This is a genomic window from Pseudomonas sp. PF05 (assembly GCF_056521845.1).
Genome location: NZ_JBWLPW010000007.1, coordinates 56,081 through 110,731, shown reverse-complemented (window position 1 = coordinate 110,731; position 54,651 = coordinate 56,081). Strand labels below are relative to the sequence as shown.

Sequence of the window (54,651 nt, the reverse complement as noted above, 5' to 3'; positions counted from 1 at the left end):
TTGAGCAACCAACGAAACAGCGGCTAAGCACACGCGGTGTTTGATGCCAAAAAGTGAATCGGCCTACCTTGTCTCGCCTCGGGTTTGCCCAAGAATTCTGGCAGCATCGCGCGCTGGCGGCAGGCCAAACACCCGTGTGTAATCTCGGCTGAATTGCGTTGCGCTCTCGTAGCCAACCTCGAAGGCAGCCGCCATAACGCTTTTGGCATTGGCCACAATCAGGGTCCTGGCCTGGAGCAGGCGAACCCGTTTCTGGTACTGCAAAGGGCTCAGGTTGGTCACCGCCTTGAAGTGGCGGTGGAATGCCGAGACGCTCATTGAAGCTCGTTGCGCCAATCGCTCAACGCCAATTGGCTCCGCGAAGTCGCGGCGGATCCATTGGATCGCCATGTTGACTCGGGCCATCGCGGTATCCGGCGCTGCGATTTCTCGCAACATCCAGCCATGGGGGCCTTGGAGTACGCGGAAGATAATCTCTCTTTCATAGGCTGGGGCCAGAGCGGCGATGGCATCTGGGTCGCCCATCAATCTCAGCATTCGGACCCAGGCGTCCATCAGTTCGGTCGTGACGGGCGCGATTGAGAAGCCACGATTGGTCTCGATACGGCGGGCAGGTTCGGGCAAGTCGGCAAACAGCGTGGATAACACTGCAGGGTCGAGAGTCAGGCTGACCGCCAGGTAGGGTTCGCCGGACTCGGCGGGGTGCACCGACCCCACTGCAGGCAGATCAATGGACATGACGAAATAGGTCGCAGGGTCATACCGAAGCGTCCGATCCCCCACGGTCATGCTCTTGCTGCCTTGTAGGATCAGGTTGATCATCGGGTCGTAGACCGCCGCCAGCATGTGCTCGGGGATCTTGCCCTTAACCATGGCTACGCGAGGGATTCCCGTCTCCGTGCGGCGGTTTTCAGCCTTGGCCGCGAGCGACCTGAGTTCATTCAATTGATTGTCCATGCGTTGCATGCTGAGGGCAGCGCACGGCGCCGTGCAAGCGAAAAGCAGAAACAGGCAGCTTTGCAGTAGAAACGGGTACGACCCTGAAGAGAGTGATGAGTACTGTGGACATCTATTGGAACCACAGAGGAATATCACATGGGCGTCATCGTAATCACCGGCGGTAGCCGTGGCATCGGCGCAAGTACAGCCGAACACGTGGCTCAACGAGGCATGGGAGTCATCCTGACCTACAACACGAACCCGCAGGATGCCGCCATGGTGGTGGACCGTATCGAGCAGGCGGGTGGCAAGGCTGTTGCGCTCAAGCTCGATGTATCTGACGTTGCCACCTTCGAGGCCTTTGGAGAGTCAGTGCGTTTGACGCTGCTCAAAAACTGGGGCGCTACCACGCTGAGTGGCCTGGTCAACAACGCTGGTTATGGGCTGTTCAATCCCCTGGCAACCGTTAGCGAAGCGCAGTTCGATGGCCTTTTCAACGTGCATCTCAAAGGCCCTTTTTTCCTCACTCAGACCCTGCTGCCGCTGTTGGCGCCAGGCGCCAGTATCGTCAACGTCACCAGCGCCACTACCCGCGTATCCACCGCTGGCGTCGCCCCCTACGCGGCGTTCAAGGGCGGGCTTGAAGTGCTGACCCGTTACATGGCCAAAGAGTTTGGAGAGCGACGCATACGCGCCAACGCCGTGTCGCCCGGCGCCATCCGCACCGAATTGGGCGGTGGGCTCAACGATGAGTTCGAGGCGATGCTGGCGGCTCAGACAGCCCTGGGCAGAGTTGGCGAACCGTCAGATGTCGCGCGGGTCATCGCCATGCTGTTGAGCGAGGAGGGCGCCTGGATCAATGCCCAGACCCTCGAAGTTTCCGGCGGCTACAACATCTGAGGATTTTGCCATGCTCGATCATATCTTCTTGTCCGTGAGCGATATCACACGGTCCACCCGTTTCTACGACGCTGTTCTGACCCTGTTGGGTATTACCGCGCGCCTGGACTACGACGGCAAGGACGGCCCTCCGGGTCATCCTGACCTCAAGGGTTTTGGCGCCAACGGCAGGATGTTTTTCTGGTTGCGTGAGGGCGTCGTGGAGGGGCGCGCTGTACATGTTGGTTTTGTCGCAAACAGCAAGGCTCAAGTCGACGCAGCCTACGCCGCCGCCATGGAGCAGGGGGCAGTCGACAACGGCGCGCCTGGGGCCCGCTTGCACTACGACCCTGATTACTACGCGGCAGATGTTCTGGACCCGGATGGGTACAGCCTCCAATTCGTCTACAAAAAATGGCAGCACGCCCAATGAGCACACTTCTGATTTACGGCGCCACGGGCTATACCGGTCGGATGGCCGCTGAGCGGGCTAAGGCCCTTGGTCTGAATGTCGAAATCGCGGGGCGCAATCAGCAGCGACTCGCGTCACTCGCTGCGCACTTGGATGTGCCTTATCGGGTATTCGATAGCGATGCGCACGCCGAGGTTTGGTTGTCTGGCGTCTCGGTATTGCTCAACTTCGCCGGACCCTTTGCGCACACGGCCGAGCCCTTGATGCGCGCGTGCATCAAGGCCGGCGTCGACTATCTGGACATCACTGCCGAGATCAATATTTACCGGTTGGCTGAGAGGCTGGGCGCTGACGCGGCTGCAAATCACATCATGCTGTTGCCTGGCGTCGGTTGGGATGTCGTGCCTACCGATTCGCTGGCGGTGCATGTCGCCAAGCGGGTAAAGGAGCCCGTTGCGCTGAACATCGCGCTTCAGGTCCCTGGGGCGATGTCCCGAGGCTCGGCCATGAGCGTTAGTGAAATCATCGGCGCAGGCGTGCTCGCCAGGGTCGACGGTGAACTCGTTGCAACGCCGGATGCCGCGCCACGTCACTTTGATTTTGGTCAGGGGCCGGTCCTTTGCGTGCCGCTGTCTTTCGGTGACCTGGTAACAGGCTGGCATTCGACGGCGATCCCGAATATTGCGATGTACGTGCATATCGCGGGTGACGCGTTTCCTGAAGGTGATCTGTCGCAACTGCCTGATGGTCCGACGCCAGAGCAGCGGGATGCTCATCGGGCACGTGCAATGGTTGAGGTCACTGGGGTTGATGGCGCCATTGCACGGTCTGTGATTGAAACCGTGAACGGCTATTCCTATACGCCTTTGGCGGCAGTAGAGGCGGCGCGCCGCGTATTGAGCGGTGAACGGCGGCAGGGTTTTGCGACACCCGCCCAGATCTTCGGGGGCGGGTTTGCCCAGAGCATCGACGGGACGGTGATCACCGACTTCTAAGGTCTTCGTTGGCTGTTCAAGAAGCTGCTGTAAGCTCTGCGGCGGGGGCGGGAGTCCTGAAACTCGCCGCATCCCGCGCCGGAGGCAGGCCAAACAGTCGTGCGTACTCTCGGTTGAATTGAGAGGCGCTTTCATACCCTACGGTATAAGCGATGGACGTCGCGTCCAGCGTATCGAACAGCAGTAACCAGCGAGCCCTCAGCAAGCGCAGGCGTTTCTGATACTGAATCGGCGTCATGGCCGTTACGGCTTTGAAGTGCCGGTAGAAGGCCGCAACGCTCATGTCTGACATGAGCGCCAGCGGCTCGACGCGAAAAGGCTCGGTGTAGTGCTCACGAATCCACTGGGTGACACGGCGGATTTGCGTCATACGGCCATCCGGTCGCGCAACGTCACGAAGAATACCGCCCAATGGCCCCTGTAGCGCGCGAAATAAAATCTCACGCTCGATCATCGGCGCCAGTATCGCTACCTCATGTGGACGATCCATGAGCCGCATCATGCGTAGCCATGCATCAATCAGCTCAGCAGGCGCAGGTACACCCTCAAAACACGAGTTTTGCGTCGCCCTTGGCGTCTCGCCTTCATCCATCAGCAGGGTCGCGATCACATCGGGATCCAGGGTCAGGCTGACCGCAAGATAGGGCTTGTCCAGTGCATCGGCGTGAATCTGGCCCGTCGCCGGCACGTCGACGGGCACCAGGAAATAGCTGCCCGCGGTGTACCTGGAAACATCCTCGCCAATCGACAGGGTCTTGGTGCCTTGAAGCACCAGGTGCAGCATCGGCTGATAGACCTGATCTGCACAGGCCTCTGCCCGGACCATGGCCACGCGAGGCAATCCGGTTTCGGTCCACTTGTCTTGTGCGCGCATCACGATGCTGCGCAGTTCTGCCATTGGATTTTCCATACTCGCCACCGTGGGCCATATCCAAGGGGATGGCAAGCCAGCTGAGAAGAATAGGCAAGAACTTGCGAATAACCGGCAAACGTCCGCTTGCTGGATGGCTGAATACTGATGGCTCGCGGTTCGTTGCAGTGCGCTCATTCAGGACGCGACTGCAACCCAGCCTCATATCACGCAACTTAAAAAAGGTCAGGTCATGAAACTCGAAGGGAAAATAGCGGTTGTCACCGGCGCGTCCAAAGGCATAGGCGCCGGGATCGCCAGGGCTTTGGGCGCAGAGGGCGCAAACGTCATCGTTAACTACGCCTCCAGCAAGGCCGACGCGGATGCAGTGGTCGCCCAGATCATAGAGCATGGCGGCTGCGCTTTTGCCGTTCAGGCAGACATGAGCCAGGCAGCTGACGTAGTGCGCTTGTTTGAAACGGTGCGCATGAAGTACGGCACGCTGGATATCTTGGTCAACAATGCCGGTGTCGCGGTGTTCCAGATGATCGATGACCTTACCGAGGAAGCCTTCCACACGCAGTTCAATCTGAATGTGTTGGGTTACCTTCTAGCGGTGCGTGAGGCCGTCAAACTGCTGGGGCCGACGGGTAGCATCATCAATATCAGCTCGATCCTCAGCACCGATCCCTATCTGGCTTCGAGCGTCTACTCGGCGACCAAGGGCGCGGTCGATACCTTGACCTTCGCACTGGCCAGGGAGCTGGGTGCGCGTGGCATTCGGGTCAATTCGATCCTGCCGGGGCACACCAACACCCCGGGTACTGAAGGGAATTTTGTCGGTGAGTTGGGCGAAAAACTACTGGCCGGAACGCCGCTTGGTCGCTTCGCAGAGCCTGAAGATATCGCACCGTTGGCAGTGTTCCTGGCATCGCAAGACTCGCATTGGGTAACCGGCGAATCCATCCGGGCCTCGGGCGGTGTACGGGGTGTGGGTTACTGACGCGATTAGCTACGCACGCTGGGCAGCGGTGGAGGCGGCTCGTCGGCTGCTGGGCGGTGATCGAGGAGCCGGTTTTGAAGCCCCGGCGCGGGTGTTCGGCATCGGATTCGCCGAGACGATTGCCGGCACCACGATAACCGATTACTAGACCTCGGTTTCGCGCTGATCGAAGGCCGCCTGCGCTTGCATGACGCTCTCCACATGGCAGATCGTCCAGGTATACAAAGCCCGGAACGGTTCTTCCAGCGTCCGGCCCAATGGCGTGATGCTGTACTCCACCGCTATCTGCGACGAGGGGATCACCCGACGGTCAAGGATACCGTTGCGCTCCAGGCGACGCAGCGCCTGGGTCAACGCTTTTTGGGTAATGCCATCCAGACAGCGTTTGAGTTCATTGAACCGCAGCGGCTTGTGACATAGCGCGGCAAGTATCAGCACCGACCACTTGTCCGCGATTTGATCCAGCAGGAAACGACTCGAACAATCGACTTTGTTGCCTGCGTCCGAGCCGATTTGAGCCAGTTTCCGATCATCCAGTTGCTGCATGTGGTTTCCTCAGGGATACCTGATGACTTCAAAGTGCGTAATTGATATCTGGTATACAACTTATACCATGGTGGTTCACTTCCTATAAGGCGTTAACCATGTCGTCCACATACCTTCAGGACACCGCAGACAAACGCTCGGTGGAAGAAACACTGTACCGATTTGCCGCCGGTATCGATCTGCAAGACACCGATCTTCTTGCATCGGCGTTGGCGGAAAATGCCGTTTCCGACTTCCGTCCCGCTGCTGCAAAAGCCGGCTTTGAATACCCGGTGCTGGAAGGTCGGGACACCATCGTCGCGGCGTTATCAGGCGCGCTCAGTCACGTCGACACCACGCATTCGGTGAGCAACCCTCGCGCCAGCATCAATGGCGACAAGGCGCATCTGGATGCACTGGTAGAGGCGCAGCATGTACTGAAGAACGACCCGTCGCGCCATTACCTCATGAAAAATCGCTACGACGTGGAAATGGTAAGGCAAGGCGACGTTTGGCTGATTGAACGCGTGACGGTCGACAACGTCTGGCGTACCGGCGACCTGGCTGCTCTTTTCGGCAATTAAAAAAAGCATGCGGGAAGAATCAGTTTCTCAGCTGCCGGTTCAGGACTGAATCGGTCCTTATTGCACAGGCTCAGCGGAATGAAAATCGGGGGGCAGATCATGGTTATCAATTGTGGTCTGGTCCCGATTAGAACAGAGGCATGATTGCGGCAGTGGAGATCTCGGTCGATATTGTCAGGCAAGCGTAAGTTGACTTCACTTGAACTGAGCAACCAGCCAATGCGTCGATGTACAGCGGGGCACCTGAAGCGTCAGCGAAAACTGTCTGCCAGGTTCCTGGCCTGCTGAGTCGCGGCCTCACGCGCGTGCCGATCGACGTCTTCCCCCAGGATGGTTTTCTCCACAATCACCGAATGCACATCCGTGATGCCGATAAATTTCAGCCAGGCCTCCACGTAGGGTTTCTGGAAGTCGAAGCGCTCCGCCGGCGTGATCGATTGCGCCGAAAAATCCAGGCCGCGGGCGTACATCACCACGGCAAGTTTATTGTGCAGCATGCCTTCCAGACCGCGTTGCGGATCAACGCTGAACAGGATGTCTTTCTGCGATACCAGGTCGATGAAGTGCTTGAGTTTGTACGGGATGCTGAAGTTCCACAGCGGTACGGACATCACCAGTACATCCGCACGGTGCAGGTGACTTGCCAACGCTTTTAACGTGTTCCAGGCCTCTTGTTGTGCAGTGGTCAACGGCGTGCCATTGAGCCCGGCGTATTTGGCTTCCATGGCCAGATCATCGAATTCCGGCAGGGCCATGTTCCAGAGGTCGAGGGTGATGATCTCGGTGTCCGGGACGTTCGCTTGATAACGCGCAATGAAGCTGCGCGCGACTTCAAGGGAAGCCGAACGCTGCTTGCGTGGAGAACATTGAATATGGAGAAGAGTCGTCATGGCACACCTTGAATCAGGGTAGGTGGCAGCATTGCAACATAGTTGTAATTGAAATATAAATCGTAAATTACGGCTGGATTAATCACGATTGAAACTATGTTCGACACTCTGCTGCTCAAGACATTGGTCACGGTCGTCGATGAAGACGGCTTCAGCCGCGCCGCCCAGAAGCTGCACCTGACTCAATCTGCGGTCAGTGGCCACGTGCGGCGATTGGAAGAACAGATTGGTAAACCCCTGTTGACGCGCACCACCCGTTCCCAGCAACTGACGGCCGATGGCGAGCGCCTGGTCTCTTACGCGCGCACGATCCTGGCGCTCAACCGTGATGCCTGGACAGACCTGACACGCACGCCGTTTCACGGACGGCTGCGGATCGGGGTATCCGAAGATTTTGTCGAGGCTCGATTGCTGCGCACTGTCCAGGATTTCGCCGCGCAGTATCCCGGGATGGAGATCGAGGTGCAGGTGAACATTCCGGGTACGTTACTGGCGCTGATGAAGCAGGGGCATCTGGAGGTGGTTATCGGTTCGCTGTGCGAAACCAGCGAAGCGGGGCTGTTGCTATGGCAAGAACCGCTGGTGTGGGCCTGGTCGGCGCAACCCGTCGCCCGATTACCCACGCCGTTGCCGCTGGCCCTGTTCCCCGAGCCGTGCCCTTATCGCGAGGCCGCGCTGACAAGGCTGGCGCAGGCGGGGATCGCCCAACGCACAGTGATGTTGTGCAGCAGCACGGCCGGGTTACGGGCGTCGGCCTTGGCAGGCTTCGCGGTAGCGCCCATGCCACTGAGTCAGTTGGGGCAAGGATTGGCGGTCATTGGGGTAGAACATGGGTTGCCGGATTTGCCGGATGCCCAATGTCGGCTGTTCACCTCGCCTGATGCGGATCAGACGATTGTGGCAGCGGTCACTCAGCTCATGGTGGAGTATTGCGCTAAGCGCACGGCTTGATTGTCATTTCGAGGGGCGCCTTGGGTAGCGATCTCAATACGCGTCAGTTACTGCGAGCCCGAACAACATGGCATGGAGCAGGCTGAAGAGCGAAGGGGACGATTCATTTGCGTTCACATAAAAAAGGTGCTCACCCGAGCACCTTTCATGCGGATCGACAGCGAGACTGCAGGACCTAATTCAGATCCTCAGGCTGCATTGTCAGAATGATTTTGCCGACATTCTCGCAAGACTCCATCCGCCGATGCGCATCGGCAGCACGTGAGAGTGGGAACGTGCTATCCACCACGGGTTCCAGGCTTTGCGCGCCATCGAAGCGATCGAGCCAATGCTCTCGGAAGCGCTTGATCATGTCGTGTTTCTCCGGCTGTGTGCGGGACTTCATGACCGTGCCGATGATTTGCAGATGACGATAGAGGATGTGCTCCAGCTCCACCGTCACCTTGCCGCCACCGCCGAGAATACCGACCTGCACCAGGCGGCCACCGTGAGCAAGAGAGGCGATATTGCGTGTGAAGTAAGGCTCGCCGACGAAGTCGATAACGACGTCAACTCCGCGACCCTTGGTTTTATCGGCAATGACTTTTGCGAAGTCCTGTGTCTTGTAGTCAATGGCAACATCGGCACCCAAGTGCTCCACACGCGATAACTTGCGGCCCTCGGTCGTCGCATACACCGTCGCGCCTGTGGCATATGCCAGTTGCACAGCGGCAGAGCCCACACCACCAGCCGCGGCATGAATCAGCACACAGTCGCCGCGCTTCAGTCGAGCCAGGTGCATCATCGCTTCATGGGCGGTAACGAACACTTCAGGAATTGCCGCTGCATGCACGTAGTCGAGTTGCGCAGGAATGGGCATGGCCATGCGGTAATCGATGCGTGCCAGTTCTGCATAGGCACCGCCTCCAACGACGCCCATCACGCGGTCTCCCACCTTGAACCCGATCACCTCGCTGCCGGTTTCGATCACTTCCCCGGCGATCTCCAGCCCCATGATCGGCGAGTCACCGAAATTCGGATGGCCATAGCCACCGGTTCGGTGGGTCAGGTCCGCCCGGTTCACGCCGGCTGCATACACACGCACCAGCAAATCGGTCGGGCGCACCTCAGGGTTGGCGGCGTCTGTGAGTTGCAGCACCTCTGCCGGGCCGAACGCTCTGATGTTGATGGCTTTCATCTTAGTTTTGCTCCAGTTTGGCAAGCGTGGCATTGGCAATGGCAGAGGCGGTGATGGCGCTAGGAAACCCCACATAAAACGCCAGGTGAGTTATCGCCGCCGCCAGTTCGTCATGGGTCACCCCATTGCTGATCGCCCGCCGCAGGTGCGCGGGCAACTCCTCGCAATGGCCACCGGCAATCAATGCGGCCACTGTGATCAGGCTGCGGTCGCGGGGGGCCAACGCCGGGTCGCTCCAGATCTGCGGATAAAGCGTTGAGTCGATGAATTGCGCCAGTTTTGGTGTGAATGCTCGGGCCGCTTCGCGGGGGCTGCTGAAATCGATATTCGACATGGAAAGTCTCCTTACACCTGGCTGATGAATTTGTGAGTGAGGTAGTGCTCGATACCTTCAATGCCGCCTTCCGAGCCGTGGCCGCTTTCCTTCATGCCACCAAACGGAAGCTCGGTGGCAACGATGCGGTACTGGTTGATCCCGATCATTCCAGCCTCCAGTCCATCGGCGACGTCGATTGCAGTACGGGCGCTGGCGGTGAATGCATAAGCCGAGAGTCCGTAGGGCAAGCGGTTGGCTTCTTTCAGGCCATCGCCCAGGTCATCGAAGGGCATCAGCACCGCGATGGGCCCGAAGGGTTCTTCGTGCATGACGCGTGCGTTCATGGGCACATCCGCCAGCACCGTGGGCTGGAAGAAAAAACCTTCCCCCGGGAGGGCTTCGCCGCCGACCAGTACCCGTGCGCCTTTCTCGACTGCATCGGCGACCAGTTGCTCCATCTTGGCCAACTGCCTGGCGTTGGCCAGCGGTCCGACCTGGGTCTGTGGATCCATGCCGTCGCCGATTACCAGGGCTTTGGTCGCCGCGACAAAACGATCGACAAACGCTTGATAAGCATCACGCTGGATGAGGAATCGGGTCGACGAGATGCAGACCTGGCCCGTCCCGCGAAAGCGGTTCGCGACACCTTCGACCGCTGCCTTTTCGATGTCTGCGTCTGCAAATACCAGCACCGGGCCATGGCCGCCCAGTTCAAGGGTGATGGGTTTGACGCCCTCGGCGGCGCGAGCCGACAGCAGCCGCCCGATGGGCACCGAACCGGTGAATGTCACCTTGCGAATGATCGGTGAGGCAATCAGTTGGCTGGAGACTTGATCCGGTACGCCGAAAATCACTTGCAGCACGCCTTTGGGCAAGCCTGCATCGTCCAGGGCGCGAGCCAGGGCCAGTGCTGTGGAGGGGCTTTCTTCTCCCGGTTTGAGTACCACGCTGCAACCTGCGGCCAAGGCTGCCGAGAGCTTGCGGGCGGGGGTAATCGCCGGGAAATTCCACGGAGTGAAGGCAGCGACCGGGCCAATCGCCTGGCGTTTTACCAGTTGCAGTACACCGGGGCGGTTGGCCGGCACGACACGGCCATCGATACGGCGTGCGCTTTCGGCGAACCACTCGAAGTATTCCGCTGCGCGGACCACTTCATCCATGCTTTCGCTCAGCGGCTTGCCTTCTTCGAGCGTCATCTGCGCAGCAATGTGGGTGGCTCGTTCCAGGATCAGATCGGCGGCGCGCTTGAGGATTTTCGCGCGCTTGTCAGGAACTGTCCGGCGCCATTCTTCGAAGCTCAGTCGAGCCACTTCCAGGGCGCGATCGATATCGCCCGCGGTGGCGAGGGGAACTCGGCCGATTTCGCATCCGGTGGCGGGGTTGACGACTGCGGTGGTCGCGCGCCCTTGTGCATCGATCCATTCACCACCGATGAAAAGATGAAGCTGATCGTAGGAATTGCTCATGATGTGGCCCTTGGGTTGGTTGTCAGGGGGGAGTACGGCGCCTTGTCGGCTGTGCCTTCGTGTGTACTCAGGCAGCCCGTGAAACCAAGTCTATGGAAGGTGAACCGTTTGATTTAGCCGGCCACAAGGGAATCATTGTTGTCCCCAGAGGTAATATCGAGCGCGGCAGGGGACGTGTAGCATCCGCCTTTATTCCGAGTGGGTTGCAGCTCTACAGGACGATCAGAATGGACAAGCTTTCAAATATGTCGGTGTACGTAAAAGTGGTTGAGATGGGCAGTTTCACGGCCGTGGCGAACCATCTGGACTCCACCGTCGGCAACGTCTCGCGCGCTGTTTCCGCACTTGAAAATGTGCTGGACGCCCGACTGTTGCAACGCTCCACCCGGCGTCTCTCGGTAACCGACGCAGGTCGCAGGTTTTACGAGCGATGCATCAAGATCCTGGCTGACCTTGAAAGCGCGGAAGCCGAAGCGAGCAACGCGGCGTTGAAGCCCAGGGGGACATTACGGGTGCACTGCGTTCCTGGACTTGCCCGGCAACTGGTGACCGGCGCGGTGCTGGCGTACCGTGAGGAGTTTCCCGACGTGACCGTGGATTTAATGCTCTCCCAGCGCATGCCCAACCTGCTGGAGGACCAGTTGGATGTCTCCATCCTGATTGCACGCACGCTGCCGGATTCAGCCTATGTCAGTCAGAAGATCGGCGTCAGCCATTGTGTCCTGGTGGCCTCTGCAGAGTACCTGGCGCGGCACGGCAACCCGGCGACGCCAGAGCAACTCTGCGAGCATCGATGCTTGCTGCTGGGGACGGTGGATTATGTGCGGGATGAGTGGCAGCTCAAGAGCCAGTCGGGTGACGCTACCTTTGTCCCTACGGGGCCAAGTTTCAGCGTAAATGACATGGACGCAATGGCGGTTGCTGTGCGGGAGGGGGCCGGGATCGGGTTGCTGGCCGGCTTTACCGCGATTGATGATCTGCGCTCCGGGAAGCTGGTGCGGGTGCTGCCTGACTACCATACGTACGAGCGGAACGTGTATGCCGTCTACACGTCTCGACAGTTTGTCGACGCAAAGATCACGCGCTTTATCGATACGTTAAAGGCTCGGGTAGGCGTTCAGCTGGCGAGCACCGCTCAAGCACTTATCCATTGAATGTGTTGATGGAACGGCGTCCTTGCGCCTCAGCGGATGGGGCGCTGCCAAGCCAGGACGCCGGGCGCTCGGCGATTGTGAGGGACACTGCTCAAGGGTGATCGACAGCCGCTCTCACATCATCCTCACACCACCGCCGCTGCAATCGCTTTGGAACGCCAGGCAAAAGCCAACACCATCAGCAAGCCCAGACCCGCCATTGCCGCCCCGGCCAGGGAGATCGCCGGATAACCCAGCCCGGCATTGATCACCGCACCCCCGAGCGCCGCACCAATGGCGTTGCCGAGGTTGAAGGCGCCGATATTCACCGCCGAGGCCAGGTTGGGCGCGTCCTTGGCCGCTTCCATGACGCGCATCTGTAGCGGCGGCACCAGGGCGAAGCTGGCGATACCCCATATCAGGATGGCCACGGCGGCCGGCAGCGGCCAGCGCATCAGTACGGTGAACGCCAGCAAGACCAGAATCAGCACGCTCAGCGAAATAATCAGGGTGCGGTCGATCGAGCGGTCAGCGGCCTTGCCGCCCCACATGTTGCCCAGCGTCAATCCCACACCGAACAGCACCAGCATGGCCGTGATGTAGGCAGTTGACGCGTGGGTCTCGCTGCTGAGGATCGGCGCGATGTAGGTGAAGACGGTAAACATGGCACCCGAGCCGACGATGGTCAGGGCCAACGCCCCCAGCACCGGACCACGGCCCAGTACCCGAATTTCGGCCAGTACACCGGCGCTTTGCGGTGCCGGCAGGTTGGGCAGGGCGAACCACAACGCGGCCATGGTCGCCACGCCGAGGCCGGTAATACCCCAGAAAGCGGTGCGCCAGCCGAACAGTTCGCCAAACCAGGCGGCCAGCGGCACACCGCCGATGGTCGCCAGGGTCAGGCCCATGAACATGGCCGCCACCGCCCCGGCACGCTTCTCTGGGGCGACCACGCTGGCGGCGACGATCGAGCCTACGCCAAAGAACGCACCGTGGTTCAGTGAGGTCACCACCCTGGCGACCATGAGGCTGTAGTAATCGGTCGCCAAGGCTGACATCAGATTACCCAGGGTGAAAATCGCCATGAGCCCGATCAGCAGATAGCGCCGAGGAATCCTGCCAGTGGTCAGGGTCATCAGCGGCGCGCCGAGCAGTACGCCCAGCGCGTAAGCACTGACCAACAGACCCGCAGCGGGAATGGAAACACCGAGATCCGCAGCGATGCCCGGCAACATGCCCATGGGGGCGAACTCGGTAACGCCGATGCCGAAGGCACCAATGGCGAGTGCGACAAGTGGTGGATTGATACGCATGGAAGGCTCCTCATCTATGCCGCCAATGCTACGATCCAACTTTTTCAGGCGGTAGATAGCATTTCTGGCAATCACCTTTGCGTAAGGAGCACAAATGGACTTCAACGGCAGGTCCGGTGAAATGAGCGTGTTCGCCACCGTGGCGCAAGAAGGCAGCCTTTCAGCCGCCGCGCGTGCATTGGGGCTGACACCCTCGGCGGTCAGCCGGATCATCGCGCGTACCGAACAACGCCTTGGCACCCGCCTGCTGCTGCGCACCACCCGAGCGATCACCTTCACCGCCGAGGGCGAGGCGTTCCTGCGCGGCGCCCGACGTATCCTGGCCGACATGGCCGAGGTCGAAGAAGCCATCGCCGACCAGGGCGTACCCAGGGGCCGCTTGCGCGTCAGCGCCGCCCTCGGCCATGGGCGGCAGACCATCGTTCCCTTGGTGGCAGCCTTCAGCGCCCGTTACCCCAACATCGTCGTCGACCTCACCCTCGGCGACGAAGTGGTCGACATCCTCAGCGGCCAGGCCGACGTGGCGGTACGCTTTGGTCATCTACCCGACAGCCCACTGACCGCGCGCAGGCTCGGCGACACCGGCCAGGTAGTGGTGGCCTCGCCCGACTATCTGCAACGCCACGGCACCCCCCAGGAACCGGAAGACCTGCTACGGCACAACTGCCTACGCTTCAACTTCCGGCGTGCCGAACCCAACTGGCCGTTCATCCGCGACGGACGAGCGTTCTCCCTGAAGGTCAGCGGCAACATCGAATGCAGCAGTGGTGAAGCGCTGGCACAACTGGCGCGAGTCGGGGCTGGCATTGCGCGTATCGGCGAGTTCAGCGTGAGCGAGGACCTAAAGCGCGGCGATCTGGTACCGCTGCTGGAAGAATGGAACCCTGGTGATCGGGAACCGATTCATGCGGTGTTTGTAGGGGGGGCGGCAATGCCGGCGCGGGTGCGGTTGTTTGTGGATTTTTTGGTGGAGCGGCATCGGATGTGAGGGAGGGTGTTAGCTGATTCTTGCGGGGGGATGCTGTTTGCGTTGAGCGGGTGGTGTTCGACATATGGCTATTTGTGAGGGGCCGATTTCGGCCGATTCTGTTGAAAAAGTCGATCATGGTTTCCACGGCAGAAAAGTACGCGTCCGAGATTGAAATCTTTACTTTTGGCAGAAGTTTCCAGACGCAGATTTCACGCAACAGCGTGCAAAAATGGCGTTCTCACTAGGCAATGGCCAAGCAGTTTTGGATAACCGACTTTTTCAACAGAATCGGCCAGAAGGAGACGTTCGGTTTGGTACATTTTTGAATCAAAAAGGCGGTTCTTACACAGCAGGATGAGCAACGTGCTGCGCTGTTTTTTTTCTCCGCCGAACGGTGATCCGATGTTCGGCGGAGAAATAATTTGCCATCTACCATGGAGATAGAGGGATCTAGCCATAAGCCTCAGAAACGGTGCTTGATACTGAAATAGGCTCAGCATCCTATCTAATGCGTACGCTAAGGGGATAGACATGACACCGCCAGTGATAATCATCAAGCGGCCTTTTTCTGTCGAGCCGCTTTCAGGAGCGATGCTCCCAGATGGCATCTTCAATAGTGCAATAAGAGAGCAGCTAATCAGCGTTTACATCGTAAATAATTCGGGAATGGATATTGAGTCCTTGTGGGTACGGACGAAGTCTACTTCTGATTACACAATAATTGCACCTCACCAGTTTTTTTTTCGGCGAGGTCTAAAGCGTGGCGCTGCAACCCTCGTTCAGTGGCTCGCTGATTTTAGTGCTGCATCCCCTGGGAAAAGGACTTTGGTCTTAGAGTTCGGTGGGCAATCTCGTGACCAAGAGGAGAAGGCTCATTATTGGGACGGTTTCGCCAGCGCCCGCATATTTATTGCGTCTACGCATTTTAATGTCGTAACACGCACCTACACCTGCGACGTGCCTGAAGGTTCTCTTTCGATCAGGTTTGAGAACTCGGAACAATCACCACCTATTTCTATCTTTAATGGAGACACTCACGTCCAGTTACCGTCAACGCAGTTTCCACAGAGATTTTCGTGCGCACTTAGCTGCCAACCAGGCTTCGAATTGACCCTCCCCTTCGAAGACCCTTGGTGGAAAGTCGTAGCTTGGATTATTGCTGCAGTTGCAGGAATTGGTGCCTTTTTGGAGGCGGCAAAAGGCCATGGGGCCGCAAAGGTGGGAATCGGTGGCCACGGACATGACAATCCTGCTGACTATGAATGGTGTGTACCTGACCCTTTGGCGCTTGGTATGCCGAGTACGCCCGCTGGCTTGTTGTCAACAATCGCCAATGCGGCAATTCTCGTTGGGATGAGTGACGCGGCTGATCCATGGGAGCGAGGCCGACAGAATGCGAATCTTTCAACGGGGGAAGTGCCTATTTCAGAACACATTGATGTTGAAATTATCTATCCACATGAAATGTGCGCAGGGGCAGCGTTCGAAGTTGGAATCAATTGGCGGTACACGTCATCACTATCTTCGGGCAGAACGACGTTGCTTGATGTTAATGAGACTGTCAGGAACGAACATGCGGTCAGCTGGACTCTTGACGCTCCTAAGCAAATTCTTCAAAACGAACCAATTTTCATAAAGGCACGCGCAATTCGTCCAGATGGGAGTATTTTTAGAAGCGATGAACTTTATGGCTTTGCGATTTTCACCACACCGGGTTCTGCACGATCTTTCCGAGTACCTCTCTTGGATGATGGTATTGGTCTAGACACATATGAGTCAGACGGGTGGTTCACTGCCGGGGGGTTAATAGAAGAGTTTCTGGGCAAATATGGTCCGTTTGAGCCTGTAGGTGAATGGACTATTCAGTGTTTCGCCCAAGACGTGAATGATGCCGATGCGAAGATGCCGCCGAAGATTGCGGCTACGCATATTGGAGGAGTACCTCTTATTGCACCTTTTATTGCTTCACGTACCAACGGCTCTTCTTGTACTGCAGCGGAAATTATAAAAGTTATCGTCAAGAGTTTTTTTTGAGGTCTTAGAATTTTAAAATAGACCGATATTGGATCGCGAGCAAAAGTCTCATCTAACGACAAACTAAATTTCGGTTATATCGAGTTTTAAATACGCCCTAAATTGATGGTCCGCTTTTGGCCGCTTTCTGCCAGTCACGACAGGTTGAATCCACAGCCAAAAGCGGTCGTTTGTGAATGATTTCTTTAGGCCAAGTAGAGCTGATGGCGTTTGCTTATGCATGCTGGCAGAAACGTCGCCACGCACCGTAAGAATCGGACAGAAACGCCTCTGCCCCACTGCCCCCCATTTCAGCCGGATGACGATAGCAGTGAAAACGAATAAAGCGCTTAACGCGCTCGCAATAGACAGGTTCCGTGCGAATCGAGTAGCGTCGCGGGCGAGTTTTTCTACAGCTCCTGATCGGGGAAATGGGCATTTCCATGCATGGCGTATAGGGAATGCATAACAGACCAAAAGTTTCCACGCACAATTAAGGCAAGGGTATTGGTATGGGACACTCGCATTAAATGTGCAATCCAAACTCAGCGGCGCCTAGTGGTTCAACGAACTGTTCGCTTCGCTCTCCGGGACAGGCTGCAGCCCGCTCCTCAACCAAACGTTAAGCGCCACCAAACAAACCCAAACACCGGAGTTAACTTGAAGATTTTAAAAAGAAAGTGGAGTCAAATAAGCCGCATCCACAACACTGATGCCGTTAAGTCGTTGTATATGTGGCTGTTTATCGTACCCATATTGGTCAAAGCGCTCAGCGAAGTCCCCTCAGACGTCAACTTCCTTGTCGCAGGCCAGATCATCCCCATTAAAATGGAGTTGCCATTTTCATTTTTTTGCTTTTACTTAAGCGCTTTTTTCTTTGTGTTATCGAATTTGCTTTTTCAAACAAAGTGCCCTCAATTAATAAAAGATCATAGCTCATGGAGAAGCTTCGCGGAACACGGGAAAGGCAAGGAGCATCTTTCTGATTATGTAGACGGCCTTGATGTTTCAGAAGAACTGAAAGAAGCAGGGTGGGATGCTGAATTCACAAACAAACCTGGTGGGCGGTTGCAAGACCAGTTTTGGAAGTTTCATAATTTGGGAGAATGGCAGGCACCAAAATCTAGAGCTATGGCTATTGGATTCACCTATTTGGCATTTATCTTTATGGCCTGGGTCATCATCCAGAACTTGCTAACCGTTGCAAAATACGCACTTCTTCACTAGACCATCAATTAAAACCTTGTAAGTATCTATGACTAAAAGCATAAGGGTGACACTTAACAATTGATAGAGTGGGGACGTATTTCTTTAATAAACAAATCCCTTTCCGTTGGTTATTGCGTAGGTCAGAGGGCTGTCCACGGTACTGATGCTGAGGGACAGCTTCTGGCCGAAAGCAACCCGTTACTCCGGATAGAGCTGACTTCCAGTTTGCAAGATGACCTGTCCGGATGTCTTCTCGGGTGCCGTCGAGAATGAGCCCGCGGCAATGGGTCATCGATGGCTCGCAGCCGCGTTGGTTGTGTGTACCTTGGCCAGGCGCAGGCGCCAGTCGCCGCCATGCCGGAGGCGGCATTCTTCTTCGGAGTCGAAACTGACGCAGCGGGCCATATGGGTGACGTGTAAGCCGGCGTCGTTCAGGGCGGCGGCGGTCAGCTCACGCATGCGTTTGTCTGCCCCCGTTGAGAGGGCGTGTTCCTGGCTGGCGCGACTGTCGAAGATCCAGATCACGCGCAGGCTTTGGGGGAAGGCGCGATAGTCGACGGTGTGGGTCAGCCAGGCGAAGCCCGGGATTTCAGTTTTGGCGGTTTCACAGGCTTCGGTCAGGGTGGCGATGAGACGACGCTCAATACGGGCGTCGTCACGTGAGGTGGATGGCATAAAAGGCTCCAGGCGGGGTGTTCAATAGCCCCGCCGCTTCAAGTTTTCAATCCGCGCTCGCCACCGGCATAACGCTGTGCGAAACGGGGACATGTGCGAAACGGGGACAGACCACGATTTTGCGTTCACCTTTAATCGGACCGCCTCACAATCGTGGTCTGTCCCCGTTTACGCTCTTTCAACAGAATCGGCCAGAAGCTGCCTGTCACGAAAGGCATAAACCCGCCCATAGCGGGCAGGAGCGGTGCGTATCCGTGAGCAAAGGAATTCGAAGCAATTTTTTTATTTTAATTCAGTAGCTTATGCTCATCTACATTGAACATGCCGCAGACATCAGACCTGCTCTTGGGACTATTTGGTAGATCTTGGCCAAAAAAATCGACACGCAGGACGTCCGTGTCTATTCTCTGCCTATCCTAATATTACAGGTATGGCATATGTCAATTCAGAATATATGTGCGTGCTTATGAAAGCCCAGAAGCTATATGCGGGGCGGTTTACAATTCCGCCAATTTTACAACAAAAATAAAAAAGATCGAAATATAGGAGGGCGATATGATTAACGTTAGTATGAGGTTCAATGACGGGACTTATGAAAGTCTAAAGGGTTGGGTTCAAAGTGGAACTCTTGATCTTATGGAAGGTGCATATTGGTTGGTAGCCGAGCTTTACGACATTGAGAAAACGGGGTGGATCAAAGGCAGTTGTGTGGCGAATGGTACGGCAATACGTGTTTGGCATCTCCAACAAAAGCCTTGCAATGTATTGTTCAGGGATAGAAAGCCTTCTCCCCTTCAATTAAATCTAACCATAGATAGAGCCATTAATGGTGACCAGAACTGGATTGAACTGGGAAAATCTGTCTTGGTGGAGCCGTCCGGCCCATAATGACACAAGGTGCCAAATGAAAAAGTCAGTTTTATCTTTAGTTAATTTGATTGAAGAAAAGTCCAAGAGTGACCCGGTGTCACGAAGGATATGGTCTACGGCCAAGATTGCTAATAATTTTGCGCGAACCATTAAGAGCCTTAGAAGTCAGCTGGAATGGAGCGAAGAAACACTTGCAAAAAACATTGGCTGCTCTGTAGATGTAATTTTTAACATGGAGAACCCAACCCCAAAAAATATACCGAAACTTGAAGATATGATCGCTATCGCTCAAGCCCTCGGAGGGGAGTTAAACGTTGATATAAAGCCAGTCGAAATAAGCTCCACAAGTAAAAGTTCCTCCACAAACGCTCTTGTCGAAATAATGCACGATTTTGCTCTATTAAGGCAGCAATACCTTTTAAATCCTAGTGAGCATGAATCTCTTGCTGTTGTTTCGATTAACTCGGAGGGGCATGTAAGGCTTCCTGAAGCCATTGAGGTTGAAGTGGATAGCGAGGCCATTTTCCACAGCATTTCTATGCAGGTAAAAATTGATGAGCGCTAATGGGTGGTCATCATTGCTTGGGTTAATTGGAACAATCCTACTAGCGGTAGTACCCATTCGGGTTGAATGGTTCAGGTTTAGAGCAAGAAGGTTAGATGGAGTTACTCCATCAAATCCTCACTTGGCGGAATTAGTTAAGCTATCAAAAGATGCTCGAGAAGTTATAATAGTGGCGAAGTGGACTATTCGCGACTCTATTTGTGTAATTTTGGGGGTTTTCTTCTTGATGATTTCATATATTATTCAATTGTCATCATAGCCATTTCTTGGAGTTTTTTTAGTCTTGAAATGTTATGGATGCTCTGAAGCGCGTAATTGGGGAAAAGGGGACGCCCATTAGCCGGTCTCAAGTCAAGGCTAAAAGCCAACTCGGATTTATTTAACTCAAGATAAATAGATATGTCTCCGTTATTCGGTCCCCACGTTCTCCGAATGGCATGGATTGAATGTGAGTGTTCCGGTCCATTCATTTTTGCGTGCGGGTTGTTTCCAACGTCGAAGCAATAAGTTCGCGTAGCCACATATGGGCAGGATCGCGATGCAGTCGCTCGGGCCATAACATCAGCATTTCAAACCCGGGAATGGCGAGCGGAGGTGTCTGGACGTGAAGCGCTGGCTCATGTTTCACCAGCCTTTGCGGCACCACCGCAACCAAGTCGCTGTGCACCAATGCTGAGACCAGCGAGTTGAAATTGGACACGGACAATACCACTCGCCGTTCCAGACCTTCAGCTGCCAGCGCATGGTCGGTACTGCCGACGAAGCCGGCGCCATCAGGTGACATGACAGCATGTTCAAGCGCGCAGAACGCTTTGAGCGACAGCTTGGTTGCCAGCGCGGGATGGCCGCGCCGCGCCGCCAGCACATAGCGTTCGTGAATCAAGGAGCGCTGACGCAACTTCGGCGGCGCTTCATCGCGGGTGTGCAGCGCCAGATCGATCAGGCCGTTCTCCAGATCCTTGGCATAGTCGCCAGTCGGTTTATTCACAAGCGCCAACCGCGTGTACGGGGCCAGGTGCCTGAGCCGCGAGAGCGACGGCCAGACCAAGGCAGTCGTCGCATAATCACTGGCAGCGATCTTCCACGTTTGATCGGACCGACCGGGTTCAAAAGCACCAACAGGACTCAGTGCGCTTTCCAGCGCGGCCAACGCGTCACGCAGGGGCCCCTGCAATTCGCGAGCTCGCTCGGTGGGCGACATCCCTCGGGGGCCTGGCAGTAAAAGCGGATCATCAAGAAGATCCCTCAGCCTGCCCAATTGCAGGCTGACGGTCGGTTGCGCGAGATTGAGCAAGCGCGCTGCCCGCGTCACATTCTGCTCGGCCAGCAAGGCATCCAATGTGACCAGCAAATTAAGATCCAGACGACGCAAGCTATTGTGCATGCAAATACCATGTGTTTCGGGAATTCATTTCTATCATAGCGGATGCGTGCTTACGCTGAGGGGCACATTCAACGCGGAGCCCTCATGAAAATACTACTGATCTACGCCCACCCCGAACCTCGTTCGCTCAATGGCGCGCTCAAGGATTTTGCGATCACTCACCTGGAAACAGCAGGCCACGAGGTCCAAGTCTCAGATCTCTACGACATGCGGTGGAAAGCATCCCTCGATCCGGACGACGCCCCTGGTTATGACGCAGAAACGCCTTTCAACCCGGCACTTGAATCCCAGCGTGTATTTGCCGCTGGCAGCCAACCGGCGGACATCCAGGCAGAGCAGGCTAAACTGCTCTGGGCCGATGCCGTCATCTTTCAATTTCCGCTGTGGTGGTTCTCGATGCCCGCGATTCTCAAGGGCTGGATCGAACGCGTCTACGCCTACGGGTTTGCCTATGGTGTCGGCGAACATAGCGAAAGCCACTGGGGCGATCGCTACGGCGAAGGCAGCATGACAGGCAAGCGCGCCATGTTGGTGGTCACAATGGGCGGTTGGGAATCCCACTACAGTGGCCGAGGGGTGAACGGCGCGTTGGATGACCTGCTATTTCCTATCCAGCACGGGGTGCTTTTCTATCCTGGCTTCACGGTCCTGCCGGCCTTCCCAATCTATAAGACCAGCAAGATGGACGCCGCCCGGTTCCAATCCATTTGCACGGCTTATGCCGCTCGCTTGGATAGGCTCTTCAGTGATCAACCCTTGCCATTTCGTCGCCAGAATCACGGCGATTACGAAATCCCGGCGTTGACGCTTAAGCCGCATCTTGCTTCTGGTCGTTGTGATCTTGGTATTCATATCAGTGACGGTGAGAGGGTTTAAGGTAAAACGTGCATTGGAGGCTTGAGCCCAAGGGCGCTAGTAGTCGGGTCGTGCGCCTCAGGATTGATCATTCCTGGATGTCAGTAATGACGGTCCCGGCGATGCTCAGGGTGACCCCCTCTCTGAAGACCCTGGCCGGTGTTGCAAAGCCCGGCTGGCGTTCACCGTTCAATACTCGGCGCGCCGCTTCGACTGCCGCCAACGGCGTATAGGAATAGCCGTTCACGGTTTCAATCACAGAGCGTGTGACGCTGCCACCGAGCCCAGTGACTTCAACCACTGCGCGCGCCCGATTCGCCTTCCTTTGCTCAAGCGTCGGCCCATCAGACAGTTGCGACAGATCACCTTCGGGAAACGCGTCGCCTGCGATATGCACGTACACGAGTGTAACTGCGGGCTGAAGTAATACCTGGAAACGACTATCGAAAGAGGGGCTCTTGCCCAATCATCGCTCCCAAACGGCGCTTCAGCAATGATAGTGCTTTTCGGGGTTGCCTGATTTGCGCAACAACTATGCCGATAGTGTTCCCCGTTCAGTTTCAATAACGGGAGGAGTTTTTTTGAAGTCCGATCTTGGCATTCGCAGCAACGCAGGAGAGGTGCGCCTGTAGTACGGGGGATGGCCGCTGAGGGGGGCGGCAGAGGCTGAAAAGCCAGAAATGAGTGAGCGATCTGAGCGTTTTGGATCGACGCGCCACTTTCAAAATCGCCAGTGGTCAAAGTTGGCCAGAAATATGGCTACTTCAGACCATCCCTAGCGCGTGATAACCAAAGATCGTCGTGTAGCATCGACCAATGAGTAGTGCTACAGTCATCCTCTCCCTACGCGTTTCTGCACCAACTTTAGAAGGTTTGTGAATGATAAAGACTATCCCGCTGTGGAAAATGATGATGATCACCAAAGGTAATAAAACAGGGTTTGCAGTACTCGCATCCTTACCTGTTTTCATCGTTGCCGGTGCATGGATGTTTCTTGAAGGGTTGCAAAGTGGGCAAAAGCGTCAGGCTGCAATGGGGCTTATCTGTCTGGTTTTTTTTGGTGCGTGCGCCTTGCTATTTGTACCTTCAAAAAAATATATTCCCGGCAAGACATTTCAGGGTTATAGAGATAAAAGACTCAGTACAAAGACGGCCTTAAATTACGGTTATGGAATCATTGTTTTTATTTTTGTGGTTTTTGTAGTTCTTGCGCCGGAGTATGCTCTGAAAGCAATAGCCTTCGGATTAATAGGTATCTTTAGCCTTTACGCTCTGTCAAAAAGCTTAAAATTTCACGCGGATGTCGATTTTTCGACAAATGAATATTTGGCAACCGCTCTGGGATTTCCTGTAGGGGATAAGATTCTGGTCAGCTACCAGAATTTTGATGCTGACAAGCTTGAGGTTGGTAGCAATGCTTTTGCCGCAACAGCGACAAAGTTAATTGTAGCGTGGTTTGATGGGCATCTTTGGGAAAAGCTGTCACGAGACCTGAAGCAGATCTCGCATATTGGTATCATTGGCGATGAAAATCAAAACTACTTCGTTAAATTGCAATTCGATGATGGAGCCGATGTTTTGTTGTGTATGGGGCTATTCGAACGGCTCACATCAAGTCCCACTCTGGTAATAAGAAAGCTGTTGGAAGCAATTGATGCAAGTCTACTTGGTGGTAGCGGCGCATCACAGGTAACACAAAGGCGTCGGGTAGTGGTCGACTCTGGAACTCCAGCCTCGACTTCACACGTTGTTGCACCTGAGGCCGCGCTTGCATCCATACCATCTACGCGCAACATTGAAGTTTCCCCTGGCGTATTAATTGCTATCCAGAACGCCGAAGAAGTTGTTCCTGGCCGCAAGCTGGAGCTTTAACATGTCTCATTGTACAAAGTTTGAATTTTCTTACGTTAATGAAGAAGCCATTGCCAAAGCATTCGGCAAGATGGGTCTTAGCCCAACGACTGGTCTGGTTTCCGTATTTGCCAGCGACTTCAGTAAAAAGGTTTTGAGCAAAATCGGGTATCTGGGAAAGCAGCAATTTAGAGCTGTTTGTGGCCAAACGGCTGATAAATTCAATCTATTTGTTTGCCAAATTGAGGAGGGGGCCTACAAACTCCTCATCGAACGGGGAACTGTTTCAACCGACGATGAAGCGATAATGGCTGATTTGGCTTTGCGCTTTCAGAAAGCGTACATCAGCGTAGCCATCGATGAAACCATCAAGCGCATAGACGCATCAGGTATTCCAGCAAGAGTGAAAGAAACGCTTCAAGGGTTCGAGGTTGAATTTGGACCTAACTATGAATACAGCATCCATGTCACCTTTACGGGCGATGAAATTACGGAAGAGGTGCATGGCGTGAAAGGCGACATTTGCACAAAGCTTACCGAAGAGCTTGAATCTCTACTTTCTAGTCCTACTGCGGAGCTTGTGACTGAGTGGAAGCCGGAATATACCGTAGTCCATGAAGAGCAAACCCTTCAAATTCTCAGCGCGAATTTCTAAATGAAAATCAATGTACACCACATGGAGTTGAGCTGCGTTAACGGCCCCGGGTTGCGCTTGACATTATGGGTACAGGGTTGTGCGTTGAATTGTAAGGGGTGCTTCAATCCGGGGACCCACGCTGGAGAAGTGAATACGCTGATGACTGTTGATGAGTTGGCGCAGAAGATAAATGCGCTGGACATAGTTGGGGTTACCCTCTCTGGAGGGGAGCCGCTCGATCAGGCGCCAGCCGTGGAAAAATTAATACATGCCGTCAATGGCGAGAAAAATTGGATACTTTATACAGGCTATACGCCAAAAGAGATATTCCAGAATGAAGCCATGATTCGTGTTGTTAAAGCCGTAGACTTGACGCTGGCTGGTCGGTATCGGCATAACGCAAAACATCCCTATCAGTACAAGCAGATTATCAAGACCAGCGACAGAGTCGACGTTGACTTTTTCCGTGCTAGAAGAGTTGTCGAGTTTGTCGTTTCAAATTCCGGTGTTACCAAAACCGGTCTTCCGATGCATATATAACCTAAGTTCAAGCGCAGGGATAACAAGCATGGACCGTACCAAGCAGATAACAGATTACCTCAAAGCGCGTTATGCGATTTTGGTCCTTGAATCTTTCGAGGAAGAGCGCGCACTCAATAGAATTTCTGAGATCGCCAAGGCGCTCAGCCATCGATTGTTCGTTTGGAACTCGACGCTAGGAGTTCAAATAAATGGCGTCGTGGCGGGGGATAAAACCTTTGATTTGAAAATGGCCTTGGACTTTTGCGAAGAAAAGGCGAAGGAGGAAGGCAGCAAAAATATTTTTGTTTTTTGTGATGCTCATAACTACCTTGCCTCAAGCTCAAATCCTGTCTATCGTCGTCGACTTCGAGATTTAGCCATCAATATCCGCTCGCGTGGATATCGAAGCAATTGCATTATCATTGCGCCCAGCTTTGAAATTGCCAATGATCTTCAGAAGGAAGTCACGTTGATTGATTTTCCTTTGCCTTCAAGAGATGAAGTCAAGGCTCAGATAGATAATTTTGTTAATTCCTGGCAAGGCAACAGCAGCGTTAAGATTGATCTGTCTAGCGAAACCAAAGATAAACTCATTGATGCCGCTTTGGGCCTCACGGGATTGGAAATTGACAATAGCTTGTCTCGTTCATTGGTATCTAGTTTGAGTGTTGATGAAAATACCGTAAAAGATCTGCTTTTCGAAAAAAAACAAATCATACGGAAAACGGGTATCCTGGAATACATTGACTCAAAGGTTAATCTTGAGGATGTTGGAGGACTGGCAACTCTCAAGAAATGGCTCCATTTGCGTAGCCAGTGTTTTGGGCAGATTGCTCAGGAGTTCGGTGTCGGAGTTCCAAAGGGTTTGCTCCTGACTGGAGTTCCTGGTTGCGGTAAATCTCTAACGGCGAAATGTGTATCGTCGTCATGGAACATGCCCTTGCTGCGTTTGGATATGGGAAAAATCTTCCAAGGGGTAGTTGGTTCTTCAGAGTCCAATATTCGTTCCGCGCTACGTACTGCCGAAGCTATTTCACCTTGCATCCTATGGATCGATGAAATTGAAAAAGGACTTTCCGGCTCTTCCGGAGGAGCATCTGATGGTGGTACGGCTACACGCGTATTCGGCACGCTATTGACCTGGATGCAAGAAAAAATGGCGCCTGTTTTTGTGTTTGCTACCGCTAACAACATCAACAGCTTACCTCCAGAGTTTTTGAGAAAAGGACGATTCGACGAAATATTCTTCGTTGACTTCCCGTCGACATTAGAAAGAAAGAAGATTCTTGAAATACATCTGAAGAAACTGAAACGTGACCCAGAAAAATTTGATTTGGATCGATTGTCTGCTTTAGGAGGCGAGTCGAATTTTGGTAAAGATATTGTGCTTTCTGGTGCTGAAATCGAAGCTTGGGTTGGGGAATCGCTGATTGAAGCCTTCTCACGGCGGATGAATGGCTCTGATGATGCAAGCGACCTGACTATGGCTGATTTTGAAACTACTATTTCGCGTTTAGTACCCATGAGCAAAATGCGGAAAGACGAGTTTACAAAGCTTCGTGATTGGGCGAATCAAAATGCAATTAGCGCTTCGGCTATGGTTGCCGGTCAAAATGATACGGAAACTCAAATTGGCGGCAGGCAAATTGATTTTTAATCTGCGATGATTTATCCGTGGGTAGGGTTTTTGCACAAATTTCGGCTGATGGTCTGGTCGGTAAAATGACTGCAAGAGCAAGCCAGTGCTGCAAAGTACCAGACGACTAACTGGTCACCCTGATAGATGGCGGCCCAACCGCTTAAACACTAGCGACATGCCCATGCGGATCAACAGAACCGAGCGGGCCCTGGGAAGAAAGGATGACCTCTATGGCCAACACTTCTTCCCTTGAAACAGAGTTCCGAACCGCTGGATTTGGACATTGGTGAGCGGGGTAGCCATCGACTCAAAGCGTGCACGCTCGAACCGCTGCTTCTGGCCCGACCGCCGCCCATCATGACAGGCAGAAATCGACCAAAGGAGCGCTAGCCCTCGAAGAAGAATCTAAGGCTCAAATCACTTACTCGTATCCATACGCACATTGCGCAGGCACGGTTTCCAAGTATGACGCGTACAGCGGCTCCGAAAAATAGCCGATCATAATCGAGCAACAGAGGGCGCCGATTGAGCTAATCACTGCTGCTGCCCATAAGGATCCATCGTTGCCCCAAGGTGTGGATATCGAACGCAAAATCCCAAAACACTGGGTAGGCTGGGTGCCCTTTTGCAAACCAGAATGAGGTTACGTTTTCGGCCTGATCGAGATTCACTGATTGAAACAAGGCTTCGGCTAAAGACAGAATTTCCGAGCGCTTAGTCAACAGATCCAGTGGCCCATAACCGCCGTCGCCCGTGTGAAGCAGCAGCTCCAGTACTTGGCTTCTGGCATCCTCTACAGACACCGAGGTCGCGTTACCCACAACACAATCTTTGGAAACAGAACCACGAAGGGCTTCTTCGAGAGTTTGGTTTATACCAAGAGGGCCGTAGGTATTTATCCAGACGGTATAGTTGTGTCCCTCCAAGAGGTGTTCGAGTCTGAGAACATCATCTGGTCTGCTGTCTATCACTATTTGCATGCTGGAACCACGGGGGCGGCCTTGGGTGAACGCAGTTTACTGAGATTGATCAGCTTGTTCGTTGGTTGGTCTATCTTGGGCCGAAAACCGTCGTCGAAAACTCTTGAGTTCAGCACCAAACAGGCTGCGTGCCAATTCTCGTATAGCCCCATACACGAGGCGTTTCACCTTCGATCGAAAACGGAAGGTTGTGTTTTCTCAGTGTGGACAGCAACCAATCGAGCGAAACCGCTCTGAGTTCGATCCACTCGATTTCCGCTACCGGATGGATGTGGTAATGCCAGTCGCCATCCCAGTCTGTGCAATAGCCGCTCGGAGCTAAGACACTGTGCAGTCTGAATTCCGGTTGCATTTGCGGCGAGCCAAGCATTGCTTCGATCAGCTCGGCCCATTTGGTTTGATTCATCACTGGCAAAATCGTGCCGGCAGCCAACAGCCTGCGAAGCTTCGCTTTCGCAGCATCGTCGGGCTGGGGAAGTTGCTGCTTAAAATCCGTGCCCCTCATTGAACCAGCGGTTCCTTCTGTAGTTTGTCGAACGTCTCCAGCGCTGCGCGGAACTCCTTCAGGGAAAAGCTTACCGGATGGTTTTCCGCGTTCCAGCGAGTAGAAATACCCACTTCCAGCTTGCCGGAAACGCTCCAGCCGAAACGCCGCCAATGCACGGTGTCGCCGTCGATAACCTGTTCGACCATCAGCACGGTGCAGTCGAAGTCCATATCGTCGCTGCACACCAGCAATGGTACAAGGGTGGAGCTGCTGTCCTCGCCGGGAATGAAGCGGCGCCTGGCGATGGCATCTTCTTCCTCATCCATCAACCACATTAAGGAAAGACCAAGCAGGGCGACACTAGCGTCATTCAGGTGGGAGGCCAACCATTGCTCGATAGCCACATCGTCAATGGTCAACCACGCGCAAGTGCTGCGGGAGAAGGCCGCTTGATGGTAAGCGGCGTGGATGCGGTGATGCATGAAAAATCCGTCTGTTAATAGAGGATGCCTAGCAAGCTATTGTGCCGATTTTGAAAGAGAAATCGAGGTCAGACCACAGTTATTAAGGGGCGGTTGGGCGGTGATAGTTCCACGGACGTTCGCGTTAGGAACTCCGCTGAATGGCGTGGGCGTAAATCTCCTGGGCTGCTTCCCTATGGACACAAAATGATGGGTAGAAGTGAATCTCATGCTGGAATTCCGGCCATTGACCCGATTGCTGCCTGCAGAGAAATGCGACCTCAGCTTCTACTGTTTCCAAATCCCTTAGCGTAGTGGGCTCTCCTTCGTATTCGGCAGTCCACACGCTTAGAGCCAACCTATGTCTCAGATTCTTCCACTTGTACCCGTGATAACCGCCTTTGCCCTTCGCTCGGAAACCAAACGAAAGACGTGAAGACATGGGTTGGGACGCTATGCCTACGTACAGGAGTTTGCCGGCTGCTGACAACGTGTACAGCTTCGGATGCTGACGTGTGCTCGCGGGTTTCGAAAATTTGCATTGCGCCCCGTTCAAAAAAAGGCGGTAGGGTCCTTCGTCAAAGAGCTCAAGGTGATATGCCTGTGGGGGGCGTAGCTTCATGTGAAAAGGCTCCGGGTTTGTGTGCTGACTGCAAGCGTGGAAGGTGCAGGGGTTTGGCTAAGACTAGTATCTACGAAGCCATCGAGTCGACTGCGAAAACGGGCGCCTTTAGGCGCCCGTCGTTTCATCAGCTTAAAGCCTGCGCCTGAAGTCGCCGACCAATCACCTCCAGCAAATCACAGCCATCACGCAACGGAATAACCAGAAGCTGTGCAAAGTCCGAAAGCACCACCGTGTCACTGGCAATTTCAGAACGAAACGCAATGTTTTCCAGTACCTGGGTCACCACACGTATTCGGTGATCAGCGGTTGCATGCAGAACGTCAAGAGGGGCTTGGGTATCAATAAGCAGGGAAGCGGGAGTGCAGTCGATGCCGGTGATGGGGATGTATCTTTCCATGGGATTGCTCCGATCAGGTTAATGGGCTGATCCGATCCTCAGGTCGCCAAACCTGATCGCCATTGAGCGATGGGCATCACTATAGATTTTGTCTGATTGGGTGGGGAAGGTGACGGGTTCCTAAAGCTTCGTAGGAGTTGCGATCGTTTTTTGCCGGAGGGATCTGACATGGCTGGCTCGGCTGATTCAAAAACCATCGACGGGGAAGATCGCAGCCTCGCTTCGCTCGACAGCTCCTACAGTCCAGCGGGGCAAGCTCCCTCGCCACAAAAAACAACTAGCCTTCGAACTCCGTTTGCAACATCGCCAAAAACGCCTCCCTGGCAGGATGTCTCCCGGCGTTTTCATGCCAATAAAAAAGGTTATCAATCCCCGTCAGCTCAGGAAACTCATACCCCGTCCAACCAGCCCCCTGGCGATATTGCTCATAGATCCCCCGGGGCACCAGCGAGACGCCGGCACCCGCGCTGACACAACCAACAATGGCGCCATAACTGGCAATGCTGGTGATCGGTTGCACTTGCTCATGACGCAGCAGCCATTGCTCCAGCGCCAAGCGGTACGGACAGCCCGTGGGCCACATGAAGATCGCCTTGCCTTGCAGATCGGCGGCGCTGTGCAGCGGGCCAAGGGATTCGGAGGCGATGAGCACCAGGTCTTCGCGGTACATCACGGCTCGCTTGAGTCCAGGCCGTTCGATGTCCACCGCTACGATCACGCCATCGAGCCGGTGATGTTGGACATCGTCCAGCAACTGCGCCCAGGTGCCGGTGCTCAGTTCCAGTGACACTTGCGGATACTGCGCGTGGTATTTGGCGAGTAACTGCGGCAGGCGCCCGGTGGCGCTGGATTCGATGGCGCCTATGCGCAGTGGGCCACTCGGGGCGCGGGTGGGGGCGACTGCGCGGCGGGCCTCTTCTGTCAGGCTCAGTATTTTTGTCGCGTACTCCAGAAACACTTCGCCCGCCGGGCTGACCTGCAGCCCGCGACCTTCGCGGAAAAACAGCGGCGTGCCGAGTTCCCGCTCCAGTGACTTGAGGCGTGCGGTGATGTTGGACGGCACACAGTGCAGCACTTCGGCGGCGCGGGCGATGCTGCCGGTTTCGCAGACTGTCTTGAGCATGCGCAGTTGGGACAGTTCCATAGCTCACCAAAAGTGAATGATGGGCTGAGTTTAAGTCACTTGTGCTGAGGTTGGGTGGTTTCGATACTTCGAGGCAAATCGGCCAGTGAGCAGGAACACTTTGGATGGAAACGCATTTTGCGCTGGTTGAAGGTTCCTCCGGCAAAACCGGTGTGAAGGTTATCCTGGCGGCGCTGTTGGTGATCGTTTGCTGGGCTTATTCGCCGATTGGTATTCGTATTGGTTTGCAGGCTTATGAACCCGGGCAGCTAGCGTTGATGCGGTTTCTCATCGCTTCAGTGTTCATGGCCCTTGTGGCGATGGTGAGGGGGATTTCCTGGCCGCGTCTCAGGGATTTGCCGTTGCTGGCGGTGTTGGGTTTTTTTGCCGTCAGCCTGCACCACATCGCCCTCAACTACGGCCAACGGGGCGTCAGTGCCGGGGCGGCCAGTGTGCTGGCCCAGTCCACGCCGTTGTTCAGCACGTTACTGGCGCATTTCGTCTTCAAGGACAGGGTCAGTGGTTGGCAGTGGGGGTGTGTGCTGTGCGGCTTGCTTGGCGCAGGCGTGGTGGTCGCGGGGGATCGTGGCTTGGGTGATATGGACGCCCATGGACTATTGATCCTGTTGGCGGCGCTGTCCTGGAGCCTGTATTTCGCTTTGCAGAAGCGCCATGCCCATCGTTATGACGGTTTGACCCTGGTTTGTTACACCGTCTGGTCGGGCACGATTCTGTTGTTCATTTTTGCGCCGGGGATGTTGAGCGCGGCGCGGCAGGCTTCGGCTTCGGTGAATCTGGCGGTGTTGGTTCTCGGTATTTTTCCCAGCGCGCTGGCGTACCTTGCTTGGGCTTACGTGCTGGCGCACAGCAACGTGAGCCGCGCTTCCATGGCGCTTTACCTGATACCGCCCACGGCGATGTTGATGGCTTCTTTGGTGTTGGCCGAGCGCCCGTCAGCGATGGTTATTGTGGGGGCGGTGATTGTGTTGATGAGCGTGCTGGCGTTGAGGCTTGAGCCGGGGAGTGGGGTAAAAGTCGGTTGATTCTGTCGTGGGTGTAGGCAATTCCACGCAAGAGCGTGGGAACGATCAATAAATCCGCGACGAGTCCTGTGCTGGCCTGCAGGAGGTTCGTCTGATCCGTACTTTCCTGCCTCAGGTGCCTCTGTAATGAACCCGGGCCCCACCCCAGAATAACCACGCGGGTAGCCTCTCGGGCGGCCGGTGTACTGCAATTTCTTGATTCAGGGGTACTCATGACGAAGATGGCGATTTTTTTAGGTGGGTTTTTGGCGCTGACCCTGTTGATCGGCGTACTGGCGACGATTTCGCCGGTATAGGCAAAGGTCGTTGGCGCTTTCTCCTGGCGACGACATAACGATTTCATTGAACACTGCGGTGCTCATAACGACTAACCCCCAACAGGCCACTTGATTTGCGCAATGGATCAAGCGGTGTTTTACCTTGCGTGATGCCATGACTTATGCGCCGCCGCAGGACTTCAAGGGGTAAGCAATGATTGAGGGTTTTGAGGGATTTTTCGAAGGGTACACGGTGCTAGGTATTTCGTTGGCTAGCTGGATCTTTGCATTTAGCGCTGCTGTGCTCAGCTACGTGCTTGCAAGAACCGCGATCCGCTTTGTTTTCAAGAGAATCCAGGCAAGGGCGAGGGCGGGCGATGGTCACCTTGGCTACATTGCCAGCCAAGTGCTGTCGGCAACCAGCAACACGCTGCTGTTATTGGCGTCGATTCTGGTCGGGATAGGCATACTTGATTTGCCTGAGCGCTGGCTCAGTCGTGTCAGCAGCCTTTGGTTCGTGGTGGTCGCGTTGCAGGTCGGTTTATGGACGAACCGAGCATTGGCGCTTTTGCTGCATCGCTATTTCTCTGTCCATGGTGCGAATGGGACATTCCAGGCAAGTGCCTTGGCGACCCTGAGTCTCTGGGGCGCAAGGGTGCTCCTCTGGGCGGTGATTTTACTCGCGATGCTATCCAACGTTGGCGTTAACATCACGGCCTTCGTGGCGAGCCTTGGCGTGGGTGGTATTGCCGTGGCACTGGCGGTGCAGAATATTCTTGGCGATGTGTTCGCCTCGCTGGCGATCGCCGTTGACAAGCCATTCGAGGTTGGTGATTTCATCGTGGTGGGTTCGCTTGCCGGTACGGTGGAGCACGTTGGCCTGAAGACGACCCGCATACGAAGTCTGGGGGGCGAACAAATTGTCATGGCGAACGCCGATATGATCGGCAGCACGATCCAGAACTACAAACGGCTGCATGAGCGACGGATTGTCTTCGAGTTTCGCCTGACTTATGACTGTTCAACCGAACAGATCAGGCAGATCACGCAGCGGGTTGAAGCAATCATCAGGAGTGAAGAGCAGGCCCGGTTCGATCGGTGTCATTTCAGAAGTTTTGGCCAGAGCGCCCTTGAGTTCGAGACGGTGTATATCGTCCTGGACGCCAGTTATAACGTCTACATGGACGTCCAGCAGAGTATCAATCTGAAGATCATGGAAGCGGTTGCCGAGTTGGACACGAAATTTGCTTTCCCGTCACAGACCCTCCATATCGCTTCATTGCCCGACTCCGTGGCACTGCGCCCGGTCACTCAGCATTCGTCGCGTGCCGGGCATGCTTGAGATCGCTGCCGATGCTTGGGGCGCCTGCGATCTTTGGTTTTTTCGTGTAGGACTCGAAAGATCGCAGCCTCCAAAAGATCGCAGCCTCGCTTCGCTCGACAGCTCCTACGGGGCTTAGGGGCTGTTATCGATGCAAGATGACCTGCGCAATCTCCTGCAACCCCATCACCCGTTGTGCGGCGTTGAGTTTGATCGCTTCCTTGGGCATGCCGAAGACCACGCAGCTGGCTTCGTCCTGGGCCACGGTGGTGCTGCCGGCGTCGAGCATTTCCTTCAGGCCTCGGGCACCGTCGTCGCCCATGCCGGTCATGATGATGCCGGTGGCGTTGCGGCCGGCGAATTTGGCGACTGAGCGAAACAACACATCCACCGAAGGGCGATGGCGGTTGACCAGCGGGCCGTCCACCACCTGCACGTGATAGAACGCGCCGCTGCGGGTCACCATCATGTGTTTGCCGCCCGGTGCAATGAGCGCCAGGCCGGGGTGGATGCGGTCGTTGTTGCGGGCTTCGCGCACTTCGATCTGGCACAGGCTGTTGAGCCGGGCGGCAAACGAGGCGGTGAATTTTTCCGGCATGTGCTGGACGATGACGATGCCCGGGCACACCCGGGGCAGGGCGGTGAGCACCGCTTCCAGGGCCTGGGTACCGCCGGTGGAGGTGCCCAGGGCGACGATGCGTTCGGTGGTCTGCGCCATGGCGTGGCCGTTGGCGGCGGGCAGCATGGCGTCGGCGGTGAGTTTGGTCGCGGGTGTCAGCGCGATCGGGGCGGGACGCTTGCCCAGGTTGCGCACGTTGACCTGGGCGGCGGCACGGATCGCCGACACCAGCTCCGGGGCCGACTCCAACAGAAAGTTCTTCAGGCCGGTGGTGGGTTTGGTGATGATTTCCACCGCGCCGGCGGCCATCGCCTGCAAGGTGGTTTCCGCGCCCCGGGGCGTCAGGGACGAGCAGATCACCACCGGTGTGGGGCGCTCGCTCATGATTTTTTTCAGGAAGGTGATGCCGTCCATGCGCGGCATTTCCACGTCCAGCACGATCACGTCGGGCCATTGCTTGGCCAGTTTGTCCATGGCGAAAATCGGGTCGGCCGCCGCGCCCATGACGTGGATGTCCGGTGTGTCGCTGAGGATCGCCAGCAACACCTGGCGAACCACGGCGGAGTCATCCACCAGCAGTACATTGATCTTTTTTGACATGGTCAGTGCCGGGTCCTTATAGGTTGGTGCCTGACCCACACATCACCGCTGCAAAGGTCGAAGATGATGCTGCGATGGCCAGTGCTGCCCATGTCCTGGGCAATCAGGTCGAGGCGATAGAGGGCGGCCATTTCCAGCGCGGCGTTGACGTTCAGCCGCGCCACATCGCCGTAGGGCACGTGGCGTTGCAGCTCGGGGAACATCTCGCCGCCGCCGAACAGCTTGAGTTGGTAGTCCTCGGGTTCGGTGCGATGGGCCCGGGCCTGGCGGATGAACAGTTCGATGGCTTCGTCGGCGTAGATGCCGTTCAGTGCGGTGGAGCAGCGCACCCGGCTGGGCAACATGAAGTGGCACATGGCGCCGATCCTGCGTTCCGGGTGCCACAGCGTGATCGCCACGCAGGAACCGAGGATCGTGCGCAGGCGAGTCGGGCAGGTGGCGAAGCGAAACTCACCTGGCGCCAGGTACACCTCGGCCACTTCCTTGATGGCGGCGTTCATGGTTTGCGGTAGATCGAGGGCGCCACCAGTTTCAACGCATCGGACACGCCGTTGAGGCTTTCCGAGTGGCTGACGATGAAGTACCCGCCGGGCTTGAGCCGGGGCAGCAAGCGGGCAACCACTTTGCTTTTGGTGGGTTGGTCGAAATAGATCATGACGTTGCGCAGGAAAATCACATCGAACTCCCCCAGATCCGGCAGGGTGTCGTTGAGGTTGACCTGGATGAAGTTGACCCGGTTGCGTAATGCCCGGTCGATAAGAAACGTGCCTTGCTGGCTGCCGGTGCCCTTGAGGCAATATTTCACCAGCAGCGGATGGGGCAGGGTGCGGGCGCGTTCCATCGGGTAATGCCCAGCGCGCGCCTTGGCCAGCACCTGGCTGCTGATGTCCGAACCGATGACTTCCCAAGGCGTGGTACCCAGCCCTTCGGCCAGGGTCATGGCCAGGCTGTAGGGTTCTTCCCCCGATGAGCTGGCCGCGCTCCACAAGCGGAAGGTCTTGCCCGGTGTCGCGTGGGGCAATACGTGCTGGCGCAGGAAATCGAAATGCTTGGGCTCGCGAAAAAAGTAGGTCTCGTTGGTCGTCAACAGGTCCAGCGCTACCTGCAACTCATCGGTGCGCTGGCCGTTCATGATCAGTTTGAAATACTCGCCGTAACTGTCCAGCCCATAGTGCTTGAGGCGCTTGAACAAGCGCCCGGCCACCAGGGCTTTCTTGGCCTCGGACAGGCTGATGCCGGCGGCCTGGTACAGCCAGGACTGGAACTGGCCGAACTCCCGGTCAGTGAGCGCCTGCGCGTTCAGCGTGCGTTCCTTGCAGGTATCGGCGTTCACTGGGCATCCACTTCCAGCGCGCTCGGGCTGGCTTCGGCGAGTTGGGACATTTCGTCGATGGACAGCACGCGGTCCACCTCCAGCACGATGACGAACTTGCCATCGACCTTGGCCATGCCACTGATGAAATCGGCGCGGATCTTCGCACCGAAGCTCGGTGGCGGCTCGATCTGCGAGGCCGGGATTTCCAGCACCGCCGACACCGTGTCCACCAACAGGCCAATGTCCTGGGCCTGGCCGTCGGCGCTGGCTGCCTCGATGATCACCACGCAGCTGCGACGGCTGATCGCCGAATTCGGCCGGCCGAAACGGGCCGACAGGTCCACCACCGGCACGACCGCGCCGCGCAGGTTGATCACCCCGCGCACGAAGGCCGGCATCATCGGCACCACGGTCAGGTTGCCGTATTCGATGATTTCCTTGATGCACAGGATGCCGATGGCAAACATCTCCGTGCCGAGCATAAACGTGAGGTATTGCGCTTCTTCCTCGACCGCGAGGGCGGTTTGACGTGTGGTCGCGATGGCGCCCATGCCTTGATCTCCTTTTAGCGAGCCTGTGTTGACGGGCCGTCAGAACCGGGTGAACTCGGATTCGTCCGGTGCGCTGGCCATGTTGTAGGCAAACGCCTTGGGCATGACCGGTGCCGGTGCCCGCGCCGGTTTGCGGCCGGAGGAACCCGGGGTGTTATCAACCCTGGCAATTTGCACAGCGGACTTGGCCGGCGAGTCGAGGGTGAAGAAGCTCATGGCCTGTTGCAGTTGCTCGGCCTGGCTGCTCATTTCCTCGGCGGTGGCGGCCAGTTCTTCGCTGCTGGAGGCGTTTTGCTGGGTCACCTGGTTGAGCTGGGTCATGGCGGTATTGATCTGCGCCACACCGGCGGCCTGTTCTTCGGAGGCGGCGCTGATTTCCTGCACCAGGTCCGAGGTCTTGTTGATCGACGGGACCATCTCGTTGAGCAGGCTCCCGGCCTTTTCCGCCATATCGACGCTGCTGGACGACAGCTCGCCGATTTCCTGGGCGGCCACCTGGCTGCGTTCGGCCAGCTTGCGCACTTCGGCGGCCACCACCGCGAAACCTTTGCCGTGTTCACCGGCGCGGGCGGCTTCGATGGCGGCGTTGAGCGCCAGCAGGTTGGTCTGGTAGGCGATGTCGTCGATGATGCTGATGCGCTGGGCGATTTTCTTCATCGCCACCACGGTCTGCTGCACCGATTCGCCGCCGTCGGTGGCTTCCTTGGCGGCCTTGCTGGCCATGCCATCGGTGACCTTGGCGTTCTCGGTGTTCTGGTTGATGCTGGCGCTCATCTGCTCGATGGAGGCACTGGTTTCCTCGACGCTGGCCGCTTGTTCGCTGGTGGCCTGGCTCATCGATTGCGCGGTGGCGCTGACTTCTTCGGAGGCGCTGGCCAGGTTGTCGGCGGCGTTACGCACTTCGCCGATGATGTGCGAGAGCTTGCCGACCATGTTCTGCATGGCGTTGAGCACCATGCCGGTTTCGTCCTTGGAGCCGCTCTCGATTTTCGCGTTCAGGTTGCCTTCGGCCAATTGTTCGGCGACGGCGGCGGCCTGTTTCAAGGGGCGAGAGATAATCCGCGAGATGAACAAGGCCAGGCCCAGGCCCACCAGCAGGGCGGCAACCAATACGGCGATGATCGACAGGCGCGCATTCTCATACAGTTCCGTGCCATGGGCACTGGCCACGTCGGCCCCGGCGGCATTGATTTCGACGAGTTTCTGCAGGTCGGCGGCTACCAGGTCGAATTGACGCCTGGATTCGCCCTTGAGCAGTGCATGGGCTTGCTCGGACAGGTTCTGTCGGGAAAGTGCAAGCAGGTCTTTGCTTACCGCCAGGTAAGCGACCCAATCATTGCGAGTGGTTTCGAACAGCTGGCGATCTTCTGCGCTGGAGAGCAGTTTTTCATAGGTCGCCAGGCGCGTTTCAAAACCCTTCCTGGCTTCTTCCGCTTCTTGCTCGATAGTGACGCGCTCCTGTTCGGAGTCGGCGGTGATGTGGCGGTTTTCCTTGAGGCGATAGTTCGCCCCGTAGAAACGCATGCCTGAGGCGGCACGCATGGACGGCATCCAGTTTTCCCGGATATCGATGGTGGTGCCGTTCACCTGGCCCAGTTGGATGATCGAGAACACACCCATGACGGCTGTCAGCGCCAGCACCACAAGAAATGAAGTGATCAGTTTGGTGGCGATTCTAAGATCGTAGAACCATTTCATTGGGAAGTACCTCTCCATGGAATTGCTAAAGCGTCAGCGAGCGTTGGTTTGTTGTAGTTGAGTCGATGTGTAGCGGTTTTCCACTTGGGCGATCTGGGTAAGCAGCGCCGGTACGTCGAGAATCAACGCCACGGCGCCACTGCCCAGGATGGTCGAGCCACTGATGCCGCGAAGGGCACCAAACAGCTTGCCCAGTGGTTTGATCACGGTCTGGAATTCACCCAGCAAGTCATCCACCACCAGCCCGGCCTTGAGTTCGGCGAAGCGCACCACCACCACGTTCTGCCGGCGCGCGGCCGGGCCTTCGTGGCTGAAGTGATCGCGCAGGTAGACCAGCGGCAGCACCTCGCCGCGCAGGTCGAGGTAGCCTTGGTCGCGGCTGGTGAGTCCGTCGTCTTCGCTCAGTTCGATGCATTCCTGGACCATGTCCAGCGGAATGACATAGGTCGACTGACCGATGCCCACCAAAAAACCATTGATGATCGCCAGGGTCAGCGGCAGGCGGATACGCACCACGGTGCCCTTGCCGGGTTGGCTGTCCAGGTCGACGGTGCCGCGCAGCAGGGTGATGTTGCGCTTGACCACGTCCATGCCCACGCCACGCCCCGAAAGGTTGGTCACGGCCTGGGCGGTGGAGAAGCCAGGTTCGAAGATCAGGTTGTAGATTTCCTGGTCGGTCGGGCTCGCGCCGGGCGTCACCAGGCCACGTTCCTGGGCTTTTTCCAGGATCCGGTCGCGGTTCAGGCCGGCGCCGTCGTCGGCGATTTCCAGCACGATGCTGCCCGAGTCGTGATAGGCGTTGAGGTGCAGGTGCCCCTTGGCCGGTTTGCCGGCCGCCAGCCGCGCCTCGGCGGTTTCAATGCCGTGGTCCATGGCGTTGCGCAGCAGATGCATGAGCGGATCGCCGATTTTTTCCACCACGGTCTTGTCCAGCTCGGTCTCCGCACCGCTGATGATCAGGTCGATGTCCTTGCCCAATTCCTGGCTGACATCGCGCACCACGCGACGGAAGCGGTTGAAGGTTTCGCCGATGGGGATCATGCGCAAGCGCAGGGCGCCGTCGAGGATTTCCTCCACCAGTGACGACACCGTCGAGGTGGATTCCTGCAACGGATCGTTGTTGCAGGTGCGGGCCAGCAGGCTGGCGCCGGCGCTGGCGATGACCAGTTCGCCCACCAGGTTGATCAGCTCGTCGAGCTTGTCGGCATTGACGCGCACGTAGGTGCCGTCCTTGGCCTTGCTGTCGCTGGTCACCGTCTGTTTGTCGCTGGCGATCTGGGCGGGCATGCGCGGCGTCTTGCGCTGGTCGGACAACAACTCGCCGGTGGCGACCAACGCGGTGCTTTCCTCGGCCTGTTCCGGCGCCGTGGCAACCAGGTCGGTGTTGGCCGGGGGCGCAATGTCGTCATCCTGGGCAACGATCTCGATCTCGCAGTCTTCCCGGACGAAATCGAACACTTCGTTGATCGCCCCGTGGCTGGCGGCCGAGCGAAACGCGATGTCGAAGCCCAGGTAGCAGGATTCGGCGTCCCAGGCATCGGCGGCGGGCAGGGCGTCGGTCAAGGTGGTGAGGTCGACGATTTCACCCAGGGTTTGCAGATAGCGCAGGAACGACAGCGGGTCCATGCCGTTGCGGAACACGTCCTGGCCGAAGCGCAGGGAGATGTGCCAGAGGCGCGTTTCGCCGGGTTCGCTGGTTTTGGTTTCAGGGGTTGGCGTCGGGTCCGCGGTCGGCGAGGGCGCCTGGTACTCCTGCAGGATCTGGCACAGCTCCACTTCCCGCTGCAGGGCCGGTGGTGGCAGCGATCCGCCCTGGTTGGCGGCCACATTGATCAGTTCCAGCATGTGATCGCTGGACTTGAGCAGCACCGCGATCAGGCCGGCGTCCACTTCGACGCTGCCGTTGCGCAGGCGGTCGAGCACGTCTTCGACGATGTGGGTGAAGCTGACGATCGGTTCCAGGCCGAACAGCCCGGCCGAGCCCTTGATCGTGTGGGCTGCCCGGAAGATCGCGCCGATGGCGTCATCGTCGCCGGGGTCGGTTTCCAGTTGCAGCAGCGACTCTTCCATCGCTTGCAACTGTTCCCGTGCCTCGACGATGAAAGTCTGTTGTGCCTGATCGAGATTGATGCTCACGCTCATATCCTTTGTCGTGGTCCGACGTATTGCTAGGCAACCAGGTTGCACAGGGCAAGTGTTTGCGTGACGGCCTTGCTTTGGCCGATCAGTGTCAATTGGGTCCCGGCCTTGGCGGCCTCGCGTTGCACCATCAGCAACAGTTGCAGGCCGGCGCCGTCCATCTCGGTGATCTGTGACAGGTCAAGGGCCATCCGCGGTGTTGCACCCAGGTGCGGCAACCATTGCGCGGCCAGGTCGGCGGCGGTGTAGATCGTCAGCTCGCCGTCGATGTGCACCTGGGCGGTGTCATCGTGTGTTTCGTATTGCAACGGCATGGGAGCCTCCGGCCATCAAGGAAGAATCAGCTTGGATACCGCCGCCAGCATTTGCGCCGGCTGGAACGGCTTGACCACCCAAGCCTTGGCCCCGGCGGCCTGGCCTTCCTGTTTCTTCGATTCCTGGGATTCGGTGGTGAGCATGATGATCGGCGTGAACTTGTAGCTGGCCAGCTTCTTGACCTCCTTGACGAAGGTGATGCCGTCCATGTTGGGCATGTTCACGTCACTGATGATCAGGTGCACTTTCTGGCCATTGAGCTTGCCCAGCGCGTCCTTGCCGTCGCTGGCTTCGATCACGTCATAGCCGGCACTTTTCAACGCGATGCCGACCACCTGCCGAACGCTCGCGGAGTCGTCGACAACCAATACACTTTTAGCCATGAATGGCGCTCCTAAAAGAAGGTAATTTCCTGTGAAGTCTGTTGCGCGCCCGAGTCGCCGTGGTGATTGCGGCGTTGCTCGTCGGTGGCGTAAGTGGTTTCCATGCGCGCCAGCCATTGGCGGGCGTCGATGGAAACAGCCTGTTCGGGCGACTGACTGGCCTGCTGCATGTGCACATGCAGGTCCTCGATGTTGTCGCGCACGTGGCTGAGGATCTGGCTGACCCGATCCTGGAATTGCAGGCTGACCAGCACCTCGGTGAGTTCATCGCGAATACCGAAGCTCTCGCGCTGCAGCATGTCGGCCGAGTCGGCCAAGCGGCCGGTGACACTCTTGAAGCGCTCCAGCACTTGCTGGATGCTTTGTTCGGAGGCACTGACCGAATGGCTGTCCTGGTCCGCGCCGCTGGACGCGGCCTGCACCAGTTGGGTGATGGCGGTGTTGATGATGTCGACCTTGGCCGACATCTGCTGGCCGGTTTCGCTGGACTTGCTCGAGAGACTGCGCACGGCGTCGGCCACCACGGCAAACCCGCGCCCGGCTTCGCCGGCACGGGCGGCTTCGATGGCGGCGTTGAGGGCCAGCAGGTTGGTTTGCGCGGCAATCGCCGCGACATCGGCGGCCATGGTCCGCAGCTCGCCAGTATAGGCCGTGAGGTTGCGCACCTGGGCCAGGGTTTGATCGCGGCTGGCCTGGGTGGCTTTGAGGGAATCGATGACCTTGACCAGTTCGCCTTCGCTCTGGGCCAGCACCTGCACGGCGCCGCCACTGCTGCTGCCGGCCAACTCACCGGCGGCCAGTTGCGAGGCTTGCACGGTTTCTTCCAGGCGCGAAGAAATGCCGGTGAAGCGGCTGGTCAGCGAGACGATTGCGGTTTCGGTCTGCTGCCGGGAGCTTTCGACCTGCTTGGCCCAGATCGGCATGGCTCCGAGGATGACTTCATTGAGTTGCCCGCTGGTTTTATGAACCAGGTGCTCGGCGGCTTGCAGGTCGTGGCGGGTCATGGCAGCGGCGATGGCACTGTCGAACTGCCGACGTTGCGAGCGCGCACCCCATACGCCAGCACCGAGGCCAACGGCCAGGATTGCCACGCTCAAGCCAATGTTTTGCCCATTCGCGCCGTTGAGCGCCAGCACGCCAATGCTCGCGGCAATGGCCACCAGCACGGCACTCCAGAGAATGCGTGGTTGTGTTTGGGAAAGGGAATGACCGTGAGAATACGACGTCATGGTTCGGTCCTTGAACAGTGTTGCTAACAGGTTATTTGCGAATAACTGGTTATCTGCGACCCCTACTCGGACTTTAAGACCGGCTGTCCGATTCCGGCATAGGCATTGACCTGCACAGTTAGTGGCACTGTGCTATTTCAGGTTAGACGCTGTCTGTGAAATGTCGAATGCACCCGACGAAGGTATAAGCCTCGCGCTGGGCTCTGTAGGAGCTGGCGAAGCCTGCGATCTTTTGATCTTGATCCTTTGATCATTCACTTGAAACTCAAGTGTCTGAGCAGAGATCGCAGCCTCGTTGCACTCGACAGCTCCTACAGCCCCTGCGCAGCCCCGCGGGACCAAGTTCCCTTGCCACAAACGGACATCTTCTGAAACAGAATCCATGGATTGCGCTAAATTACCGTCACCCGGATTTTCGAACCTGCCATCAGAGCCCCCATGCCCACCCAGCCCCTCTGGAAAACCTATCTCCTGTTCCTGGCCCCCATGGTCCTGTCCAACTTCCTGCAGTCCATGTCCGGCACGTTCAACAGCATCTACATCGGCCAGATGCTCGGTACCCAGGCCTTGGCGGCGGTGTCGGGCATGTTTCCCATCGTGTTTTTCTTTATCGCATTGGTGATTGGCCTCGGCGCGGGCGCGGGGGTGTTGATCGGGCAGGCCTACGGCGCCGGAGAAACCGGCACGGTGAAGGCGATTGCCGGTTCGACGTTGTTGTTGGGGGCCATCATCGGCCTGGTGGCGGCGGTGCTCGGCAGTGTCTTTGCGCGTCAGGCGTTGCAGGGGCTCGGCACGCCGGCCGATGTGCTGGAGGATGCCGTTTCCTATGCCCGGGTCATGATGTGGATTTTGCCGATGCTGCTGGTATTCGTGCTGTTCACCCAACTGCTGCGCGGAGTGAGCGATACGGTGTCACCGATGTTGGCACTGCTGGTGTCCACCAGTGTCGGTCTGCTGCTCACGCCGGCGTTGATTCGTGGCTGGTTGGGGATGCCGCAGATGGGCATCCAGAGCGCGGCGCTGGCGGGCTTGGTGGGGACGGCCTCGGCCATGGCCTTGCTGGCGTGGCGCCTGAACCGTCGCGAGCATGCCCTGGCACCGGACCGGGCGTTGTTCGCGGCGATGCGCCTGGACACGGAAATTCTTGGCAAAGTGCTGCGCATTGGCTTGCCCACAGGGTTGCAGATGGTGGTGATCTCATTGTCCGAGCTGGTCATCCTGACGCTGGTCAATAGCCATGGTTCCCAGGCCACGGCGGCCTACGGCGCGGTGACGCAGATCGTCAACTACGTGCAGTTTCCAGCGCTATCGATCGCCATCACCGCCTCGATCCTCGGCGCCCAGGCCATCGGTGCCGGACGCCTGGAACGCCTGGGGCCGATCCTGCGCACGGGGCTTGCGATCAACCTCTGGCTTACGGGCGGGCTGGTGGTCCTGGGGTATCTGTTGTCCCATTGGCTGCTGGGGCTGTTCATCACCGACCCGGCGGCACGGGTCCAGGCCGAACACCTGCTGCACATCATGCTCTGGAGCCTGCTGGTGTTCGGCTTCCAGGCGATCGTCGGCGGCATCATGCGCGCCAGCGGCACGGTGCTGGTGCCGGTTGCCATCTCGATCTTCTGCATCGTCGCCGTGCAACTGCCGGCGGCGTATCTGCTGGACGCCCACTTCGGGCTGCAAGGGGTGTGGATGGCGTTCCCGGTGGCCTACTTGAGCATGCTGCTGTTGCAGACGCTGTATTACAAGCGGGTTTGGCAGCATCAGCCGATCGAGCGCCTTGTGTAGACCAGAGTTTTCTGACACAACGCAAATCCCCTGTGGGTGAGCAGTGGGTGAGCTGAGGGCCAAGCCTGTGGGAGCAAAGCTTGATCCCACAGGGGATTGGAGCCTGGCGATGTTACAGTCACCATCACCCGCCACGCCGCCACCGAGGATCCGATGCCTGCCAGTCGCCCCACCCACATTGCCTACCGCGCCTTCCTGTTCGACATGGACGGCACACTGCTCAATTCCATCGCCGCCGCCGAGCGGATCTGGACGCGTTGGGCCCTGCGCCACGGCGTGGACGTGGCGACGTTCCTGCCGACGATCCATGGCGTGCGCGCCATCGACACCATCGCCCGCCAGCACCTGCCGGGGGTGGATGCCCAGGCCGAGGCCGAGCAGATCACCCGGGAGGAAATCGAAGACGTCGAAGGGGTGGTGCAGGTACCCGGTGCGCAGGCCTTTCTGAACAGCCTGCCGCCAGAGCGCTGGGCGATTGTCACTTCGGCGCCCATGGCATTGGCCTTGCGCCGTATGGAAGCCGCTGGAATTCCACGCCCTTTGGTCATGGTCACGGCCGAAGACGTAAGCGATGGCAAGCCCAACCCCGCCTGCTATCGCCTGGCCGCCGAACGCTTGCAAGTGGCACCGCAAGAATGCCTGGTGTTTGAAGACGCCGAGGCGGGCATCCGGGCAGGCGAGGCGGCCGAGGCGGATGTGCTGGTGGTGACGGCGACACATGCGCACCCGGTGGCCACCCTTCATCCGCAGGTCAAGGATTACCTTGGGCTAGGCATTGAAGTGGATGAAGCCGGGCTGATGCGGATTCAGTAAGCACACAATCCCCTAACCACACAATCCCCTGTGGGAGCGCGCCTGTGGGAGCAAAGCTTGCTCGCGATAGCGTCGTCACAGACAACACCTCTGTTGGCTTTAAAACCGCTATCGCGAGCAAGCTTTGCTCCCACAGGGGATCTGCGGTGGTCTTTGAACCGGTCAGGTCACCACGCGATAGCACGGCACATACGCCGCGCCACCTGGCAGTTTCATGCGGTGCTGGGCGACGAAGGCCTGGAGCAGGCGGTCGAGGGGTTCCATGATGGCGGTGTCCCCGTGGATTTCGTACGGGCCGTGTTCTTCGATCAGGCGGATGCCCTTGTCCTTGACGTTACCGGCCACGATGCCCGAGAACGCCCGGCGCAGGTTGGCGGCCAGTTCGTGGGCGGGCAGGTCGCGGCTCAGGCCCAGGCTGGCCATGTTGGCGTGGGTCGGGTCGAACGGGCGCTGGAAGCCCTCGTCGATCTTCAGCAGCCAGTTGAAGTGGAAGGCGTCGTTGCGTTCGCGGCGGAACTGCTTGACCTCCTTGAGCCCCTGGGTCATCTGCCGCGCCACTTCGGCCGGGTCGTCGATGATGATCTGATAGTGCTGCTGCGCGGCCTCGCCCAGGGTTGCACCGACAAACGCATGCAACTGATCGAGGTATGGCGCGGCGCTTTTCGGCCCGGTGAGAACCACCGGGAACGGCAGGTCCTGGTTGGCCGGGTGCATCAGGATGCCCAACAGGTAGAGGAACTCTTCCGCCGTGCCAGCGCCACCCGGGAAGATGATGATGCCGTGGCCGACACGCACGAAGGCTTCCAGGCGTTTCTCGATGTCCGGCAGGATCACCAGTTCATTGACGATCGGGTTCGGCGCCTCGGCGGCGATGATGCCCGGCTCCGTCAGGCCCAGGTAGCGACCGCCATGGATGCGCTGCTTGGCGTGGGCAATGGTGGCGCCTTTCATCGGGCCTTTCATCACGCCCGGGCCGCAGCCGGTGCAGATGTCCAGGCTGCGCAGGCCCAATTCGTGGCCGACCTTCTTGGTGTATTTGTATTCTTCGGTGTTGATCGAGTGACCGCCCCAGCACACGACGATTTTTGGCTCCACGCCTGGACGCAAGGTGCGGGCGTTGCGCAGCAGGTGGAACACGTAGTCGCTGATGCCCTGGGACGAGCTGAGGTCGATGCGCTGGCTGTCCAGCTCGTTCTCGGTGTAGACGATGTCGCGCAGGGCGCTGAACAGCATCTCCCGGGTGCTGGCGATCATTTCGCCGTCGACGAACGCATCGGCCGGCGCGTTCAACAACTCCAGGCGCACGCCCCGGTCCTGCTGGTGAATACGAATCTCGAAGTCCTTGTAGGCTTCCAGGATGGTCTTGGCGTTATCAACATGGGCGCCGGTGTTGAGGATGGCCAGGGCGCACTGGCGGAAGAGGTCGTAGATGCTGCCGGAGCCGGCTTCGCTCAGTTGCTGGACTTCGCGCTGGGACAAAGTCTCCAGGCTGCCCTTGGGGCTCACCGAGGCGTTGATTACATGTCTTTGAGTCATTCAGCTTTCCTTGAAAACGATGCCATGCACACAACGACGGCATCTTGAAAAAAAACGTCCACGCAGAAAGATCGCACGATCCTTGCGCTATCGCCATGGACTTTGATCCCGCCCCGGCGAGTCGGTTGCCATACAAAATGAGCCCCAGCATAGCTAAATCGCCCGGGCAGGCGATAATGCGTGACTCTTTTGATGCCGTACAAGGAAATTGCACCGCGATGTTCGAGATCAAACCGTGGGATGGCGACACCTACCGCAAGCAGACCCGCCGCAGCACCCTGATCATCGCGGTGGTGTTCCTGGCCCTGGCGATGCTGCTGTCGAGCCTGGCCGTGATGCTGCTGGGCACGCCCGGAGGCGATAACTTTCGCTTCAACCTCGGTGGGGTGATTGTTGCGGTGCTGGCGATGGCTGCGCTGATGCGCCTGTATTTCTGGTCGCAGCCGTGGATGGCCGCCGCGGTGTACGGCTGGCAGCTCAAGCGCAGCCTGATGAAAATCACCAACGTGATGCACCAGGTGACCGCCGGCGTGCAGGCCCAGGACCCCATCGCCATGAAGCTGCTGCGCTTCTATCACCTGGGGCTGGCCCAGATGCATCAGCTGGACGCCAACTCCAGCGCCCAGGGCTCCCTGGCGCGAGAGGCCGATGCGCACCTGGCGAAGATGCAGGCACTGGGCCTGGACACCGAACAGCCGCGCCTGGAGCCGAGCTGGATCGAGACCGTGAAGCAGGCCTATCGCGCAGATTGATCGGTCAGAGGGTGCCGATGCGGTCGAGCTCGGCTTTCAGGGCCTGGGCGTCGAGCTGGTCGAAAGGCAGGGCAAAAAACGCCCGGCAGCGGGCTTCGATACGATCCAGGGTGGCATGGAAGGCCTGGCCGATCTGATCGTCGCTGCCTTTGACGGTCGATGGATCGACCAAGCCCCAGTGGGCCTTGATGGCCGGGCCGAAGTACACCGGGCAAGCATCGCGGGCGGCGCTGTCGCACACGGTGATGACAATGTCCGGCGGGCTGCCCTCAAGCGCGTCGTAACCCTTGCTGCGCAAGCCTTGGACGCTGATACCGGCTTCTTGCAAGGTGCTCAGGCTGCGCGGGAGCACGTGGCCCCTGGGGAAACTGCCGGCGCTGACGGCCTCGAACCCGGCTGGGGCCAGATGGTTGAACATCGCTTCGCTGAGAATGCTGCGGCAACTGTTGGCTGTGCACATGAAGAGGACTTTCATCGATCGGCTCCGATAAGCGCAGGGGTGGGCTGCGCCGGAGTATATGCGGGTAATCGAATATATGGAATTTCGTATTTAATTGGCCGCGTGGCGCGCACCATTCGTCGGTAGACCGCCAGGAAAATCAAACCCGCCCCAGGCGATGTCTTTCTCATGAACAGTCATGCGAAGGAGAGATGACATGCCGGATCGAAATGTTTGTGGCGGCTGGACACTGCTATGCGCAGCGGCTTTGGGATTGACCGGCTGCGCGGGTGGCACGAGCGACTCGCCCGTCGAGGCGCCGGGCTCTGCCAAGACCCCGACGACCGCGACGTTGGAAGCCGGGGCGCGGATCATGCAGGACAAACCGCCATTGCGGGTCTTGAACACCTATCTCGATGGCTTTCATTTCTACAACGGGCGGATGTCCGGGCAGTTGATCGCGCCAGGGATTCCCCAGGCAGCGGAAACCCGATTGATGGAAAATCTGGTCAGCACGTATGGCAAGACCTGGCACACCTGGCACACCGAACAGGGCAATGCACTGCCTTACGGGGTCCCTCAGTTGATGATGGGGTTCACGGCCGACGGTCAGGTGGACCCGCAATTGGTACGCGAGCGGGACGGTCGAATGGGTGTGGACAGCGAAGCGAAAAAGCGTGCCCGAGCCGGTATTCAAGCGCCGGTGATTGATCCAGGTGCGGATGCCTGGCAGAAGGGGCAGGTGTGGCAGATCAAGGATCCGACTGGGCATCATGCCCATTGAAAGTTGTCGAAATTCCGCTTTTGTGGCCAGGGCGCTTGCTCCCGCTGGGCCCTGTAGGAGCTGGCGAAGCCTGCGATCTTTTGATCTTTTGATCTTTTGATCTTTTGATCTTTCGCTTGAGATTCAAGTGTCTTTGGAAAGATCGCAGCCTCGTTGCACTCGACAGCTCCTACACAGCTCCTACACAGCTCCTACAGGCGCAGCCCAGTGGGAGCAAGCGCTCTCGCCACAAAGTGTGCTAAGTAATAAGGAGGAATAGGGCGTTACGGAGTTAGTTTGAATTACGGTTGTTTGAAATGCCCCGGCACACCATGTTCTTCTTCGTTGGGCCTGGTCTTCTTCTGAACTTGGACGTCGCTGAGTTCAACGTCCTTGAGTTCACTGAACGTCGCTCTCAAGAGTGCTTCGGCTTCGTCGGCACTCAATGTCTCGGTGCTGGCCTCCACCACGCGATTGTCAGGTTGGTTGTCGGTGATGAAACTGATGATGAATCGATCCTGGCTGCTCATGGGCGACCTCGGTGCGGTTAAGCGCCAGGGCGCAGCGGTACTGCGCCCCGACGGTTTCCGGGTTACGATTTTCTGCCGCCGCCATGGCTGCGTTCGCTACCTTTGTTACCGGCTCCAGTGCCTTTTTGCCGGTCGTTGGCAACGTTGCCGCCCGACGCATGTCCGCCTTTCTTGCCGGCTTCAGATGCTTTTTCACGATCATTTGCGAAGTTGCCTGGGTTTTTGTTTCCGCTACTGGCCATTTTCGAGAACCCTCATCTTTGGTTGAGCGAGCAACGTGCCTCGCATTATTTGGGAAAGAAAATGGCCGGGGGAAGTTTAAAAAAAACCGCTTGCTGGCGACGAATGGTGCGCCGCCCGTCTTCACTTCTAATCCTCGCCGCCGCTGACTTTCCAATGCTTGGCATCCACCGGGAACACCACTTGCTCGACCCGATGGGCAATGCCGAAGGCCAGGGAGTTTTCCGCCGGAATCACCCGCTCTTCGGCGCACAGGCATTTGAAGATATCCAACTGCGTCGCCGCGCCAGCGGTTTCCTTGACGTAGATCTCCACATAGCGCGCCACGTCGTTGTCCAGGCTGGACAGGTACTCGCGCAAGCGTGAGTGATCCACCGACTTCTGGCCGAAGTACCAGTTCATCGGATGAATCAGGAAACGCGAATGCGGGGTGGTGGTGCGGTCGCTGGCGGCCAGGTACATGACGATGCCCATCGACTCGATGTTGCCGGCGTTTACCGCACGTACCGGTATCGGAAGGGACTTGATGAAGGTGTAGAGGGTGAAACCGAAGTTGGTACTGCCACCGACTGTGGAGAGATTGAGCATCAGCGAGTCGGCGCCTTTCTCAATGGCTTCCAGGCAGGTATCGCGAAAGCGTTCCGTGGTTCCCTGATCGATCTGGCAATGAAAATGGACAATGTGTTCGGACATCTGAAACTCCTGTCGACTTCACCCTTTGACGTGCCTGCGGATCGGCTGTGCCGTACAGTTGAGAGTCCAGCGGTCTGCGGATGTTCCTCATCCGTGGCTGGCTGCCGGTGAGCGCATCAAGCCGGTTGCTGCTGTTCGCATTTCTGCGCGGCTTGCGTCATGCGCTGCAGAAATAGCGTCAGCCCGGCTTCTTCTTCGCTGAGGCCTTTACGTGCCCGGGGTTTGGGCAACTGGGTCAGGGCACCGAGCAGGAAACCCTCAACCACTGCAGGATGAATGTAGCATTTGCGACAGACGGTCGGCGTGTTGCCCAGTTGTCGGGCGACTTGCCTGACCATCTCGGCGACGTGTCTTTTGGCCTCGCTTTCGGTTTCCCAGCGCAGCGTCCGCAACCCGGCCAGCGCGGCTGCGCTGCCGGCCCAGGTGCGGTAGTCCTTGGCGGTGAAGTCAGCGCCAGTGAGGGTCTTGAGGTAGGCGTTGATGTCCGAAGAGCTGATGGCGTGGCGCTCGCCGTGTTCGTCCAGGTACTGGAACAGGTTCTGCCCGGGGATCTCCTGGCAGCGCTTGATGATCCGCGCCAGGCGCCGGTCCTTCACGGTGATCTGGTGCTCGATGCCGCTCTTGCCGCGGAACTGGAAGGCGATGGCGCTGCCGTTGATCTCGACATGTTTGTCGCGCAGGGTCGTCAGGCCGTAGGAGCGATTGTCCCGGGCGTATTGGCTGTTGCCGACGCGGATCAGGGTCACGTCCAGCAGGGTGATGACCGTGGCCATGACTTTGTCGCGGCTGAACCCGGGCGTGGCGAGGATGGCTTCCAGGCGTTTGCGCAATCGCGGCAGGGCCCGTCCGAATTCCAGCATCCGCGAGTACTTGTCCGCATCACGGACCTCACGCCAGCGCGCATGGTAGCGGTACTGCTTGCGCCCGCGAGCATCGCGCCCGGTGGCCTGCAGATGACCGCGCGGGTCGATGCAGATCCAGACATCGGTGTAGGCCGGCGGCACCGCCAGGGCATTGATGCGCTGGATCTGGGCCGCGTCGGTGATGCGCTGGCCCTGCGGGTCGAAATAACAGAATTGGCCCCGCCGCTTTTTGCGGGTGATGCCCGGGGCCGTGTCATCGACATAATGCAGGTCGGCCGGCAGTGCATCCGGCGGCAGGGTATCGGGCATGAAAAGGGTCCTTGGCAACGAATCCGGTGGCCTGTGAATTCATTGACCGCAGGCTGTTGCCGTCGTGCCAAGATTCTGATGCTGCCCCGAAACCTGTGGGAGCAAATCAGCAGCAAACCAGCAGGAGCAAATCAGCAGGAGCAAATCAGCAGGAGCAAACCTGTGGGAGCAAGGCTTGCCCGCGATAGCATCGCCTCGGTCTATCAGCTACACCGAGGTGCTTGCATCGCGGGCAAGCCTTGCTCCCACAGCTCCCACAGCTCCCACAGCTCCCACAGCTCCCACAGCTCCCACAGCTCCCACAGCTCCCACAGCTCCCACAGCTCCCACAGCTCCCACAGCTCCCACAGCTCCCACAGCTCCACAGTGTGATCCGCCGGTTTCGGACCCTACGCCAACACCGCCACCGCCTTGATCTGCGCCCATAGCGCCTGCCCTGGATGCAATTTCAGCTGATCGCGCGAATAGCGGGTGATGCGCGCCAGCAGCGGGGTGCCAGCGGCTTCCAGGCGGATCAACACGTGGGCGGCGTTATCGGCGGCCTGTTCGCTGACCACGGTGACCGGCAGGCGGTTGAGAATGCTGGTCTGGGCATCGTTCGCCAGGCTGAGGCTGACGTCCCGGGCCTGGACCTTGAAGCGCAGCGGTTGGCCGAGGGCCAGTGCCGTGTGGGCCACGCGTACGTTCAGTTGGCTGTCGGGCAGGTTCAGGGTCAGCAATTGATAAGCCGGGTCATAACCGCTGACCTTGCCCTCGATCACCACTCCCGCGTCATCCCCAAGGGCCAGTGGTAGGTCGAGCCGGGCCAGGGTTTCGCCGATCGGCCCACTGGCCAGCGCGCGACCACCGTCGAGCAGCACGATGTGATCGGCCAGGCGCGCCACTTCGTCCTGGGAATGGCTGACGTACAGCACCGGGATGTCCAGCTCATCGTGGAGCCGTTGCAGGTACGGCAGGATTTCGTTTTTGCGCCGGGTATCGAGGGCCGCCAGCGGCTCATCCATCAGCAGCAGTTGTGGGCTGGTCAGCAAGGCGCGGGCGATGCCGACGCGTTGGCGTTCGCCGCCGGACAGGTTGTGCGGCGGCCGATCGAGCAAGTGCCCGATGCCCAGCAGTTCGGTCGCCTGTTCCATGTCCACCCGTCGTTGTGCTGGTGCAATGCGCTTGAGGCCGAACGCCAGGTTGGCCCGCACCGACAGATGGGCGAACAGGCTCGCCTCCTGGAACACATACCCCACCGACCGTTTATGGGGCGGCACGAATACCGCGTGCTCACTGTCTTGCCAGACTTGGCCATTGACCTCGATAAAGCCGCGGGCCGGCCGCTCCAACCCGGCAATGCAGCGCAGGCAGGTGGTTTTGCCGGAACCGGAAGGCCCATACAGTGCAGTCACGCCACGCCCCGGCAGCTGCACAGCCAGGTCCAGGGAAAAGTCCCCATGGTCGAGCTGAAAACGCGCCTCAATCATCGATCAGCTCCAACTGGCACGGGTTCGGCGGCTGGAATAAAGCGCCAGCAGCACCAGGAATGAGAACACCAGCATCGCCGCGGCCAGCCAGTGGGCCTGGGCATATTCCAAGGCTTCGACATGGTCGTAGATCTGCACCGACACCACCCGGGTTTTCTCCGGGATGTTGCCGCCGATCATCAGCACCACGCCGAATTCGCCGACGGTGTGGGCGAAGCCAAGGATCGCCGCGGTGATGAAGCCGGGGCGGGCCAGGGGCAGGATGACATTGAAAAACGTATCCCAAGGTCCGGCCCGCAGGGTGGCGGCGACTTCCAGGGGACGACTGCCGATGGCGGCAAAGGCGTTCTGCAACGGCTGCACCACAAACGGCATGGAGTAGATCACCGAGCCGATTACCAACCCCGTAAAGCTGAAGGTGAGGGTGCCCAACCCGAGCGCTTGGGTGAGCTGGCCGATCCAGCCGTTCGGCCCCAACGCCAGCAACAGGTAGAAGCCGATCACCGTGGGCGGCAGCACCAACGGCAATGCCACCACCGCACCCACCGGCCCGCGCAGCCAGGATCGGGTGCGCGACAGCCACAAGGCGATGGGCGTGCCGATGAGCAGCAGGATTACCGTGGTCAATGACGCCAGTTTCAGGGTCAGCCAGATGGCGGCATAGTCGGCGCTGGTCAATGGCATTTAGCGTTGGTAACCGTAGGTTTGGATGATGGCGGCGGCTTTCGGGCCCTTGAGGTAATCCACCAGGGCCACGGCAGCGGGGTTGTCCCGGCCCTTGTTGAGGATCACCGCGTCCTGTTTGATCGGGTCGTGCAGTTCAGCCGGGACGATCCACGCCGAGCCGCCCGTCACTTTGCCGTCCTTGTACACCTGGGACAAGGCGACGAAACCCAGTTCAGCGTTACCAGTGGAGACGAACTGATAGGCCTGGGTGATGTTCTGGCCTTCGACGAGCTTGCTTTTCACCTGGGCGATCAAGCCGAGCTTGTCCAGCACCTGGGTCGCGGCCAGGCCGTAGGGCGCGGCTTTCGGGTTGGCGATGGACAGGTGTTGGAAATTGTTGTGCTTGAGCACCTGCCCCGTGCTGTCGACATAACCGTCCTTGGCCGACCACAGCGCCAGAGTGCCGACTGCGTAGGTGAAGCGCGAGCCCTTGACGGTGTCGCCTTCGCTTTCGAGTCTGGCCGGGGTGGTGTCGTCGGCGGCGAGGAAGACTTCAAAGGGCGCGCCGTTCTTGATCTGGGTGTAGAACTGCCCGGTGGCGCCGTAAGCCGCCACCAGCTTGTGCCCGGTGTCTTTTTCGAAGTCGGCGGCAATGGCCTGGATCGGCGCGGTGAAATTGGACGCGACCGCCACCTGCACCTCAGCGGCCTGGACGGTGCCAATGGTCAAGAGCGTGGTCAGCAGCAACGGCGCGAAGCGGGTGAGGGGCATGGGTGAGGCTCCGTAGGGTTAGGTTCGCTATATACAAGAATATATAGCGAATGGCCGACAAACGGAACGCGGCATTTTGCCTGGGGAGTGAGGTGCAAGAGTGTGGGAGCCAAGCTTGCTCGCGATGGCGTTCGATCAGACGTTCGCCCTGTGGAGTCGGGCCAATGCCTCATCCGCCAGCCGTTGCGTCAACTCGGCCGTCGACAGCTCGCGGCCCAGGGGGAAGGCCTGGCCGGCCCAGAGGTTGCTGAAGTCTGCTTCGCCCTTGGCGCGCAACGGTAGCAACGCGCCGCCCGCCAGGGGGAAAGCCGGGGCCAGTGGGCTCATCGGGCCCACTTCGCGCATCACCCGGTTGACGATGCCTCGAGCCGGGCGACCGGTGAACAGGTTGGTGACAGCGGTCTGGCTTTGCTTGGCCGTGCGCAAGGCGCGGTGATGGGAGGCGCTGATCTTCGCCTCGGGTGTGAACAGGTAGGCGCTGCCCAGTTGCACCGCCGAAGCACCGAGGGCGAACGCCGCGACGATCCCCCGCGCATCGCCAATGCCGCCGGCAGCGATCACCGGCACCTTCACCGCATCCACCACCTGCGGCAGCAAGGCAAACAGGCCAACCTGGGTGTCGAGGTCGTCGCTGAGGAACATCCCGCGATGACCACCGGCTTCGTAGCCCATCGCAATGATCGCGTCGCAACCGTGCTGTTCAAGCCAGATGGCCTCCTCGACGGTGGTGGCCGAGGAAAGGATTTTCGCGCCAGTGGCCTTCACCCGGTCCAGCAAGGATTTTTCCGGCAGGCCGAAATGGAAACTGACCACTTTGGGACGCATCTCTTCCAGCACCCGGCAGGCGGCATCATCG

59 protein-coding genes and 2 pseudogenes (1 of these 61 running past the window's edge) are annotated in these 54,651 nt (G+C 57.8%); 24 read left to right on the top strand and 37 right to left on the bottom strand.

The window, feature by feature from the left end:
* Positions 1-63 precede the first annotated feature (63 nt).
* Positions 64-957: an AraC family transcriptional regulator gene (locus tag AC09SL_RS13755; protein WP_058544745.1), complete on the bottom strand. Its 894-nt coding sequence runs from the start codon at positions 955-957 to the stop codon at positions 64-66.
* Between the two features lie 138 nt (positions 958-1,095).
* Here AC09SL_RS13755 and AC09SL_RS13750 point away from each other — a divergent pair, with 138 nt between their 5' ends.
* Genes AC09SL_RS13750 through AC09SL_RS13740 form a run of 3 tightly spaced genes read left to right on the top strand, consistent with a single transcriptional unit; the run spans position 1,096 to position 3,225 of the window.
* Positions 1,096-1,839 (top strand): SDR family NAD(P)-dependent oxidoreductase, encoded by a 744-nt coding sequence (locus AC09SL_RS13750; RefSeq protein ID WP_058544746.1) that lies wholly within the window; start codon positions 1,096-1,098, stop codon positions 1,837-1,839.
* A 10-nt stretch (positions 1,840-1,849) separates the two neighbouring features.
* On the top strand, positions 1,850-2,251 hold the full coding sequence (locus AC09SL_RS13745) for a VOC family protein (RefSeq protein WP_058544747.1): 402 nt from the start codon (positions 1,850-1,852) through the stop codon (positions 2,249-2,251).
* Positions 2,248-3,225 (top strand): saccharopine dehydrogenase family protein, encoded by a 978-nt coding sequence (locus tag AC09SL_RS13740; RefSeq protein WP_058544748.1) that lies wholly within the window; start codon positions 2,248-2,250, stop codon positions 3,223-3,225. The genes AC09SL_RS13745 and AC09SL_RS13740 overlap by 4 nt, the downstream gene beginning before the upstream one ends.
* A 16-nt stretch (positions 3,226-3,241) precedes the next feature.
* Here the strand turns inward: AC09SL_RS13740 and AC09SL_RS13735 are convergent, their stop codons facing one another.
* Complete coding sequence (locus tag AC09SL_RS13735) at positions 3,242-4,123, bottom strand: AraC family transcriptional regulator (protein ID WP_081264457.1); 882 nt, start codon at positions 4,121-4,123, stop codon at positions 3,242-3,244.
* 205 nt (positions 4,124-4,328) lie between these two features.
* Between AC09SL_RS13735 and AC09SL_RS13730 the strand changes: the two genes are divergently transcribed.
* Together AC09SL_RS13730 and AC09SL_RS13725 are read left to right on the top strand one after the other, a co-directional pair.
* Positions 4,329-5,078 carry a glucose 1-dehydrogenase gene (locus tag AC09SL_RS13730; protein WP_058544750.1) on the top strand — a complete coding sequence of 250 codons (750 nt, stop codon included), beginning with the start codon at positions 4,329-4,331 and terminating at the stop codon, positions 5,076-5,078.
* The gene (locus AC09SL_RS13725; protein ID WP_155742084.1) at positions 5,065-5,226 is read left to right on the top strand and encodes a hypothetical protein; all 162 of its coding nucleotides are present in this window, start codon (positions 5,065-5,067) and stop codon (positions 5,224-5,226) included. The genes AC09SL_RS13730 and AC09SL_RS13725 overlap by 14 nt, the downstream gene beginning before the upstream one ends.
* Here AC09SL_RS13725 and AC09SL_RS13720 read toward each other — a convergent pair.
* Positions 5,223-5,624 carry a winged helix-turn-helix transcriptional regulator gene (locus AC09SL_RS13720; RefSeq protein ID WP_058544751.1) on the bottom strand — a complete coding sequence of 134 codons (402 nt, stop codon included), beginning with the start codon at positions 5,622-5,624 and terminating at the stop codon, positions 5,223-5,225. The genes AC09SL_RS13725 and AC09SL_RS13720 overlap by 4 nt on opposite strands.
* Before the next feature lie 98 nt (positions 5,625-5,722).
* Here AC09SL_RS13720 and AC09SL_RS13715 point away from each other — a divergent pair, with 98 nt between their 5' ends.
* Complete coding sequence (locus tag AC09SL_RS13715) at positions 5,723-6,187, top strand: nuclear transport factor 2 family protein (protein WP_058544752.1); 465 nt, start codon at positions 5,723-5,725, stop codon at positions 6,185-6,187.
* A 251-nt stretch (positions 6,188-6,438) separates the two neighbouring features.
* Here the strand turns inward: AC09SL_RS13715 and AC09SL_RS13710 are convergent, their stop codons facing one another.
* Positions 6,439-7,077, bottom strand: coding sequence for an FMN-dependent NADH-azoreductase (locus AC09SL_RS13710; RefSeq protein WP_058544753.1), 639 nt, complete (start codon positions 7,075-7,077; stop codon positions 6,439-6,441).
* Positions 7,078-7,173: 96 nt separating this feature from the next.
* Here AC09SL_RS13710 and AC09SL_RS13705 point away from each other — a divergent pair, with 96 nt between their 5' ends.
* Positions 7,174-8,028 (top strand): LysR substrate-binding domain-containing protein, encoded by an 855-nt coding sequence (locus AC09SL_RS13705; protein ID WP_058544754.1) that lies wholly within the window; start codon positions 7,174-7,176, stop codon positions 8,026-8,028.
* A gap of 175 nt (positions 8,029-8,203) precedes the next feature.
* Here the strand turns inward: AC09SL_RS13705 and AC09SL_RS13700 are convergent, their stop codons facing one another.
* From AC09SL_RS13700 to AC09SL_RS13690, 3 genes are read right to left on the bottom strand one after another with little or no spacing between them, the layout of a single operon-like run.
* Positions 8,204-9,205, bottom strand: coding sequence for an NAD(P)H-quinone oxidoreductase (locus AC09SL_RS13700; RefSeq protein WP_058544755.1), 1,002 nt, complete (start codon positions 9,203-9,205; stop codon positions 8,204-8,206).
* A gap of 1 nt (position 9,206) precedes the next feature.
* Complete coding sequence (locus tag AC09SL_RS13695; protein WP_058544756.1) at positions 9,207-9,539, bottom strand: carboxymuconolactone decarboxylase family protein; 333 nt, start codon at positions 9,537-9,539, stop codon at positions 9,207-9,209.
* 11 nt (positions 9,540-9,550) lie between these two features.
* Positions 9,551-10,987 (bottom strand): NAD-dependent succinate-semialdehyde dehydrogenase, encoded by a 1,437-nt coding sequence (locus tag AC09SL_RS13690; protein ID WP_058544757.1) that lies wholly within the window; start codon positions 10,985-10,987, stop codon positions 9,551-9,553.
* Positions 10,988-11,214: 227 nt separating this feature from the next.
* Between AC09SL_RS13690 and AC09SL_RS13685 the strand changes: the two genes are divergently transcribed.
* Positions 11,215-12,141 carry a LysR family transcriptional regulator gene (locus AC09SL_RS13685; RefSeq protein WP_058544776.1) on the top strand — a complete coding sequence of 309 codons (927 nt, stop codon included), beginning with the start codon at positions 11,215-11,217 and terminating at the stop codon, positions 12,139-12,141.
* 125 nt (positions 12,142-12,266) lie between these two features.
* Here the strand turns inward: AC09SL_RS13685 and AC09SL_RS13680 are convergent, their stop codons facing one another.
* Positions 12,267-13,433 carry an MFS transporter gene (locus tag AC09SL_RS13680; RefSeq protein ID WP_058544758.1) on the bottom strand — a complete coding sequence of 389 codons (1,167 nt, stop codon included), beginning with the start codon at positions 13,431-13,433 and terminating at the stop codon, positions 12,267-12,269.
* Between the two features lie 94 nt (positions 13,434-13,527).
* On the opposite strand from AC09SL_RS13680, the gene AC09SL_RS13675 reads away from it, so the two are divergent.
* Complete coding sequence (locus AC09SL_RS13675) at positions 13,528-14,421, top strand: LysR family transcriptional regulator (RefSeq protein WP_058544759.1); 894 nt, start codon at positions 13,528-13,530, stop codon at positions 14,419-14,421.
* 191 nt (positions 14,422-14,612) lie between these two features.
* Here the strand turns inward: AC09SL_RS13675 and AC09SL_RS13670 are convergent, their stop codons facing one another.
* Positions 14,613-14,936, bottom strand: a complete 324-nt coding sequence (locus AC09SL_RS13670) for a hypothetical protein (protein ID WP_155742083.1) — start codon at positions 14,934-14,936, stop codon at positions 14,613-14,615.
* Here AC09SL_RS13670 and AC09SL_RS13665 point away from each other — a divergent pair.
* Entirely contained in the window at positions 14,935-16,437 is a 1,503-nt protein-coding gene (locus tag AC09SL_RS13665) for a hypothetical protein (protein WP_155742082.1), read from the top strand. The genes AC09SL_RS13670 and AC09SL_RS13665 overlap by 2 nt on opposite strands.
* A gap of 214 nt (positions 16,438-16,651) precedes the next feature.
* Here the strand turns inward: AC09SL_RS13665 and AC09SL_RS13660 are convergent, their stop codons facing one another.
* A complete protein-coding gene (locus AC09SL_RS13660; protein WP_231139240.1) occupies positions 16,652-16,855 on the bottom strand; it encodes a phage integrase N-terminal SAM-like domain-containing protein in 204 nt (67 codons plus the stop codon).
* A gap of 221 nt (positions 16,856-17,076) precedes the next feature.
* On the opposite strand from AC09SL_RS13660, the gene AC09SL_RS13655 reads away from it, so the two are divergent.
* On the top strand, positions 17,077-17,643 hold the full coding sequence (locus AC09SL_RS13655; RefSeq protein WP_058544760.1) for a hypothetical protein: 567 nt from the start codon (positions 17,077-17,079) through the stop codon (positions 17,641-17,643).
* Positions 17,644-17,913: 270 nt separating this feature from the next.
* On the opposite strand, the gene AC09SL_RS13650 is transcribed toward AC09SL_RS13655, so the two are convergent.
* Positions 17,914-18,300 carry a hypothetical protein gene (locus AC09SL_RS13650; protein ID WP_058544761.1) on the bottom strand — a complete coding sequence of 129 codons (387 nt, stop codon included), beginning with the start codon at positions 18,298-18,300 and terminating at the stop codon, positions 17,914-17,916.
* A gap of 555 nt (positions 18,301-18,855) precedes the next feature.
* On the opposite strand from AC09SL_RS13650, the gene AC09SL_RS13645 reads away from it, so the two are divergent.
* On the top strand, positions 18,856-19,188 hold the full coding sequence (locus AC09SL_RS13645) for a hypothetical protein (RefSeq protein WP_058544762.1): 333 nt from the start codon (positions 18,856-18,858) through the stop codon (positions 19,186-19,188).
* Between the two features lie 16 nt (positions 19,189-19,204).
* On the top strand, positions 19,205-19,735 hold the full coding sequence (locus tag AC09SL_RS13640; protein WP_058544763.1) for a helix-turn-helix domain-containing protein: 531 nt from the start codon (positions 19,205-19,207) through the stop codon (positions 19,733-19,735).
* Between the two features lie 466 nt (positions 19,736-20,201).
* Here the strand turns inward: AC09SL_RS13640 and AC09SL_RS13635 are convergent, their stop codons facing one another.
* A complete protein-coding gene (locus AC09SL_RS13635) occupies positions 20,202-21,119 on the bottom strand; it encodes a LysR family transcriptional regulator (RefSeq protein ID WP_058544764.1) in 918 nt (305 codons plus the stop codon).
* A gap of 84 nt (positions 21,120-21,203) precedes the next feature.
* Here AC09SL_RS13635 and AC09SL_RS13630 point away from each other — a divergent pair, with 84 nt between their 5' ends.
* Positions 21,204-21,995 carry an NAD(P)H-dependent oxidoreductase gene (locus tag AC09SL_RS13630; RefSeq protein ID WP_058544777.1) on the top strand — a complete coding sequence of 264 codons (792 nt, stop codon included), beginning with the start codon at positions 21,204-21,206 and terminating at the stop codon, positions 21,993-21,995.
* Between the two features lie 67 nt (positions 21,996-22,062).
* On the opposite strand, the pseudogene AC09SL_RS13625 reads toward AC09SL_RS13630, so the two are convergent.
* A pseudogene (locus tag AC09SL_RS13625) lies at positions 22,063-22,377 on the bottom strand (hypothetical protein); the annotation flags it as partial.
* A 476-nt stretch (positions 22,378-22,853) separates the two neighbouring features.
* On the opposite strand from AC09SL_RS13625, the gene AC09SL_RS13620 reads away from it, so the two are divergent.
* Genes AC09SL_RS13620 through AC09SL_RS13605 form a run of 4 tightly spaced genes read left to right on the top strand, consistent with a single transcriptional unit; the run spans position 22,854 to position 26,641 of the window.
* Complete coding sequence (locus AC09SL_RS13620) at positions 22,854-23,846, top strand: hypothetical protein (protein WP_058544766.1); 993 nt, start codon at positions 22,854-22,856, stop codon at positions 23,844-23,846.
* A 1-nt stretch (position 23,847) separates the two neighbouring features.
* Positions 23,848-24,480, top strand: coding sequence for a DUF2997 domain-containing protein (locus AC09SL_RS13615; protein ID WP_058544767.1), 633 nt, complete (start codon positions 23,848-23,850; stop codon positions 24,478-24,480).
* Positions 24,481-25,002 (top strand): 4Fe-4S single cluster domain-containing protein, encoded by a 522-nt coding sequence (locus AC09SL_RS13610; RefSeq protein ID WP_058544768.1) that lies wholly within the window; start codon positions 24,481-24,483, stop codon positions 25,000-25,002.
* A 28-nt stretch (positions 25,003-25,030) separates the two neighbouring features.
* Positions 25,031-26,641 (top strand): AAA family ATPase, encoded by a 1,611-nt coding sequence (locus AC09SL_RS13605; RefSeq protein WP_058544769.1) that lies wholly within the window; start codon positions 25,031-25,033, stop codon positions 26,639-26,641.
* A gap of 512 nt (positions 26,642-27,153) precedes the next feature.
* Here AC09SL_RS13605 and AC09SL_RS13600 read toward each other — a convergent pair.
* The 5 genes from AC09SL_RS13600 to AC09SL_RS13580 form a co-directional block, all read right to left on the bottom strand.
* Positions 27,154-27,603, bottom strand: coding sequence for a hypothetical protein (locus AC09SL_RS13600; RefSeq protein WP_155742080.1), 450 nt, complete (start codon positions 27,601-27,603; stop codon positions 27,154-27,156).
* A 109-nt stretch (positions 27,604-27,712) separates the two neighbouring features.
* Positions 27,713-28,108, bottom strand: coding sequence for a DUF6678 family protein (locus tag AC09SL_RS13595; RefSeq protein ID WP_058544771.1), 396 nt, complete (start codon positions 28,106-28,108; stop codon positions 27,713-27,715).
* Positions 28,105-28,572 (bottom strand): hypothetical protein, encoded by a 468-nt coding sequence (locus tag AC09SL_RS13590; RefSeq protein WP_058544772.1) that lies wholly within the window; start codon positions 28,570-28,572, stop codon positions 28,105-28,107. Before AC09SL_RS13590 ends, AC09SL_RS13595 begins: the two co-directional genes overlap by 4 nt.
* Before the next feature lie 728 nt (positions 28,573-29,300).
* Entirely contained in the window at positions 29,301-29,573 is a 273-nt protein-coding gene (locus AC09SL_RS13585; RefSeq protein ID WP_058544774.1) for a hypothetical protein, read from the bottom strand.
* 277 nt (positions 29,574-29,850) lie between these two features.
* Positions 29,851-30,717, bottom strand: a complete 867-nt coding sequence (locus AC09SL_RS13580) for a LysR family transcriptional regulator (RefSeq protein ID WP_058544775.1) — start codon at positions 30,715-30,717, stop codon at positions 29,851-29,853.
* 104 nt (positions 30,718-30,821) lie between these two features.
* On the opposite strand from AC09SL_RS13580, the gene AC09SL_RS13575 reads away from it, so the two are divergent.
* Both AC09SL_RS13575 and AC09SL_RS13570 read left to right on the top strand, forming a co-directional pair.
* Positions 30,822-31,739 (top strand): DMT family transporter, encoded by a 918-nt coding sequence (locus AC09SL_RS13575; RefSeq protein ID WP_064106929.1) that lies wholly within the window; start codon positions 30,822-30,824, stop codon positions 31,737-31,739.
* Between the two features lie 471 nt (positions 31,740-32,210).
* The gene (locus tag AC09SL_RS13570) at positions 32,211-33,338 is read left to right on the top strand and encodes a mechanosensitive ion channel family protein (RefSeq protein ID WP_058545922.1); all 1,128 of its coding nucleotides are present in this window, start codon (positions 32,211-32,213) and stop codon (positions 33,336-33,338) included.
* A 124-nt stretch (positions 33,339-33,462) separates the two neighbouring features.
* Here the strand turns inward: AC09SL_RS13570 and AC09SL_RS13565 are convergent, their stop codons facing one another.
* From AC09SL_RS13565 to AC09SL_RS13525, 9 genes and pseudogenes are all read right to left on the bottom strand, one after another.
* Positions 33,463-34,536 carry a protein-glutamate methylesterase/protein-glutamine glutaminase gene (locus AC09SL_RS13565; RefSeq protein WP_058545923.1) on the bottom strand — a complete coding sequence of 358 codons (1,074 nt, stop codon included), beginning with the start codon at positions 34,534-34,536 and terminating at the stop codon, positions 33,463-33,465.
* A gap of 2 nt (positions 34,537-34,538) precedes the next feature.
* Entirely contained in the window at positions 34,539-35,036 is a 498-nt protein-coding gene (gene cheD / locus AC09SL_RS13560) for a chemoreceptor glutamine deamidase CheD (RefSeq protein ID WP_058545924.1), read from the bottom strand.
* A complete protein-coding gene (locus AC09SL_RS13555; RefSeq protein ID WP_058545925.1) occupies positions 35,033-35,869 on the bottom strand; it encodes a CheR family methyltransferase in 837 nt (278 codons plus the stop codon). The genes cheD and AC09SL_RS13555 overlap by 4 nt, the downstream gene beginning before the upstream one ends.
* A complete protein-coding gene (locus tag AC09SL_RS13550; protein WP_058545926.1) occupies positions 35,866-36,402 on the bottom strand; it encodes a chemotaxis protein CheW in 537 nt (178 codons plus the stop codon). The genes AC09SL_RS13555 and AC09SL_RS13550 overlap by 4 nt, the downstream gene beginning before the upstream one ends.
* Positions 36,403-36,441: 39 nt before the next feature.
* Positions 36,442-38,100 carry a methyl-accepting chemotaxis protein gene (locus AC09SL_RS13545; protein WP_058545927.1) on the bottom strand — a complete coding sequence of 553 codons (1,659 nt, stop codon included), beginning with the start codon at positions 38,098-38,100 and terminating at the stop codon, positions 36,442-36,444.
* A gap of 33 nt (positions 38,101-38,133) precedes the next feature.
* Positions 38,134-40,236 (bottom strand): chemotaxis protein CheA, encoded by a 2,103-nt coding sequence (locus tag AC09SL_RS13540; RefSeq protein WP_058545930.1) that lies wholly within the window; start codon positions 40,234-40,236, stop codon positions 38,134-38,136.
* A 32-nt stretch (positions 40,237-40,268) separates the two neighbouring features.
* Positions 40,269-40,553 carry an STAS domain-containing protein gene (locus AC09SL_RS13535; RefSeq protein ID WP_058545928.1) on the bottom strand — a complete coding sequence of 95 codons (285 nt, stop codon included), beginning with the start codon at positions 40,551-40,553 and terminating at the stop codon, positions 40,269-40,271.
* 15 nt (positions 40,554-40,568) lie between these two features.
* Entirely contained in the window at positions 40,569-40,937 is a 369-nt protein-coding gene (locus AC09SL_RS13530; RefSeq protein ID WP_003203044.1) for a response regulator, read from the bottom strand.
* An 11-nt stretch (positions 40,938-40,948) separates the two neighbouring features.
* Positions 40,949-41,887, bottom strand: a pseudogene (locus AC09SL_RS13525) (methyl-accepting chemotaxis protein); the annotation flags it as partial.
* A 717-nt stretch (positions 41,888-42,604) separates the two neighbouring features.
* On the opposite strand from AC09SL_RS13525, the gene AC09SL_RS13520 reads away from it, so the two are divergent.
* Together AC09SL_RS13520 and AC09SL_RS13515 are read left to right on the top strand one after the other, a co-directional pair.
* Positions 42,605-43,951: an MATE family efflux transporter gene (locus AC09SL_RS13520; RefSeq protein WP_155742079.1), complete on the top strand. Its 1,347-nt coding sequence runs from the start codon at positions 42,605-42,607 to the stop codon at positions 43,949-43,951.
* 153 nt (positions 43,952-44,104) lie between these two features.
* Entirely contained in the window at positions 44,105-44,764 is a 660-nt protein-coding gene (locus AC09SL_RS13515; RefSeq protein ID WP_058542878.1) for an HAD-IA family hydrolase, read from the top strand.
* Between the two features lie 162 nt (positions 44,765-44,926).
* On the opposite strand, the gene ppnN is transcribed toward AC09SL_RS13515, so the two are convergent.
* A complete protein-coding gene (gene ppnN, locus AC09SL_RS13510) occupies positions 44,927-46,300 on the bottom strand; it encodes a nucleotide 5'-monophosphate nucleosidase PpnN (protein ID WP_058542877.1) in 1,374 nt (457 codons plus the stop codon).
* Between the two features lie 218 nt (positions 46,301-46,518).
* Here ppnN and AC09SL_RS13505 point away from each other — a divergent pair, with 218 nt between their 5' ends.
* Positions 46,519-47,052, top strand: a complete 534-nt coding sequence (locus tag AC09SL_RS13505) for a DUF3087 family protein (RefSeq protein WP_058542876.1) — start codon at positions 46,519-46,521, stop codon at positions 47,050-47,052.
* A 4-nt stretch (positions 47,053-47,056) separates the two neighbouring features.
* Here the strand turns inward: AC09SL_RS13505 and AC09SL_RS13500 are convergent, their stop codons facing one another.
* Complete coding sequence (locus AC09SL_RS13500) at positions 47,057-47,527, bottom strand: arsenate reductase ArsC (RefSeq protein WP_058542875.1); 471 nt, start codon at positions 47,525-47,527, stop codon at positions 47,057-47,059.
* Positions 47,528-47,708: 181 nt separating this feature from the next.
* Between AC09SL_RS13500 and AC09SL_RS13495 the strand changes: the two genes are divergently transcribed.
* Positions 47,709-48,275: a DUF1264 domain-containing protein gene (locus AC09SL_RS13495; protein WP_058542874.1), complete on the top strand. Its 567-nt coding sequence runs from the start codon at positions 47,709-47,711 to the stop codon at positions 48,273-48,275.
* A gap of 281 nt (positions 48,276-48,556) precedes the next feature.
* Here the strand turns inward: AC09SL_RS13495 and AC09SL_RS13490 are convergent, their stop codons facing one another.
* The 8 genes from AC09SL_RS13490 to AC09SL_RS13455 form a co-directional block, all read right to left on the bottom strand.
* Entirely contained in the window at positions 48,557-48,784 is a 228-nt protein-coding gene (locus AC09SL_RS13490) for a hypothetical protein (protein ID WP_058542873.1), read from the bottom strand.
* A 62-nt stretch (positions 48,785-48,846) separates the two neighbouring features.
* The gene (locus AC09SL_RS13485; RefSeq protein ID WP_058542872.1) at positions 48,847-49,026 is read right to left on the bottom strand and encodes a con-10 family general stress protein; all 180 of its coding nucleotides are present in this window, start codon (positions 49,024-49,026) and stop codon (positions 48,847-48,849) included.
* Positions 49,027-49,153: 127 nt separating this feature from the next.
* A complete protein-coding gene (locus AC09SL_RS13480) occupies positions 49,154-49,717 on the bottom strand; it encodes an ATP-dependent Clp protease proteolytic subunit (RefSeq protein WP_058542871.1) in 564 nt (187 codons plus the stop codon).
* A gap of 116 nt (positions 49,718-49,833) precedes the next feature.
* On the bottom strand, positions 49,834-50,889 hold the full coding sequence (locus AC09SL_RS13475) for a DNA topoisomerase IB (RefSeq protein WP_058542870.1): 1,056 nt from the start codon (positions 50,887-50,889) through the stop codon (positions 49,834-49,836).
* Between the two features lie 389 nt (positions 50,890-51,278).
* A complete protein-coding gene (gene modC, locus AC09SL_RS13470; protein WP_064106927.1) occupies positions 51,279-52,358 on the bottom strand; it encodes a molybdenum ABC transporter ATP-binding protein in 1,080 nt (359 codons plus the stop codon).
* Between the two features lie 3 nt (positions 52,359-52,361).
* Positions 52,362-53,042, bottom strand: a complete 681-nt coding sequence (modB, locus tag AC09SL_RS13465) for a molybdate ABC transporter permease subunit (protein WP_058544504.1) — start codon at positions 53,040-53,042, stop codon at positions 52,362-52,364.
* Entirely contained in the window at positions 53,043-53,795 is a 753-nt protein-coding gene (gene modA, locus AC09SL_RS13460; RefSeq protein WP_058544505.1) for a molybdate ABC transporter substrate-binding protein, read from the bottom strand.
* Between the two features lie 135 nt (positions 53,796-53,930).
* Positions 53,931-54,651: the 3' portion of an NAD(P)H-dependent flavin oxidoreductase gene (locus tag AC09SL_RS13455; protein WP_058544506.1), read on the bottom strand. The gene runs 350 nt beyond the window's last position; only the last 721 of its 1,071 coding nucleotides appear in the window; its start codon lies beyond the right edge, outside the window; the stop codon is at positions 53,931-53,933.

Bases quoted from the DNA above. Each gene is read 5' to 3' on its own strand.
- AC09SL_RS13680 (WP_058544758.1), bottom strand. From the start codon at position 13,433: ATGCGTATCAATCCACCACTTGTCGCACTCGCCATTGGTGCCTTCGGC.
- AC09SL_RS13635 (WP_058544764.1), bottom strand. From the start codon at position 21,119: ATGCACAATAGCTTGCGTCGTCTGGATCTTAATTTGCTGGTCACATTG.
- AC09SL_RS13645 (WP_058544762.1), top strand. From the start codon at position 18,856: ATGATTAACGTTAGTATGAGGTTCAATGACGGGACTTATGAAAGTCTA.
- AC09SL_RS13590 (WP_058544772.1), bottom strand. From the start codon at position 28,572: ATGCATCACCGCATCCACGCCGCTTACCATCAAGCGGCCTTCTCCCGC.
- AC09SL_RS13600 (WP_155742080.1), bottom strand. From the start codon at position 27,603: ATGCAAATAGTGATAGACAGCAGACCAGATGATGTTCTCAGACTCGAA.
- AC09SL_RS13595 (WP_058544771.1), bottom strand. From the start codon at position 28,108: ATGAGGGGCACGGATTTTAAGCAGCAACTTCCCCAGCCCGACGATGCT.
- AC09SL_RS13515 (WP_058542878.1), top strand. From the start codon at position 44,105: ATGCCTGCCAGTCGCCCCACCCACATTGCCTACCGCGCCTTCCTGTTC.
- AC09SL_RS13485 (WP_058542872.1), bottom strand. From the start codon at position 49,026: ATGGCCAGTAGCGGAAACAAAAACCCAGGCAACTTCGCAAATGATCGT.
- AC09SL_RS13675 (WP_058544759.1), top strand. From the start codon at position 13,528: ATGGACTTCAACGGCAGGTCCGGTGAAATGAGCGTGTTCGCCACCGTG.
- AC09SL_RS13570 (WP_058545922.1), top strand. From the start codon at position 32,211: ATGATTGAGGGTTTTGAGGGATTTTTCGAAGGGTACACGGTGCTAGGT.
- AC09SL_RS13665 (WP_155742082.1), top strand. From the start codon at position 14,935: ATGACACCGCCAGTGATAATCATCAAGCGGCCTTTTTCTGTCGAGCCG.
- AC09SL_RS13735 (WP_081264457.1), bottom strand. From the start codon at position 4,123: ATGGCAGAACTGCGCAGCATCGTGATGCGCGCACAAGACAAGTGGACC.
- AC09SL_RS13495 (WP_058542874.1), top strand. From the start codon at position 47,709: ATGCCGGATCGAAATGTTTGTGGCGGCTGGACACTGCTATGCGCAGCG.
- AC09SL_RS13520 (WP_155742079.1), top strand. From the start codon at position 42,605: ATGCCCACCCAGCCCCTCTGGAAAACCTATCTCCTGTTCCTGGCCCCC.
- ppnN (WP_058542877.1), bottom strand. From the start codon at position 46,300: ATGACTCAAAGACATGTAATCAACGCCTCGGTGAGCCCCAAGGGCAGC.
- AC09SL_RS13720 (WP_058544751.1), bottom strand. From the start codon at position 5,624: ATGCAGCAACTGGATGATCGGAAACTGGCTCAAATCGGCTCGGACGCA.
- AC09SL_RS13640 (WP_058544763.1), top strand. From the start codon at position 19,205: ATGAAAAAGTCAGTTTTATCTTTAGTTAATTTGATTGAAGAAAAGTCC.
- AC09SL_RS13670 (WP_155742083.1), bottom strand. From the start codon at position 14,936: ATGTCTATCCCCTTAGCGTACGCATTAGATAGGATGCTGAGCCTATTT.
- AC09SL_RS13490 (WP_058542873.1), bottom strand. From the start codon at position 48,784: ATGAGCAGCCAGGATCGATTCATCATCAGTTTCATCACCGACAACCAA.
- AC09SL_RS13685 (WP_058544776.1), top strand. From the start codon at position 11,215: ATGGACAAGCTTTCAAATATGTCGGTGTACGTAAAAGTGGTTGAGATG.
- modA (WP_058544505.1), bottom strand. From the start codon at position 53,795: ATGCCCCTCACCCGCTTCGCGCCGTTGCTGCTGACCACGCTCTTGACC.
- AC09SL_RS13690 (WP_058544757.1), bottom strand. From the start codon at position 10,987: ATGAGCAATTCCTACGATCAGCTTCATCTTTTCATCGGTGGTGAATGG.
- AC09SL_RS13480 (WP_058542871.1), bottom strand. From the start codon at position 49,717: ATGTCCGAACACATTGTCCATTTTCATTGCCAGATCGATCAGGGAACC.
- AC09SL_RS13755 (WP_058544745.1), bottom strand. From the start codon at position 957: ATGGACAATCAATTGAATGAACTCAGGTCGCTCGCGGCCAAGGCTGAA.
- AC09SL_RS13715 (WP_058544752.1), top strand. From the start codon at position 5,723: ATGTCGTCCACATACCTTCAGGACACCGCAGACAAACGCTCGGTGGAA.
- AC09SL_RS13745 (WP_058544747.1), top strand. From the start codon at position 1,850: ATGCTCGATCATATCTTCTTGTCCGTGAGCGATATCACACGGTCCACC.
- AC09SL_RS13550 (WP_058545926.1), bottom strand. From the start codon at position 36,402: ATGGGCGCCATCGCGACCACACGTCAAACCGCCCTCGCGGTCGAGGAA.
- AC09SL_RS13575 (WP_064106929.1), top strand. From the start codon at position 30,822: ATGGAAACGCATTTTGCGCTGGTTGAAGGTTCCTCCGGCAAAACCGGT.
- AC09SL_RS13750 (WP_058544746.1), top strand. From the start codon at position 1,096: ATGGGCGTCATCGTAATCACCGGCGGTAGCCGTGGCATCGGCGCAAGT.
- AC09SL_RS13535 (WP_058545928.1), bottom strand. From the start codon at position 40,553: ATGCCGTTGCAATACGAAACACACGATGACACCGCCCAGGTGCACATC.
- AC09SL_RS13710 (WP_058544753.1), bottom strand. From the start codon at position 7,077: ATGACGACTCTTCTCCATATTCAATGTTCTCCACGCAAGCAGCGTTCG.
- AC09SL_RS13565 (WP_058545923.1), bottom strand. From the start codon at position 34,536: ATGTCAAAAAAGATCAATGTACTGCTGGTGGATGACTCCGCCGTGGTT.
- AC09SL_RS13505 (WP_058542876.1), top strand. From the start codon at position 46,519: ATGTTCGAGATCAAACCGTGGGATGGCGACACCTACCGCAAGCAGACC.
- AC09SL_RS13585 (WP_058544774.1), bottom strand. From the start codon at position 29,573: ATGGAAAGATACATCCCCATCACCGGCATCGACTGCACTCCCGCTTCC.
- AC09SL_RS13740 (WP_058544748.1), top strand. From the start codon at position 2,248: ATGAGCACACTTCTGATTTACGGCGCCACGGGCTATACCGGTCGGATG.
- AC09SL_RS13630 (WP_058544777.1), top strand. From the start codon at position 21,204: ATGAAAATACTACTGATCTACGCCCACCCCGAACCTCGTTCGCTCAAT.
- AC09SL_RS13605 (WP_058544769.1), top strand. From the start codon at position 25,031: ATGGACCGTACCAAGCAGATAACAGATTACCTCAAAGCGCGTTATGCG.
- AC09SL_RS13500 (WP_058542875.1), bottom strand. From the start codon at position 47,527: ATGAAAGTCCTCTTCATGTGCACAGCCAACAGTTGCCGCAGCATTCTC.
- AC09SL_RS13650 (WP_058544761.1), bottom strand. From the start codon at position 18,300: ATGCCATCCACCTCACGTGACGACGCCCGTATTGAGCGTCGTCTCATC.
- AC09SL_RS13530 (WP_003203044.1), bottom strand. From the start codon at position 40,937: ATGGCTAAAAGTGTATTGGTTGTCGACGACTCCGCGAGCGTTCGGCAG.
- AC09SL_RS13705 (WP_058544754.1), top strand. From the start codon at position 7,174: ATGTTCGACACTCTGCTGCTCAAGACATTGGTCACGGTCGTCGATGAA.
- modC (WP_064106927.1), bottom strand. From the start codon at position 52,358: ATGATTGAGGCGCGTTTTCAGCTCGACCATGGGGACTTTTCCCTGGAC.
- AC09SL_RS13620 (WP_058544766.1), top strand. From the start codon at position 22,854: ATGATAAAGACTATCCCGCTGTGGAAAATGATGATGATCACCAAAGGT.
- AC09SL_RS13580 (WP_058544775.1), bottom strand. From the start codon at position 30,717: ATGGAACTGTCCCAACTGCGCATGCTCAAGACAGTCTGCGAAACCGGC.
- AC09SL_RS13545 (WP_058545927.1), bottom strand. From the start codon at position 38,100: ATGAAATGGTTCTACGATCTTAGAATCGCCACCAAACTGATCACTTCA.
- modB (WP_058544504.1), bottom strand. From the start codon at position 53,042: ATGCCATTGACCAGCGCCGACTATGCCGCCATCTGGCTGACCCTGAAA.
- AC09SL_RS13615 (WP_058544767.1), top strand. From the start codon at position 23,848: ATGTCTCATTGTACAAAGTTTGAATTTTCTTACGTTAATGAAGAAGCC.
- AC09SL_RS13695 (WP_058544756.1), bottom strand. From the start codon at position 9,539: ATGTCGAATATCGATTTCAGCAGCCCCCGCGAAGCGGCCCGAGCATTC.
- AC09SL_RS13610 (WP_058544768.1), top strand. From the start codon at position 24,481: ATGAAAATCAATGTACACCACATGGAGTTGAGCTGCGTTAACGGCCCC.
- AC09SL_RS13700 (WP_058544755.1), bottom strand. From the start codon at position 9,205: ATGAAAGCCATCAACATCAGAGCGTTCGGCCCGGCAGAGGTGCTGCAA.
- AC09SL_RS13730 (WP_058544750.1), top strand. From the start codon at position 4,329: ATGAAACTCGAAGGGAAAATAGCGGTTGTCACCGGCGCGTCCAAAGGC.
- AC09SL_RS13660 (WP_231139240.1), bottom strand. From the start codon at position 16,855: ATGCCCATTTCCCCGATCAGGAGCTGTAGAAAAACTCGCCCGCGACGC.
- AC09SL_RS13475 (WP_058542870.1), bottom strand. From the start codon at position 50,889: ATGCCCGATACCCTGCCGCCGGATGCACTGCCGGCCGACCTGCATTAT.
- cheD (WP_058545924.1), bottom strand. From the start codon at position 35,036: ATGAACGCCGCCATCAAGGAAGTGGCCGAGGTGTACCTGGCGCCAGGT.